This is a genomic window from Microbulbifer taiwanensis (assembly GCF_014904815.1).
Lineage (GTDB): Bacteria > Pseudomonadota > Gammaproteobacteria > Pseudomonadales > Cellvibrionaceae > Microbulbifer > Microbulbifer taiwanensis.
Genome location: NZ_JACZFR010000024.1, coordinates 1 through 56,126 on the forward strand (window position 1 = coordinate 1; position 56,126 = coordinate 56,126).

A 56,126-nucleotide genomic window follows, 5' to 3' on the forward strand; every position below is an offset into this window, starting at 1 on the left:
CCACCACCTTTCCCTCCCCGCTCGCCTCCCTGCCGGCGCCCTAGTCCCGCCCCGGGCCCCCCCCGCTCTGGGGGGAGGGCTAACTGCAGGAGCGGCCCATGGCCGCGATCGGTCTTGCAGTCCACTCCAACCCTGCAAAAGGGTGAGGAGCGACCCACCACTCCAGAGCGGCCCAGCCCCCGCCCCACTCACTCCTACCCGTCACTTAATAATCCACCTCAAGTTCCCCTGAGAACTACTTGGCAAACCTTAAAAAAGTTCCCTGCCAAACCCCTATTTATGACCTGCTTCACGGCCCCAAACCCGCCGTCTGACTAAAGTTCGCCCACCGGGGAGTGTCTACCCGGTAGCGGCACCAGAGGGTGCTGCAAACAGGAGTTTCAATCGAGAGTGGCGGCTGATAAGTGGCGATGATGTCGGAAGTAACTGGACGGAAATCTTGGAAGAATGCGCTTGTTGGCTTGGTGCTTACCCGCCGGCAGATGCCGCTGGTTGCATTTGGGCGGTTGATTTCGGCCCTGCTGCTTTTGATGGTATCCGGGAGCGCCTGGGCGGCCTACGGTGATATCTGTGTGGTCGGTGAGCAAAACCCGCCTACAAACCTGGTGACCGTACAAAATGGCTACTGTGAACTCTGTGGCTACGGGTTTGTGGAGGTGCAAATCACCAACCCTTACCGGGCCGGTACCAATGCGCCGGACGGTGATGAACCCTATGAAACTCGAGTAACTCAGGTATGGTATAACCCTCCCGGCCCCGGTGGCCCGGCTTGGTACGATGTCACCCAGAGCCGGCGCAACCCTGATTACGGTTCGCAAAACCCGGCACTGGATTTTGGCAGTAACGGCCTCACCATCGCCCTGACTAACGGGCTGGAACGATATACCGGTGTTGCACCTACGCTGCCGCTGGGCGGCAGTGTCAGTGGCTCCAGCACTGTCACTATCAGCAATATGTCGGATCTGGCCCCGGGTCGGACTGTTACTGTGCGCATTCCGGTGCACCGCCGCCCGACCAACAGCCCGGAATCTCTCTACGGAACAACCCCCCTGGCCACTGCCACGATCAACTACACCATGCGGGATGGTTGTGAAGATGATCCCGGCCTCCGCTATAACTGGCGGAATAACGGTTGGTACGACAACTTTCCCGGAGATGCCGACAACCCGCCCACCAATTTCTGGCAGAACTACAGTCGCCCCGCTAACCAGGATACCGGCACTGTGGATATCCGCGAGCCGGGAATCGCTCTGAACAAGCAGGGCTGGAACTACGACAGTGGCCAGCGCGAGGGCACCCGCAGTGATCAGGTCTTCGGTCACAACGACGATGACGTCGTCTGGCGGATCAACATCCGCAACACCGGTGACGCGCCTCTGCAGGATCTGCGTATCGACGACCTGCTGAGCCGCGCCGACGTGATGGATGCAAACTATGTCTGCCCGACGGCCGCGGCAGCCGATGCAGTCGCAGCCAATAATGGCGCCCTGCCTTTGGGATCCAACTGTGTGGCTACAGACGCTGCCACTGGCACCGTCCTGGCCAACTGGGATGTGGATGCGCCCTTCGGCCATAACGACAACATTCCCAACCCCTATGCGGGCACCGTGAACGCGGTGAACCCCGGCACTGCCAACGATGCCATCGATATTCGCCAGGGTGGCAATATCAACCTCTATGTGGTCGGCAAGATCCACGACGACGGTTCCTGTGCCTCTGGCCGGCTGACCAATACTTTCAGCGATGTGGAGTTTGGCTGTGCGGTGCAGACGCCACCCGGTGGTATCGATTCCAACCAGTCGGAAACTGCGCGACTGGATACCTACTACGGCCTGGGCAGCGGCACCAACGCCCTACGCGTGGAGCGGCAACTGACCGGTATTACCGGTACCGGCCCGGTGGGCATGCGCGGCCTGATGACCGTCACCCTGCGCAACGAGGGCAGAGGTACCGTCTGGTTCGACCCGAGCATGGCCTGGCATTTGCGCGATGTGCTGCCGGATGAGTATGTGGTGGACCCCAGCTTTGAGCCCACTATCGAAAATGCCTATTCTCTCTATGGGGCTTATGAGGGACGTGTGGACCAGTTGGAGTGGGTTAATGCCCAGGGCACTATTCCGGGGAACACCAGTGACACCACCAGTTATCTCAATAACTCCCAGCCGCAATTCAAGCTGACCAGTAGCACCACAGATTCGGATAACGACCAGGTCGAGGAGAGCACCGGCCTGATGCGCCACGGCGATGTGGTCGTTATCCGCTTCGCGGTGGTGATGAAGGAGGCGGATTATTTCGACCGCGCCGCCGACCTGGACGTGCAACAAGAAGATCCCAGCACAAGCCTGTACCAGCGCCCCGGAGAGAAGACCGATCCGGACCTGAGCGGATTTTCCAGTTTAAACAACACCCTGGTAATGCGGATCAAAACGCTTTGTGATGCCCAGGGCGTGCTGCAATCCACCATGACCGGCAATGGCCAGAATAATACCTTTGCCGCCACGGATACTGGCGTACCGGTGGATTTCGACCCGGAAGAGCTGGATATCAGCATCAACCAGCCCACGTTCATCCTCACCGACGATCGCAGCCAGACGACGCCCCTGTCGGTCACCCTGACCAACAACGGCGGTGATGAGGCGCGGAACTTCCGAGCCTTTATCAGTTTCGGGGCCACGATTAATGTAGTCAATGCCACGCCGCCGATGGGCTTCAGTTGTTCTCCAACGAGCGTGGTCGGATCGCCCGTACCCCAGCCGGACCCCTACAAGGTCTGGGTGGTCAATCCTCCACCGGATTCGCTGACCAATTTGCACATGCCGTTGCCCACCAATGGCACCGTTTACCAGTGTCAGCCCAATGGAGTGCCATTTAACGCGGCACTTGCGGCGGGTGCCAGCGCTACCTTCGAGTTTGAGGTCAACAAAACCACGGACCCGGCCGGTATCGCCGCCGACGACCTGACCTTCCGTGCCGATGTTGTGGGGGAAATCTTCACGCTCAGCGATTTTACCATCGCGGCGACTCAGGTCAGCGTCAATAATGTCGGCGTGGGCCAGGTCAACAACGGCGGTAACCGCAGCATTTCTTCGGTTACTGTCAACGATCCCACTGCGATCACCAATGGCAATCCGTTGTGGTTCCCGGCCCCGGGCAGCGTGGGCAATACCCGCACTGATGGAGAGGTGGATCGCGGCAACCTCTATTCACTGGATGCGCACTGGTCGCGGGGTATCGGCTTTAACCTGAAAAAAGATCAGGTGACTGCGGGTGACACCGATTCCGGCAATTACGGCGGGGTGCCGGATCTGGGCATCTGTAATGAAAACACCGCTGACGTCAGCCGCGCGTCGGCAAATACTTTCCCCGGTCAGGCCAAGCCTGCAGAGCACGTGCAGATCGGTGAGGAATGTACCGTCCGTATCCAGACCGGTGGCTGGTTTGGTTTCGAGTCCCGAGGCTTCAACTTTATCGGTGTACGCGATATCCAGGTTCTGGATCAGATTCCGAATGGTCAGAGTTATATTTCAAGCACTGCGCCACTGGTAACAGCACAAATCGCCGGTGCTACACAGGCTCCCAACGATCCGGCCACGACACCCCTGAATGAATTCAGTCCTTTTGGTTGGCGCTTTACCGGCAGCGAGACCAGCAGTGATCCCGGTGACCTCTACAGCGATTATGTCGTGGATATTGATCAATGGTTCACCATCAATTCCACCAGCCGTCTGCTCAACAAGGTGCAGAATGACAGGGTTGCACCGAACGTCCACGGCGATAATAGCGCCAATGTGTTGGACTCTACCTTTGGTGCCACCTTTGTCAACAACAACACCGGTGAACGTGAATACTACCGTTTCGGCAACGGCCAGGTGGGTCGTGAACCGGCCCTGTCGGAAGGTACCACCGTGGGCTACCCCAACGAGCCCATCCGTCGCGTCGATGTAGTCGTTACAGAACCGCTGATCGAAGTGGTCAAGGAAATCTGTGATGTCTCTGATTTTAACGCCGCGACCGGAGCCTGCGGCGCCGGATGGACCGCTGACTATGTGGGCGCTGTCACCACCAACGACTACATCTATCGTCTTACCGTCAGTAGTGAGGATACAGCGGGCGGTCACCCGCGTCCGCCAGTTTACGATCTGACGGTGGTAGATACCCTGCCGGATTTACTTTATATCGAGGATCTCGATAGCGACGGCATTGATAACGATGGCGATGGCGTCGTGGACGAAGCTGGCGGTGAAGGTGTCATCGTCGGTAATGTCATGAATGATGGCAATGACACTGTCATCACCTTTTCCCACGACCAGGGCGTAGACGGTACCGGACTGCGTCGGCTGGAGGCGGGTGCCAGTCTGCACCTCTATTACCGGGTGAACCCTGACGATCGCATCGCCCCATCCGAGACGCTGACCAATACCGTCGTCGTGACCTACTACGATTCGCTGGAAGGCAGTGGCAATGATCATGGAAATCAGACCGTCGTCACGCCGGGCAGCGGAGAGCTGGGTGGTGCGCGCACCTATCCGGCGTCCGGTGATGCGAATACCGAAGCCGAAGCCTCGCTGACTTTCACTGAACCGACCACCGAGCCGAAGACCATCACCGCCCTGTCGGAAACACCTTTGGTGGGCAGCGGCACCCAGCCGGTCAAAATCGGTGAGGAAATCGAATACACGCTGACCGCCGAGCTGCCGGTGGCCCAATTACGCAATCTCACGGTCACCGACGATTTACCGTCGGGCCTGATTTGTGCGGATGCACCCACCATCGACCTGAGCAACGACGCACCCTGGAGTGCCGCCGGGTTCAAGCGCCCGGACCTCACCGATGTGGGCGATGTTGCGCCCACTTGTACCGACAACCAGGTGCGTTGGGCATTTGGCGATGTGGTGCTCACCAATCCGTCATCTGACCGGGATTCGAACCGCTTCACATTCGAGCTCACCTTTATTGCCCGGGTGCAGAACAGTACCGCCAATAATGACGGCACTTCCCTGATCAATGGCCGACCGGCAACCAATGCCACCCTGGAATGGCGCGACGAAGGCAACAATGATCACAGTCTCGATTATGGCCAGGTGGAGGTTCAGGTTACCGAGCCGGTTATCGTCCTGAGCAAATCCTTTGCCGTCACCAACAGCGATGCGGACGATATTCTCACGATCACCGTTACCGCGGAAAACACCGGTACCGCCAACGCTTACAATCTTCAGGTGCTGGACGATCTCAGCGGCAAGAAACTGACCTTCCTGCAGGCCTCGGGCGTTGCGGGTACTGATCCGCCTGATAATATTGATACGACGACTGTCGGCGCCAATGCTCCGATATTCAGCTGGAACCGTGCCAACAGCGATTATGTAATCGCGCCCGGCGAGACCAAGTCCTTCACCTTTGAGGTACAGGTAGATCAGGACGTAGAGCCACAGGAAATTCTCGACAACACTATTCAGGCCCGCTGGCAGTCGCTGCCCGGTCAGGATGTAGCGCTCAACAGTTCCAACAGCATTGGCACCGACGGCGCCGCCGAGGGCATGCGCAATGGCCAGCTGCCCGGTGAAGCGGATCCGCAACCTGGAAGTATCAACGACTACGAAACCAATGCCGCGGCACAGACCGAAGTGCTGCCACTGGTATTCAGCAAGACCGATCTGGACCCGTCTGTGGTGCCCACCATCGGTGCACACAAGCAGTTCCAGCTGGAAATCCAATTACCGGAGGGTGTCAGCCAGAATGTAAACATCGTCGACCAGCTGAATGCGGGCTCGGTAAGCTATGTGCTGAATACCGATGATGCAAACTATCCGGTCAGTTGTGAGTACCAGGATATTGAGTCCATCAATGGAGCCACGGCCCCGGCGAGTGATCCGGATTGCTCGCTGTTAACTGTTCCCACCGACGAGAGCACCGGTGCTGCTACCTGGGATGTCGGTGCGGTAGATACTGCGAGCGAGAACGATACGGCCAGCAGCGCGGTGGATCCGCGTGTTCGCATCACCTACTTTGCCCGGATCAACAATGATACAGACACCGATGCCGGTGACAGCCTACAGAATGACGCAACCCTCTCCTACAGCCATGGAGAGAGTGGTGCGACGGAAAACCTGAACGACAACACTGCGGCAGTAACAGCGGTCGAGCCGCAGCTGAACATTGGCAAAGCCGTCAGCAATGCCACCAATCCGGGCAACCTACCAGTAGGTGGCGACGTACTGGAATATGTGATTACCGTCACTCACAACGCCACCTCCAGCGCCGGCGCTTTCGATCTGAATCTAGTCGATACGCTTCCACCTGAACTGCAGTTCGACAACGGCTCTACTCCCACAGCCACGGTGAATGGAAGTCCCGTTTCAGGCTTTGTCGCCACACCGGCCGGCGCACCGTCCGGCCCCCTGGTATGGGGGCGCGACAACGGTGATAACAGTCTTGACCTGCCCCTGGGCGGCACTTTGGAATTGACCTATCGCGCAAAGGTAATGGGAGTATTCGGCAATCCGATCAACAACAGCGTGATGTTGGACTGGACCTCGCTGGATAACAGTAGTCCCAACGATACCGCCTACGAGCGTGATGGTGAGGGCTGCCCGACCACTACCGACCCGGACGACTACTGTGTTGGTCCGGCAGAGGCGAGTATCGATACCGTCGACAACACCAGTATCGTCAAAGATGCGATCGCCGATACGGATATCGATACCGCGGTCGGCGAGATGCGTGTGGGGGATACCGTCACCTACCGCCTGGAACTGAATCTGCAGTCTGGCACCACGCCGGCGGTCATCATCAGTGACCAGCTGCCACCGGGCCTGACCTTCGAATCGGTGCTCAGCGTCAACGGCGATAATGCTGCCCCCTACAGCGACAGCCTGAACGGCTTTACCTACTCGGCCAACAGCGTGCCGACAGCGGGTACCACTGGTACCGTTACCTGGGATCTGGGCGATATCACCAGCGAGTTCGGCAACACCAACGCGTTTATTGTCGAGTATACGGCGACAGTTACCGAAGATTCCGGTATTGCCGCGCCCAGCGCGACCCTGACCAACACCGCCAGCCTGAGCTACACCGGCGCCGCGTCGACACTGCAGGACGATGCGACCATCACCGTGCTGCAACCGGTGATCGACGGCCTGAGTAAAACTGAGCGCAACGGCAAGGCCAGCCCCTATGTCGTGACCGACCTGGCCGGAGACGTAATGCAGTTCACCCTGCACGCCTGTAACTCTGGCCTGGCACCTGCCTACGATCTGTCGTTGACTGATGATCTGGCAACGCAGATGGACGAAACTTCCATCGCCAATGTGCAGATTTCTGTCGACGGCAATCCACTCGCCGCCGGCACTGACTACACCTACACGGCGCCGGCGGTCCGCGGCGGCGATATGCTGTTCCAATTCAGCACTCCGATCGCCGTCGGTGCCTGTCTGGATATTGACTACGATATTGGCTTCCATACCGATGTTGGCGGCGGCCAGACCTGGTTCAACTCCTTTATTGTGGATGAGTACTGGTCTCTGCCGGCCTCCAGTGGCCAGCAGTACGGCCCGGTTAATCTCGGTACCGGTTTCCAGATGTCTACTGCGCCCACCAGCGTCGATCCACTGCAGAAATTACTGCTGCAGCCGGCGGACGGCACTGCGGCCGTGGGTGAAGAAGTGGTCTACCAGTTGATGGTGCCGGCCACCGATACCAGTTCCGCAATTTACGATATCGCGGTCACGGATACGTTGGATCCGAGCCTGGAGCTGATCAGTGTCCAGGATGTGAGTGCGAACAATTTCTCTATTGATGACTCCAATTCCAGCGGCAACGACCTGGACCTGCGTATCGATCTGATTCCGGCAGGTACTCGCGTACAGATCGAGATTCGCGCGCGTGTCGCCAACAGTTCCATCTCGCAGGCTGGTCGCGGCTTCGAAAATGTTGCCAGTTACACCTACGCGACTGTCGATGGTGGTGCCGCGCAGGATGGCGGTAATGGCACAGCGCCGAACCTGACCATTGTCGAGCCACAGCTCAGTCTGGCGAAAACTCTCGATAACCAGACCAGCCCGGGTGACGCCCCGGATGCAGGCGATATCCTGCGATTTACCCTAGATCTGAGCGAGGCTGGCAGTGCAGATAGTTCCGATGCACTGGACCTGGTCGTCAGCGAACAGCTGACCATGGGGCTGGAATACGTTTCCGGCAGCGCCACTTTCGGCGGCAGCGCTATCGCAGACCCCGCAGTGGCCGGTGACGGCACCAACACCGCGCAGACCCTGGACTGGAACCGCAGCAACAGCGACCTGGATATTGCAGCGGGCAGCAGCAGTCAGCTGGTATTTGACGTCCTGGTGCTCGACACCACGCTGGCGGCAAGCGACCTTTCCGGCACCGGTCGTATCGAGTGGACCAGCCTCAACGAGGACAACAGCAGCATCTACGAGCGCAACGGTTCCGAATTGCCGGCCCTGAACGACTACGTTATCAAGGATGAGATAGCGCAGCTCACCGCCGCCAACGACAGCACCATTGCCAAGACCCGTCTGGACGACAGCTACGGCACCGGTGACGCGCAGCTGCGGATTGGTGACTTCGTCGAATACGAACTGCGCCTCTCCCTGCCGGAGGGCAGTGCGCCCAATGCGGTCATGACCGATACATTGCCGCAAGGCATGGTGTTTGACGGCACATTGGCGATCAACGGCGACAGCAGCGCTCCGTTTGCGGCAACCGCACCCTTCAGCCACGGCGATATTGCCGAGCCGGTGCAGGCCGGCGACCCGGCCGTGGGCCCGACCACCGTAAGCTGGAATGTCGCCGACCTGGTCAACACTGGCGACAACAGCGCGGCCAACGACGAATTCGTTATCCGCTACCGCGCGCGGGTACTGAATGGGGATGTGCACCCCTGGCCGGCCAACAATACGCCGCTGACCAATAATGTGGACTTCAGCTTCGACGCGGCTACAGGTGCAGAGAGCCGCAACGACGGCGAGACGCTGGATCTGCTGCAGCCGAACCTGGCGCTGGCGATCAGTTCCAACCCGGCGGACGGCAGTACCCTCGCGCCCAATGACACTGTCGACTACACGGTGACCATCACCAACAATGGTTCGGCACCCGCCTACGATATGATATTCCGCGATACCATTCCCCATGGTCTGCGCCAGGGCGGAGTACAGGTCCAGTCTGTTTCTGTGAACGGCAGTCCGATTGTCTCATCGCTCCCTAATTTTGACCCATCGACGGGTGAAATGGTTTGGAACCAACTCAGTGATGTTCCTGTTGGCGGAACAGTTGAGCTGGTCTATCGGGTTACAGCCGACAGCAATCTGGGTGCGGGCCTGAACCTGCAGAATGCCGCCTTCGTTGAGTTCTATTATTCGCTGGACGATGACAACCTGCCTTCGCTGGGCAGCGCCACTGCCACAGTGGATATGCGCGAGGACTATGGCCCCACCGCCGTCGAGAGCGTGCAGTTCAATACTCCCAATGCGGCACCGCTGCTGATCGAAAACACCCAGCCCCATGCGTCCATCGGCGAGCCCTTCCGCTACCGGATCACCATTCCGGAAACGACGCAGAGCACGGCACTGCACGATGTGCAGGTCCGTATGAACCTGGATACATCCGCGGCTGACCTGGTGTTTGTCGAGGCGGCCAAGGTCTCCGGCAGTGCGGTGTTTACGCCGGTCAATACCGGTTCCGGCACCGACCTGGTGATCGAGGACACTGCCAACGGCATCGATGTGCCGCCGGGCGAGCAGGTGGTGATCGATGTAACCCTGCGCCTGCGCGACAGCAATCCGCCCAATGTGGACGGACTGGCGTTCAATAACAGCGCCACCTACGGTTACAACTACGAGAATGACAACACCGCAGCAGGGCAGGGTAGCGGTGCGGGCAATAGTACCGCGGATATGCTGGTGGTCGAGCCGACTGCGTTGACGATGACCAAGTCCGGCCCCGCCAGCGTGCAGTCCGGCCTGCCGGGTCGCTTTACCCTGGACGTGCACAATATCGGTACCGGCCCCGCCTGGGATATTGCCATTACCGATATACTGCCGGACAACAGCCCGGGCGGTATGTGCGAGGCACCGCCGGCGAATTTCACTGCGGAAATCGTCGATGGTGGCGGCGGTAGTGTTGCGACCCTGAACGCCGGCGAGCACTTCAATACCGCCTTCGATGGCGCCAGCTGTACCCTGACGGTGACCACCGTCGGCGCCGCCGCGTCCGTCCCGGCGGACCATCACCTGCGCATTGGCTACGACGCCTACCTGGATGCGGATACTGTCGATGGCGATACGCTGACGAATATCGCCGGCGTGGAACTCTGGCACAGTTGGGACAGCGCGGCTCCGGATGCGCGCCAGTATACGCGCGCGGCGCCGACCGACGGCACCCCGGGTACCCTCGACCACGAGGACGCCTATACCGTCAGCGCCGCGGTGCCGAGTGTGTCCTTCTATAAGACGGTGGAGAATGTCACCGCGGGACAGAGTCCGGCCAGTGTCGCCGCCCCCACCGATGTATTGCGCTACACCTTGACGCTGACCAACCTCAGCAGCGTCGACGTGGATGGTATCCAGATTACCGATGACCTGGGTCGTCTAAACAGCCTGCCGCTGTTTGAGTCGGGATCCCTGGCCAATATCGTCGTGAGCGGCGGAACCAATAATTCCGATGCGAACGGCGGCACCCACAACAGCGGTCTGCTGGACCTGAGTGACCTGAGCCTGGCGGCTGGCGGCAGCCTGGAAGTCACCTACGAAGTGACTCTGGCGGCAGTGATCGACAGCGGCACTGCGGTCCTGAACCAGGCCCAGGTGCGGCTGCCCGGCCAGCTGCTACAGGACAGTGACGACCCGAATATCAACGGCGCCGACGATCCGGATGTGGCCGGCGATGAGGATCCGACCCGGGTCATCATCGATTCAGCGCCGCAGCTGGTGGTGCAGAAGACCTCCGTGGATATTACCGGCGACGCCGATTTGTTGATGCCCGGCGATACTCTGCGCTACAGCATCCGCGTGGAAAACATCGGCAATGAAAATATTGTCGACGCGCTGTTGCGCGACCAGGTACCGGCCAACACCACCTATGTGGCTGGTACCACGACACTGAACGGCACGGCAGTCGGCGATGTCGGCGGCACTACGCCGCTGGCTTCCGGCCTCCCGATCAGTTCTCCCGGCGAGGCGGAAGGGGTTGTCGGTGCGGCAGCCGGCGGCGCTGCGGCGCTGGTAGTCGGCTTCGATGTGACCATCAACGATGTCAATGACGGCACGATTATTTCCAACCAGGGTTTCGTCAACGGCGCCGGCGCCGGCAGCGGTGCCTTTGAGGAGGTGCCCTCGGATGATCCGTCCACCGACGCGCCCAACGACCCGACCATCGATATCGTCGGCGATGTGCCGCTGTTGATTGCGCACAAGACGGTGGAAATCGCGGTGGACAATATATCCGCGGGTATTGTCGATCCGGGCGATGTGCTGCGCTACACCATCGCCGTGACAAATATGGGCGGCGTGGATGCGACCCAGGTGGCACTGACCGATCAGCTGCCGGCCAATACCACCTATGTGGCCGGCAGTACCACCCTGAACGGCATTGCCGTCGCGGACAACGGCGGTGGTACCTCCAGGCTGGACGCCGGTCTGCCGATTTCCTCCGACGACCTGACGCCGCCGCTGCCGGGCGCCGACGAGGGCGTGATCACCTCCGCACAGACGGCGACGGTGACCTTCGATGTGACCGTCAATGCGGGTACGCCGACCGGGACCGTGATCAGCAACCAGGGCAGCGTCTACAGTGTGGAGCTGCCGCTGACCCTGACCGATGCCGACGGCAACCCGTCCAACGGCGCCCAGCCCACCGAAGTGGTGGTGGGCGATGCGCAGCAGCTGTCGATCACCAAGGAAGTGGCGGTTGTCGGCGGCGGCGCGGCGGAGGCCGGTGCGACCCTGGAATACCTGGTGAAGGTCACCAATATCAGCGCGGTGCCGGCTACCTATGTGGCCATCACCGACGACCTGCTGGTGGCCGGTGAGAACGTACTCACCTACGTTGCCGACTCGGCGCTGCTGAACGGCCAGGCCGATGGTATTGCCGTGGATGGTTCCGTGATTACCGCGGACTTCGCCGCGGTCTACGGCGAGCTGCAGCCGGGTGACACCGCGACCCTGCGTTTCCAGGCCAAACTGTCGGAGAGCCTGGAAATCGGCTACCGGGTACTGAACACCGCCGAAGTGCAGTGGAACGATCCCCCGTCCAACAATCGGGCCAGTGTCGCCATCGATGTGGGCGGTACGCCGGGTATCGCCAACCTGAACGGCTACCTCTGGCACGATGTGAATTTCAACGAGCAGCTGGATGCCGAAGAGCGGCTGCTGTTGAACTGGACCGTGGAGCTGCATTTCAACAATGCGTTGCTGGAAACCGTGCAGAGCGATGAAAACGGTTATTTCCAGTTCGATGGCCTGGTCCCCAACTATGCGGGCGGCGCCAGTTACGAGCTGAAATACACCGCGCCCGATGCGGCTGAGAGCACGGCTTCGCTCGGCATCACCAGTTCGGACTTTACCAACGGGCCCCAGCTGATCAGTGAGATCTTTGTGGGCTCGGGGGCCAACCCACAGAACCTGAACCTGCCGATTACGCCCAATGGTGTAATTTACGATTCCGTGCTGCGCCAGCCGGTTGCCGGTGCCACAGTTACCATGCTGCGTGCGTCGACAGGGCAGGCGCTGCCGGATCGCTGTTTCGACGACGAGAAGCAGCAGGACCAGGTAACCCAGGCCGGTGGCTACTACAAGTTCGATATCAACTTCAGCGATGCCGCCTGTTCCGCCAACCAGGATTACCTGATCCAGGTACAGGCGCCGGGTGACGACTATGTCGCCGGGCAGTCGCTGATCATTCCGCCGCAAACGGATGCGGAGACCGCCGGCTTCGATGTGGGCGCCTGTCTCGGCAGCAATGCGGATATGGTGCCGGGTACGGCGGAGCACTGTGAAGCGCAGTTGTCCGAACTGCCGCCGCCCCTGGATATCGATGCCCGCGATGCGGCCACCGACTACTACCTGCGCCTGACCCTGGACGACAAGCTGATTCCGGGTGAGAGCCAGCTATTCAACAACCATATTGCGCTGGACCCGCAACTGGACGGCGCCCTGTCGATCACCAAGACGGCGGCGCTGTTGAACGTGACCCGCTCGCAACTGGTGCCCTACACCATCACCTTCGGCAACACATTGCCGGTGCCGCTGGCGGACCTGCAGCTGGTGGATTTCTTCCCCGCCGGCTTCAAATACGTGGCCGGATCTGCGCGCCTCGATGGCGAGTCGGCGGAGCCGCAGGTGAACGGTCTGCAGCTGATCTGGCCGGACCTGCGCGTGGATGCGGACCAGACCCGCGAGGTGAAACTCCTGCTGGTCGTCGGCTCCGGTGTTGGCGAGGGCAAGTACGTGAACCGCGCGCGTATGTTCAACCAGCTCTCCGGCCAGCAGGCTTCCGGTGAGGCCTCGGCCACGGTGCGCGTGGTGCCGGACCCGACCTTCGACTGTACCGACGTGATCGGCAAGGTCTACGACGACAGGAATATGAACGGCTACCAGGATCCCGGTGAGGGTGGTGTGCCCGGCGCGCGGGTGGTGACGGCTACCGGTCTCAATGCCACCACCGATGCCCACGGCCGATTCCATATCACCTGTGCGGTAGTACCCAATCAGGATCGCGGTTCCAATTTTGTGCTCAAGCTCGACGACCGCAGCCTGCCCAGCGGCTATCGTCTGACCACGGAAAACCCGCGGGTACTGCGCGCTACCCGAGGCAAGATGCTCAAGTTCAACTTTGGCACCAGCCTGCACCGCGTAGTGCGCCTGGATATGGCCGAGGCCGTGTTTGAACCCGAAAGCACCGAGCTGCGCCCGCAGTGGCACTCGCGCACGGAACTGCTGCTGGAAAAACTGAGTGAAGCGCCGTCACTGCTGCGCCTCTCCTACCTGGCGGAGAATGAAGAGCCGAGCCTGGTGGAAGAGCGCCTGCAAGCCATCAAGGCACAGATTGCCGACGACTGGGCGCGCAACTACGGCGACTACGAACTGACGATTGAAACCGAAGTCTTCTGGCGGCGCGGCGCGCCGCCGAGCAATGGAGGATTCGATTGATGTCCTCTTGTGAATGCGGAATTTATAAATGCGGAATGATGAATGCGGAATGCGGAATGAAAGAAAGTAGACCCGGAAAATTCCGTAGGATGAGAAAAGCTACGGGGTGGCTTTCGCGGTTTACTCCGCATTCCGCATTCCGCATTCCGCATTTGACAGCACTCGCCCTGCTGCTCGCGCTTCCGACCCATGCGCAGGAGGTGGAAGAAGCCGTACAGCCGGAGGCTCCCTGGTGGCAGGTCTGGAAAAAAATTCCGGGACTGTCCCCGGAGGTTGAAGAGGCCGAGCCGGAGGTGGCTTTCGAGGAGAAACCGATCGGCAATAACACCGAGTCCATGCTCCTCGGCCAGCCGCGCCGCCAGTGGGTTCAGGACGCTACCGCTTTTGTCGAGCCGCCGGAGCCGGTGATCGAGGAAGACGCGATCGAGCCACTGCTGTTCCGGGAGATGGGCGATGAGATCGCCGCAGACGCGGTTGAGGCTCTGCGGGAAAAACTGACCGAGCTGGGCGAAAAACCCAACCTGAAGCTGACATTTATCGGCCACACCGACAGCGATCCACTGAGCCAGCAGCAGCTGGCGGAATTCCTCGACAAGCAGGAATTCACCAGCTCCCGCGCGCAGCATGTGGCCGAATTTTTCCAGCTGGCGCTGGCGCTGCCGGAGGAGATGGTCTCCTACGAGGGACGCGGTGACGCCGAGCCGGTCGCGGACAATATCACCACCGCCGGACGCGAGCTGAACCGCCGCGTGCAAATACAACTCAGCTACGATGCGCTGGACGAATTCGCCATGGCCGAGCAGGCCCGCGCCCAGGCGCTGGCGCTGAACCGGGTCAAGGTGTGCCGCCAGGAGACTGTCTGCCGCCTGCACTACACCGCTGGCAGCGAGCAGCGCGCGCGCCTGAAAAACCTGGTAACGCCGCTGCGCTGGCAGCCGGGTCAGGTGGATCTGCCGGAGGCCTTCGTGCGCCGCATCCGCGAAGTGCGCGCGAATTTGGCAGACAGGAATAATCTGGTGATTCACTTCGTCGGTCACACAGATGCACTGCCGCTGCCGGAGGGACCGGCGAAGCTGTACAGCGACCATATGGCCCTGTCCCGCGCCGAGGCCAGAAGAGTCGCTCTGGCGGTGCGCGATGCGCTGAAGCTGCCGGGCACCATGGTGACCAGCAGCGGTGTGGGCGCCACCCAGCCGCTGGCCGCCAACGATACACCCAAGGGCCGCGCACTGAACCGCCGCATCGAGGTGGAGTTCTGGTATGACGACCCTCTTGAGACCGCCGGCGACGGCGTGCAGGCCTGTCCCGAGGCGGCCGCGGCGGAGACCATCACCATCGCGCACGAATCCCTGAACGGCCCCATTGCCCCGATTCGCTTCGATAACGGCGACCCGCTGATTTCCCAGGCGCAGCTGATGCAGATGCGCAATGCCATGGCGGAGATCGCCGGCAAGGCCAATGTGCGCCTCAGTTTTATCGGCTACAGCGACAACGAGCGTATGGAGCGCCGCGAGGCAATGGTCTACGGCGATGACGTGGGCCTCTCTTCCGCCCGTGCGCGCCGCGCCATGGAGCAGGCGCAGCAGGAACTACAGCTCACTGACGAGCAGGTGGAATTCGAGGGCCGCGGCTATGTGCAGTCGGAAGACGTGGTGGCGACCGGCTTTATCCAGCTGGACGGCGCCCGTGTGGAAGTCCAGGTGCTCTACGACGAGTTGGCGGTACTGGCGGAAAAAGATCGCCTGGAAATCGAGCGCATCGACCGCGAGGCCCTGGCCCACAATCCCTACGGCTTGAACCTGATGCGCATCACGGTGGACGGCAGCCCGGAGTACGACCCCTACAAGAACTCCGCCGACCTGCAGCGCTGTACCGATGTGGCGCTGGAAAATGCCAATATCCAGTTCCGCTTCGACAACAAGAAGATGCAGCCGCGCCTGAATGTCAGCGCCTGGCCCAATGCCATTCGCTACGCCGACGATCCGGAAACCGAGATCGCCGACAGCCGCGTGCAGTTTAAAAGCTACAGCAACTACCCATCGTTTATCGAGCGCGCCGAGGTGCGCCTGTTCGAGGAGGAGCAGTCCCTGCGCGACACGCCGCTGGCGGTGGTGGAGCTGGATGAGAGCGGCGAGGGCGAGTGGCAGGCGGAATTCGAGGAGTTCCAGGCACCGCTGAAAAAGCTGCAATACCTGTTGCGCGCCTACGACGACCAGGGCCGTTACGACGAGACCCGCGCGCAGACCCTGTGGCTGGTGGACAGTGTGGATCCCGTTGAGGAAGAGGCAGATCCGCAGCAGGAACTGCTGGTGGGTTACGGTGAAAACCGCTTGGCGCGCCGCAATATCCCGCTGGACGGTAACTCGGTGCTGGTCAACGGTGCGCAGATTCCTGCAAATCACACCGTGTGGCTGGCGGGCAACCCGGTGCCGGTCAACGCCGAGGGCCAGTTTGTCGCCGAGCAGATTTTTGATCGCGGCATGCACACGGTGGAAGTGGCTGTGCTGGATACCGAGGGCAACGGTGAGTTGTTCCTGCGCGATTTGCAGTTTGCCGGCAATGACTGGTTTACCGTCGGTATCGCCGACCTGACCGTCGGCTACGACAAGACCAACGGCCCGGCGGCACTGGTGACCGGCGATGAGACCCACTACGACAACTCCGTCAGCTACGACGGTCGCCTGGCCTTCTACACCAGCGGCGGTTTCGGCGACGGCTGGCGCCTGGCCGCCAGCGCGGATACCGAAGAAGGGCCGGTGGACGAAATATTTTCCAACTTCCTGGAGAAATCCCCCGATGCGCTGTTCCGCCGCCTGGACAGCGATCTCTACTATCCCACTTTCGGCGACGATTCCACGGTGGTCGAGGACGCGCCCACCTCCGGTAAGTTCTATGTGAAGTTGTCCAAGTACGACGACTACGGACTCTGGGGTAACTTCAAGGCCGCCTATACGGACAATGAGCTGGCCCATATCGACCGTGCCCTCTACGGTGCCAGTGGTCACTACGAGAGCGACGCCGTGACTGAATTCGGCGAGAAGCGTTTCCAGGTGGATGCCTTCAGTGCCGAGCCCGGCACCATCGCCGGGCGCGATGAGTACCGCGGTACCGGCGGCTCCCTGTATTTCCTGCGCCACCAGGATATCCTGAGTGGTTCCGAACGCCTGCGCGTGGAGGTACGGGACAAGGATTCCGGCCTGGTACTGGGCGTGAAAAACCTGAGCCCGGTGATCGATTACGATATCGATTACATTCAGGGGCGCGTGCTGCTGAACAAGCCGCTGTCGGCACTGGCCAACGACAACCTGCTGATCCAGGACGGCTCCTACAACGGCAACCCGCAGTTCCTGGTGGCACGCTACGAGTACACCCCAGGCTTTGATGAGATGGACACCCTGGCCATCGGCGGCCGCGCCCACTACTGGATCGGCGACCACGTCAAACTGGGTATCAGTGGCAGCCAGCAGGACGAGGATGACAATGAAACCTCCCTGCAGGGCGTGGATTTGACCCTGCGCAAGAGCGCCGGCAGCTGGCTGAAGCTCGAAGTGGCGGACAGCCAGGGCGGCAACCTGGACAGCGTCAACTCCTACGATGGCGGTTTCAGTTTCGACCAGCAGCAGCCGCTGGATCCGGAGGCCAAGGCGGGCGCATCCAAGGTGGAAGGCAGCCTGCAGCTCTCCGACTTTTTCGAGGGCAGCCGCGGATCCGGTACCTTCTATCACCAGCAGCGCGAGGCCGGCTTCTCGGCGCCGGGCCAGTTCGTCAACGGCGATACCACCCAATATGGTGCCAGCGTCAATATGCCCATCGGTGAACGCTTCGATGTCGGTCTCAAGGCCGACAGCAAGGAGGAAGATTTCGGCTTGCAGACCAGCGCTGTGGACCTGATGGTGGGTTACCGCATCAACGACAGCTGGCGTATGAATACCGGCGCCCGCGCCGATACCCGCGAGGATTTCTCCCCGGTAGTGCCCGCCACCCAGACCCAGGGCGACAGGACCGATATGGCGGTGGAGGCCGCCTACGATTCCGGCGAGAACTGGAGTGCCTTCGGGTTCGTGCAGGGTACAGTGGAAGTGACAGGTACCCGCGAGGAAAACAACCGTGTCGGCCTCGGTGGTGCCTACCGTGTCAGCGAGCGGCTGACCCTGGACAGCGAGCTGTCCGGCGGCGATACCGGCACCGCCGCGCGCCTGGGCAGCGACTACCTGGTGACAGATCGCACCAACCTCTACTTGAACTACACCCTCGACAACGAGCGCACCGACACCGGCGTGCGCGCGCGCAAGGGCAATATGAGTACCGGTTTCCGCAGCCGCTACTCCGACAGCCTGAGCATCTACGGCGAGGAGCAGTACAACCACGGTGACGTCTCCACCGGCCTGACCCACGCCCTGGGCATGGACCTGGCCCCGAATGACCGCTGGACCTACGGCACCTCTGTGGAGGCGGGCACATTGGAAGACCCGCGCACCGGGGCCCAGACGGACCGCCGTGCCATCGGAGTGAATACCGGCTTCAACGACGGCGATATCCGCCTCGCCTCCGCGGTCGAATATCGCACCGATGCGATGGAGACACCGGTGGACGAGGAGACGGTGACCGAGTCGGAGCGGGACACCTGGCTGCTGAAAAACACCCTCAGCTTCCAGATCAACCCCGACTGGCGTTTAGTGGGCAAACTGAATTACTCGGACAGCAAGAGCTCCCAGGGCGAGTTCTACGACGGCAAGTTTACCGAGGCGGTGATGGGCTACGCCTATCGCCCGGTCAGTAACGATCGCCTGAATACGCTGTTGAAGTACACCTACTTCTACAATGTGCCGACCCGGGATCAGGTCACGGTGACCAATACCTCCGCGGAATTTATCCAGAAGAGCCATATCTTCTCCGTCGATGCCAGCTACGACGTCAGCCGTCGCTGGACCCTGGGAGCCAAGTACGCCTATCGCCTTGGCCAGCTGAGCCTGGATCGGCAGGATCCGGAGTTCTTCGACAGCCGCGCCAGCCTGTACGTGGTCCGTGCCGACTGGCATTTCGTCAATCGATGGGACCTGCTGATCGAGGGGCGCATGCTCGACCTGCCGGATGCCCAGGACAGCCGCAGTGGCGCCCTGATCGGCCTCTACCGGCATATGGGCAAGCATCTGAAAGTGGGAGTGGGCTACAACTTTACCGACTTCTCGGATGACCTGACACAGCTGGATTACGACAGCCAGGGCGTGTTCCTGAACGTGATCGGAAAGCTGTGATGGGGGAGGGCTTTTACGAGCCCCGTAGGAGCCTGCCCTGCAGGCGAATGGTTAAGTGGTACCGTCCCTGTTCGCCTGCAGGCAGGCTCCTACAGGCACTGCGTAGAAGCTTGCTTGCAAGCGAAGCTGACTTGCGCTAAAACGGCCCGATGGCAAGGAAAGCAGAAGGCCACCGCCTACGGCTGGGCCGGCACAGTGAATCAAATTGCATTTACTTGGTTACCGCCGTTTGCTTTCGGCGGCAAAAGGTCTTTTCCAATTTCTGGCTGGGCCGCAGTTTCGTTCACGCCTTGATGGCGGTGGAAGACAGCGCGGCGACACTCTGTTACGTGGTAATGCCGGATCATATCCACTGGTTGGTTCAACTCAGCGAATTGGCCGATCTCTCCAGTAGAGTACAAAAAGTAAAATCCCTGACCACCAAAGCCTTGCGCGGACATCGAGTGGGCCCAGTGTGGCAGCGCGGCTTTCACGATCACGCGCTGCGCAGGGAGGAGGATTTGAAAAGTGTGGCCCGGTACGTCGTCGCCAACCCATTGCGCGCTGGCCTGGTGACCTCATTGCGTGATTACCCTCTATGGGATGCGGTTTGGTTGTGAATCTGTCAGGCATTCCGTATTTCCGCTGGGCGGCACTCCGCCATCCTTGGCGGTCGTAGGAGCTTGCTTGCAAGCGAACGGCTACGGAGTCCTTAACTTTTCGCCTGCAAGCAGGCTCCTACAGTGCTAGCGGCCTGTCAGTTTTTCCGAAAGCCGTGAACGGAGAAGGGAAGGCAAGATTTCAAAATAAATTGTCGCGAGTGTCTGGACATCCCGAACCCGGATCACTAGAATGCGCAGCCTCTTCGGCGCTTGAGGATTCCGGCGCCAGAAATTGAAACTTTACCGGGATTCAATTGTACAGAGTTGATGCGGGGTGGAGCAGCCTGGTAGCTCGTCGGGCTCATAACCCGAAGGTCGTCAGTTCAAATCTGGCCCCCGCTACCAAATTCCCCTTCAGTGGTTCTTAGGTCGACGCCCGACGGGCTCCCTATCTACCTCTGGCCGGCACAGCCGGGCGAAGGTCGTCAGTTCAAATCTGACCCCCGCTACCAAATTCCCCTTCAGTGGTTCTTAGGTCGACGCCCGACGGGCTCCCTATCTACCTCTGGCCGGCGTAGCCGGGCGAAGGTCGTCAGTTCAAATCTGGCCCCCGCTACCAAATTCCCCTTCAGTGGTTTTTAGGTCGACGCCCGACGGGCTCCCTATCTACCTCTGGCCGGCACAGCCGGGCGAAGGTCGTCAGTTCAAATCTGGCCCCCGCTACCAAATTCCCCTTCAGTGGTTCTTAGGTCGACGCCCGACGGGCTCCCTATCTACCTCTGGCCGGCACAGCCGGGCGAAGGTCGTCAGTTCAAATCTGGCCCCCGCTACCAGATTCCCCTTCAGTGGTTTTTAGGTCGACGCCCGACGGGCTCCCTATCTGCCTCTGGCCGGCACAGCCGGGCGAAGGTCGTCAGTTCAGATCTGGCCCCCGCTATCAAATTCCCCTTCAGTGGTTTCAGGTAGACGCCCGATGCTTCGGGTTCCCTTGCCCCTTCCGCACGATCGAGCTCAAACGATGTGAGCCTTCGCTGGTTCGGCGCTTGGAATTTTTCACTCTGCGTTTTTTCCACCATAGATAGAAGCCGGTACCGAACAGCAGCGCCGGCGCAAGACCTGAAATCAAAACCAGCCAGCGCCCGATCAGCCCCAGCGCATCGCCGTTGTGCAGCGGAAACTGCCAGGTGAGAAACTGGTTGCCGGCGGCAGTCTCGGTGATGTCGTGCACCATCAGGATTTCTCCGCTGTACTGGTCCAGGCGCACGAAGCTGGCGCCGTGGTTGGTCCAGGGTTCGCCCTCCTGTCGGAAAGTCAGCCCGTAGCTGTCAGTCGCGTCACGTGGCAGGTAGATGCGCTTCAGCTCCCCCCGCGGAAATACTTCCCTGCCTATGGCGACGGCGCTATCCGGATCCAGTGGCGGCGCGCCACTGGCCTGTGACTGTCCCCAGGAGCCGCGCGGCTCGAGCGGCATTATCCAGTTCACCATTTTCTCCACCTGCAGCGGAAATACGATACTGACGCCGGAAAAGGCAACCGCCAGCAGTGCGGGCAGCAGGTAAATTCCGAATACCTTGTGCAGGTCAAAATAAAAGCGAAAGCGGTTGCCGTCGCGTTTAATGGTAAAGGCACGCTTCCAGCGTTTTCCGTTTCTGGAGGGGCGCGGCCACCAGATCACCAGGCCGCTGATACAGAAAACCAGCAGTGCAATGCCCATAAATCCGACCAGGGTCTTGCCGGTATTGCCCGCCAGCAGCGTGTAGTGCAGGCGGTAGATCCAGGTCATGGTGTATTCACCCCAGCCGCGCACCGCCAGTACTTCCGCATCGGTGGGGGAAACGCTGACTTCAACCGGGCCGGGGGCGCCATCGGGTGTGGGAAAGCGCACAACAAATGGACTGCCGGGCTGGCGCGGCGTCATCAGGCGGGTGGGGGCCGGGTTGCCGGGTACCGCTGCCTGTGCCGCGGCGAGGACTTCCGCATAGGTGGCCGGCTGTTGGGAGGGGTTGAAGCGGACAGTTTCCGGCGCGAGCCTTTCATCCAGGGCGTGGTCGAACACCAGCAGGCTGCCGGTGACACCGATCAGTGAAAGCAGCAGGCCGAAGGTCAGGCCCGCGTATTTGTGCAGGATAAAAAGCGAGCGGCGCAATTGAGTTTTCCGTGAGCAGATCCGCCTGCGGGCGGGATTCTTCCGGGTGACCAGAAGGGGCCCGCTCGCAAGTGAAAGGAGTTAAAACAGGCGAGAATAGGACAGATTCACGTTGCGGCCCAGTCCCTTGAAGTTGCGGATATCGTTGCCCGCAGTCTGGGAGTAGTAGGTGAAGTAGTCTTCGTTGGTCAAATTCTGGATGCCCAGCGCAAATTCGCCACCCAGTGCTTTCAGTTGTGCACTGGCGTCGACGATGGTGTAGCCATCGAATTCGGTGGTCACTTCGCCGGCACTGTTCTCAAAGTCGCGATCCAGCAACCAGTTGGCCTGTACGCGGGTGCTCAGGGTGTCGGTCCAGTTGCGCGCCCAGCTCAGGTTGAAGCGGTTGGGGGCTATGTTGCGGCCATCCAGGTCGGTATCCACCTTGCCGTCGGCATCGGAATCGTAGCGGCCTTCGGTGTAGGCGTAGCGGACTTCCAGGGTGTCACTGTCAGAGGCAAACCACTGTCCGCGCAGTTCCACGCCGTCGATCTCGGTCTGCTCGCGCTTGACGCTGTAGATACCGTCGCTGCCCAGCGCCAGGCGCTGGCCGAAATCGGAGTCGGAGATGTAGTAAGCCAACTGGGCGGCAAATTTCTCCGCGCTGAACTCCACACCGAATTCTTCGTTCTGGGTCAGGATGGGCTTGAGGTCGAGGAAGCTTTCCACATCCTGGCCCGGCTGGTCGATACCGCGCAGTACCCGGCCGACGTCGGGCATGGAGAAGCCTTCGGAGTAGTTGGCGTAGACCCGCCAGGCGTTACTGATGGTATAGGTAGCGCCGATATTGCCGAGGGTCTCGCTGAATTCCGGGTTGCCGCCTTTGACGAACTGGCCACCGTTGTAGGAGTAGAGGGTGGTGAAGTCGTCCACCTTGAGTTCGGAGATTTCGTGACGCACTCCGGCGGTGACGGTGAGGCGGTCGATACCGGTAAACTCCGCCTGCGCGTAGGGGGCGATATTCTCGTACTGGGTGGGCGGTACCCAGGCGCGGCCGGTCAGGATCAGTTGCTGCCAGGTCTCATCCTGCAGCAGGTCCACGCCATAGGCGAGGCTCACCGGTGCGCCGGCGATATCGTCCTTGATCAGGGTCAGCTTCAGGCCGCGTTTTTCCGAATTGTTCTGCGACTGGTCGAACACCACTTCACCGTAGGTCGGATCCTGGAAGGTGCCGCTTGGTGTGCCGCCGTAGGTGCCGGCAAAATCCTGCGAGAAAACCTGTGCGCGCAGCCTCTGCCCAAAAATGTCTTCGTTACTGTATTGCAGGTTGACGGTGGTGACTTCATTGGACGGGGATTTGCCCGGCACATCCGCCTCTACGGCAGTGGTGGGGATGCCGGCGCCGATATCGCCGTCGACGCTCAGCCAGTTGTTATTGCCCTCGACCAGGTAGTGGTTGATTGTCAGCTGCAGCCGCTGTTCACCCCAGCTGTAGCCGGTCTTGATAAAGGCGTTGACGGAATCGCTGTCCATGGTGTCGCCCTGGGTGTTGTCGAAACCGACTATTTCACCATTGGCGTCGTAGCTGATACCGGTGTCGCGATAGCTGACACTGGCCAGCAGATCCACCGCATCCACTTTGCCGGAGACGCTGTAGCTGCCGCTATAGCCGAGGGTTTCGCTCAGTTCTTCGGTCTGCAGGGAGGACTCGACCCGCAGGCTCTGCTGGAACTCTTCGCTGGGAGTGCGGGTCACCAGGTTGATGATGCCCCCGGAGGCGCCCATGCCGTGAATGGCATTGGCGCCGTGGATTACTTCCACTCGCTCCAACATCAGCGGGTCTATGGTGTGGCCATCGCGACCGCCGTTGCGCAGCGGGTTGGACTGGGGCACACCGTCGATCAGGTACAGGGGCTTGCGACCGCGCAGGCTCTCGCCGGAGCTGGTCATTTTCTGGCGGCTGGGGGAAAAGCTGGGGATCAGGTTGCCGAGGATGGTGGACAGATCGCTGCTGACACCCAGCTGCTGGGCCAGCTCTGCCTCGTCGATCAGTGTGACGGTATTGGGAATACTGGAGAGCGGTTTCTCGGTGCGGCTGGCCGTGACGACAATCTCTTCCTCGATGCGCTGTTCCTCGGCCAGGGCGGCTGTGGAGGCGAGGAAAACGGCCGTGGCCAGAGTGGATCTTGTGCAGCGCATGCTGGAACTCCTGTTCAATTGAATCGGTCGCCTGGGTTGGGCGTGGAGAGGTGGTCTCGGAAGGTCGGCAATACTAGAGAAAATGAGAATCGATATCAATTGCGAGTTTGGATTCTGTGTGGTTTTCGGTGGTGCCGGTCGAAGGCGGGCTGCGGGAGGATAGCGGTGGATTCCCGGCTCTTCTATCTATACTGACTGTGGCGTGAGGCGCCCCCGGTTTGATGAGAAAATAAATGCCAGGTGTGACTTGACTCGCCGGAGCCGCGCCCATAGAATGCGCAGCCTCTTGAGCGGTTGGGGCAACCCGCCGCAGGGAAGCGAAGAGCAACCAGGCTTCGTTTCTCAGAGTTGTTGCGGGGTGGAGCAGCCTGGTAGCTCGTCGGGCTCATAACCCGAAGGTCGTAGGTTCAAATCCTGCCCCCGCTACCAAATTCAGGTGCCAGTGGTGCTTAGGTCGAGGCCCGACGGTTCGGGCTCCCTTTCTACCTCTGGCCGGCATGGCCGGGCGAAGGTCCCAGGGTTCAAATCCTGCCCCCGCCACCAAATTTTGCGTCTGCGCATACTGGCTGCGTGGATGTGCGGTCAAAGCCCCGTCAGGGGCTTTTTCGTATCTGCCGGAAATGTGGCGGATACTTATTCGAAGTGGGCCGCAGGCCCTTTTTTTGTTTTAAGGGGGTGCATCCCTGCACCCCATCCCTTCGGGGCAGCCGATGGCTGTGCAGATCGGCAGTCCCTGCCGATTTGTGTGGAGAGTGAATGGCGAGCAAACGCGAACAGCTGGAAGAACTTCTGGCGCCGGTGGTGGCATCCCTGGGCTGCGAGCTGTGGGGCATTGAGTACCAGACCCACGGCCGCAACGCTCTGCTGCGCATCTATATCGACTCCGAAGACGGTATTGCCGTGGAGGACTGCGAGAAGGTCAGTCGCCAGGCCAGCGCCGTGCTGGATGTGGAAGACCCCATCGGCGGTAAGTACACCCTGGAAGTCTCCTCGCCGGGACTGGACCGCCCGCTGTACAGGCTGGAACAGTACCAGCGCTTTGTCGGCGCCCAGATAGAAGTGCGTTTGCGTATGCCGCTGGACGGCCAGCGCAAGTGGCGCGGTCTTCTGGCCGGTGTCGAGGGTGACGAGGTGGTGCTGCGCGTGGACAGCGAAAACGAATACCTGTTGCCGATCGACAGCATCGAGAAGGCAAACATAATCCCCCAATTTACCAAGTAACTTGTAGGAGCCTGAGAGCAGGCGATTTAGAGGCACAGCTGCATGAACAAAGAGATCTTGCTGGTAGCCGAGGCGGTATCCAACGAGAAGGGCGTGGACCAGGAAATTATTTTCCAGGCCATCGAGGCGGCACTGGCAACGGCCACCAAGAAGCGCTACGACGAGGATTCCACCATCGAAGTCACCATCGATCGCAGGAGCGGTGACTACGAGACCTTCCGCAGCTGGGAAGTCGTGGACGACGAAACCCTGGCGGAACTGGGCACCCAGTTCACCCTGGAAGAAGCGCACGAGAAAGATCCTGAGCTGAAGGCCGGCGACGTCTACCGCGAACAGGTGGAAAATGTCGAGTTCGGCCGCATCGCCGCACAGACCGCCAAGCAGGTCATCGTTCAGAAGGTGCGCGAAGCCGAGCGTGCCAAAGTGGTGGAAGAATATCGCGACCGCGTCGGCGAGCTGGTTAGCGGCACCGTGAAGAAGGTAACCCGTGACTTTATCGCCGTGGATCTGGGCGGCAACGCCGAGGCGCGCCTGCCCCGCGACCAGCTGGTGGGCCGCGAGATCTTCCGCATGAACGACCGGGTGCGCGCCATCCTGCTGGAGATAGAGCCGGAAGCCCGTGGCCCGCAGCTGAAGCTGAGCCGCTCCTGCCCGGAGATGATCATCGAGCTGTTCCGTATCGAGGTGCCGGAAATCGCCGAGCAGGTTATCGAGATCAAGGGCGCCGCGCGCGATCCGGGCCTGCGCGCCAAGATTGCCGTAAACACCAACGACGGCCGTATCGATCCGGTCGGCGCCTGTGTCGGCATGCGCGGTGCGCGCGTGCAGGCGGTTTCCAACGAGCTGTCCGGCGAGCGTGTGGATATCGTGCTGTGGGACGACAACCCGGCCCAATTTGTGATCAACGCCATGGCGCCGGCGGAAATCGAATCTATCGTGGTCGACGAAGATGCGGGTTCCATGGATGTAGCGGTGGCCGAGGAGAACCTGGCCATGGCCATCGGCCGCAGCGGCCAGAACGTGCGCCTGGCGTCCGAGCTGACCCAGTGGCAGATCAATGTGATGAGCGTCGACGAGTGGCAGGCGAAACAGGAAGCCGAGTCCGGTTCCATTATGGAAACCTTTATGGAGCGCCTGGATATCGACGAAGATGTCGCCGGCGTGCTGGTGGACGAGGGCTTCACCACCCTGGAAGAGGTGGCCTATGTACCCATCGAGGAGATGCTCGGCATCGAGGGCTTCGACGAAGAGATCGCCGAAGAGCTGCGCGCCCGCGCCAAGGATGCACTGCTGACCCAGGCACTGGCTTCCGAGGAGCAGCTGGATGCCTCAGAGCCGCAGGAAGACCTGCTGAATATGGACGGTATGGACCGCCACCTGGCCTTCTTGCTGGCCAGCCGCGGTATTGCCACCATGGAAGACCTGGCCGAGCAGGCGGTGGACGATCTGCTCGATATCGAAGGTCTGGATCAGGAGCGCGCCGCCGCGCTGATCATGAAAGCGCGCGAACCCTGGTTTGCCGATGACAGCGGCGAAGAAGCATAAATAATTATGCAAAACAGATAAGTAACCCTCCGACCAAGTGACTTTTAGGAGAGAGAATGGCCGAAGTAACAGTTAGCGAACTCGCCAAATCGGTTGGTGCCACCGAGGATCGTCTGCTCAAGCAGATGAAGGAAGCGGGTTTGCCCCACACTACTGTGGATGCAGTAGTGTCGGACGAGGAAAAACAGGTCCTGCTCAACTTCCTGAAAAGCAGCCACGGGGAGCAGGGCACTGCACCGCGCAAGATCACCCTGAAGCGCAAGACCACCACCACGCTGAAAACCGGCTCTGGCACAGGCCGCAAAACCGTGAACGTGGAAGTGCGCAAGAAGCGCACCTATGTGAAGCGCCCGCAGGAAGAGCTTGAGGCCGAGGCGGCCAAAGAGACTGAGACCAGGGCAGAGCTGGACAAGGCGCTGGCCGAACAGGCCGAGCTGGAGAAGGCGCGTGCCGAACAGGCCGAGGCCGAGCGCATTCGCACCGAGGCGGAAGCCGAGGCTGCCCGCGAGGCGGCCGCAGCCGAGGCCAGGGCCGCCGAAGAGACGCCGGCGGAAGCCGCTGACGAACCTGAAGTGAAAGCCGAGCCTGAAGCGGCGCCGGCGAAGGAAGAGTCAGAGAAGCCTGCGGCCCCGGTCCGCTCCACTTATGTGGACGATATCGAGGCCATGCGTATCGCCGCCATGGAGCGCCGCAAGCAGCAGGCCGCTCAGGAAGCGCAGGAGCTGGAAGAAAAGAAGGCCCGTCTCGAAGAAGAGCGTGCTCGCGCCGAGCAGGAAAAGAAAGAGAAGGCCAAGACCGAAGCGGTCAAGCCCGCTCTGCGTCGCAAGCTGGAGGCGACTCCCGCTGCCGCGGAGAAGGAAGAAGAGGAGCCGCGCAAACGCCGCGGCCGCCGCGGCGCCAAGGGTGGCCCGAAGAAATCCAGCAAGGCCAGCCTCTACGATCAGGCGCTGGAGGTCTTTGAAAGCGAAGAAGAAAAGCGCAGCACCCGCTCGCTGTCCCGCCCGACGCTGAAGATCAAACCCACACACGGCTTCAAGAGGCCGACAGGAAAGCAGGTGTACGAAGTACAGTTGGGTGAAACCATTACGGTCGGTGAGCTGGCCAAGCAGATGAATATCAAGGCCGGTGAGTTGATCAAGCGCCTGATGAAGATGGGCGAGATGGTCACCATCAATCAGAGCCTGGACCGCGATACCGCCACCCTGATCGTGGAGGAAATGGGCCACAAGGTGGTGCTGGTCTCAGAGACCGCGCTGGAGGAGAGCCTGGTGGCCGAGTCCCAGGCAGTCGAGGGCGAAGAGGTTTCCCGTGCGCCGGTTGTGACCGTGATGGGTCACGTCGACCACGGCAAGACCTCACTGCTGGACTATATCCGCAAGACCAAGGTGGCCTCCGGCGAGGCCGGCGGCATCACCCAGCATATCGGTGCCTACCGGGTGAAGACCAGCCAGGGCGAGATCGCCTTCCTGGACACCCCGGGCCACGCCGCCTTTACCGCCATGCGCGCCCGCGGCGCCCAGGCCACCGATGTGGTGATTCTTGTCGTAGCCGCGGACGACGGCGTCATGCCGCAGACCGAAGAGGCAGTCAATCACGCCAAGGCCGCCGGTGTGCCGCTGGTTGTCGCCGTCAACAAGTGCGACAAGGAAGCGGCGGATCCGGACCGGGTCAAGAACGAGCTGGCGGCGAAGGACGTCATCCCGGAAGACTGGGGCGGCGATACGCAGTTTATCAATGTGTCCGCGCACACCGGCCAGGGTATCGACGAGCTGCTGGAAGCAGTTTCCCTGCAGGCGGAAATGCTGGAACTGAAAGCCAGGGTCGGCGTGCCGGCCAATGGTGTGGTGATCGAGTCGCGCCTGGAGAAGGGCCGCGGTGTGGTCGCCACCCTACTGGTGCAGAGCGGTGAACTGAAGCGTGGCGATATCGTGCTGGCGGGCCAGAGCTATGGCCGTGTGCGCGCCATGACCAACGAGCTGGGCCAGCAGGTCAAAGAAGCCGGCCCCTCCACCCCAGTGGAGCTGCTGGGTCTGGACACCACGCCCAATGCCGGCGACGAGTTTATGGTCGTTGCGGACGAGCGCAAGGCCCGTGAAGTGGCCGAGCAGCGCGCCGATAAGGAGCGCATAGAGCGTCAGCAGCGCCAGCAGGCCGCCAAGCTGGAAAACATGTTTGCGGATATGGAAGCCGGCGAGCGCAAGGTGCTGCCAGTGGTGATCAAGGCCGATGTACGCGGCTCCCTGGAGGCCATCCTGGGTGCCCTGGCGGATATCGGCAACGAGGAAGTTTCCGTCAATGTGGTTTCCAGCGGTGTGGGTGGTATCGCCGAAAACGATATCAACCTGGCCCTGACCTCCGGCGCCATTGTGATCGGCTTCAACACCCGTGCCGACGTCGCCGCGCGCAAGCTGGCGGAGACCGAGGCGGTCGAGATCCGCTACTACAGTGTGATCTACAACCTGCTGGATGAAGTGAAGCAGGCCCTGTCGGGCATGCTGGAGCCGGAACTGCGCGAGGATATTGTCGGTATCGCCGAGGTCCGCGATGTCTTCCGCTCGCCCAAATTCGGCGCCATCGCCGGTTGTATGGTTACCGAGGGTATTGTGCACCGCAACAAGCCGATCCGCGTACTGCGCGACAATGTGGTGATCTACCAGGGCGAACTCGAATCCCTGCGCCGCTTCAAGGACGACGTGCAGGAAGTGCGCAACGGTATGGAGTGCGGTATCGGCGTTAAAGACTACAACGACGTCAAGCCCGGCGACCAGATCGAGGTCTACGATATCGTCAAGGTTGCCCGCGAGCTTTGATTCCCTCTCCTTCCGGAGAGCTCCCTGTAGGAGCGGCCCATGGCCGCGATCGGTGTGGCTGACGGCACAGATCGATCGCGGCTATGGGCCCATGGCCGCCCCACCGCTCCTACAATGTAACGAAACAGATTTACCAAGAGACCAATGGCAAGAGAATTCCACCGCGCCGACCGTGTCGCCGACGCCATGCGTCGCGAACTGGCGCAGCTGATCCAGCAGGAAGTGCGCGACCCGCGCCTGGGCATGGTCAATGTCAACGACGTGGAAGTGAGTCGCGACCTGGCCGTAGCCAAGGTGTTTGTCACCTTCGTCGGCGAGGACGACCGCGCCAAGATCAATATTTCCATGGAAGTGCTGAACAAGGCCGCCGGTTTTCTGCGCAGTCAGCTGGCGCGCGCCATCCAGATGCGCAGCATCCCGCGCCTGCAGTTCCGCTACGATGAGACTTCCGTGCGCGGCCAGGAGCTGTCCGCACTGATCGACAAGGCGGTCAAAGAAGACCGCAAGCATCACGACGACGATTCAAGCGAAGACAAATCCGCAGGAGCGGATTTGGACGCCGAAGGCGCCCGGAGGGCGACCACCAAGGATGGTGGGAGTCACTGATTAATGGGCCGCAGACCTAAATGGGGCCGGCCGGTCCACGGTGTGCTGTTGTTGAACAAGCCCGCCGGCATCAGCGCCAACGACGCCCTGCAGAAAGCCAAACGCCTTTTTTTCGCCAATCGCGCCGGTCACACCGGTGCCCTGGATCCACTCGCCACCGGCGTGCTGCCGATCTGCTTCGGCGAGGCAACCAAGTTTTCCCAGTACCTGCTGGACGCGGACAAGCGCTACCGCAGCACCTTCTGTTTCGGCATGACCACTGCCAGTGGCGATGCCGACGGCGATGTGCTCGAGACCTGGGACGCTTCGGGGCTGACCGAGGGAGCGGTATTGGACGCGATGGCGCAGTTCCGCGGCCGTATCAAGCAGGTGCCGTCCATGTACTCGGCCCTGAAGCACAAGGGACAGCCGCTATACAAGCTGGCGCGCCAGGGGGTGGAAGTGGAGCGCGAGGCGCGCGAGGTGGAGATATACGAGTACGAGCTGCTCAGTTTTACCCCGGGCGCTCAATCTCCCGATAAACAGCCCCGCGCGGAAGTGGAGATCCACTGTTCCAAGGGCACCTATGTGCGCAGCCTGGCAGAAGACCTGGGGCGGACCCTGGGCGTGGGCGCCTATGTGGAGCAGTTGCACCGCAGCGCCGCGGGCCCCTTCGACGAGGCGGATGCCATCACCCTGGACCAGCTGGCCGAGGAGCGTGGCGAGGGCAGGGCGGAACTGCTGGATCACCATCTGCTACCGGTGGATTCTCCCGTCACATCCCTGCCCAAACTGATACTGCCGGATGACTCCGGTTACTATGTGCGCCAGGGCCAGCCGGTGATGGATCTGCAGGTCTACCGTATCGGTGAAGAAGGTGATATGGTGCGCCTCTTCCTGGAAAGTGGCGATTTTCTGGGCGTTGGAGAAATTACCGATGACGGACGGGTCGCCCCGCGCCGTCTGGTAAGTGCCCCGTAAGGGGAAAAGCGTTAGCTGGTCTGTAAATATGCACGGGCCAGCCGAATCTTCAAAGCATATTACGACGAGGTAATTCGTTATGGCACTGACTGCAGTTGAAAAAGCAGCCATCCTGAAAGAGCACGGCCAATCCGAAGGCGATACCGGTTCTCCGGAAGTCCAGGTAGCCCTGCTGACCGCCAACATCAACAAACTGCAGGGTCACTTCTCTGCGCACAAGCAGGATCACCACTCCCGTCGTGGCCTGATCCGCATGGTTAACCAGCGCCGCAAGCTGCTGGACTACCTGAAGCGCAAGGATCTGAACCGCTACGCACAGCTGATCGCCAAGCTCGGCCTGCGTCGCTAAGACCCTGGAATGCCCGCCACTGGCGGGCATTCTTTTTTTATACTCGGGATTCCGGGCCGCAGGGCGGATCTGTAAATAGCGTCCGCCATCCGCATGCACCCCGGGACCCGCAAAAATTTTCGCGCAATTTGCGAAAACTGTAGGGGTTACTGGAATGGGCCAGTAACCGTAAGGAAATAGGAAAAAACTAGTGAATCCAGTAAGCAAAACCTTCCAGTACGGCAATCAGCAAGTCACCATCGAGACCGGCCGCATCGCGCGCCAGGCCACCGGTTCGGCGCTGGTAACCATGGGCGAAACCGTGGTTCTGTGTACCGTTGTAGGCGCCAAGGAAGCCAGACCTGATCAGGGCTTCTTCCCGCTGTCCGTACACTATCAGGAAAAGGCCTACGCGGCCGGCAAGATTCCCGGTGGCTTCTTCAAGCGTGAAGGCCGCCCGTCCGAAAAAGAGACACTGACCTCCCGCCTGATTGACCGTCCGATCCGCCCGCTGTTCCCGAACGGCTTTATGAATGAAGTACAGGTGATGATCACCGTACTGTCCGCCGAGAAGGACGTGGATCCGGATATCGCCGGCATGATCGGCACCTCCGCGGCACTGTCCGTGTCCGGAATTCCGTTCGGTGGCCCGATTGGCGCCGCGCGCGTGGGCTACACCCAGCAAGACGGCTACCTGCTGAACCCGACCTACAGCGCCCTGAAAGGCTCCGAGCTGGACATGGTGGTTGCAGGTACCAAGGACGCCGTACTAATGGTGGAGTCCGAAGCCAAAGAGCTGCCGGAAGACATCATGCTGGGCGCGGTACTCTTTGCGCACCAGGAGATGCAGGCCGTTGTCAAAGTCTGTGAAGAGCTGAAAGCCGAAGCCGGCAAGCCCACCTGGGACTGGCAGCCGGAAGCCGTCAACGAGGAGCTGAAGTCCGCGCTGGAAAGTCAGTTCGGTGCCAAAGTGGCTGAAGCCTACAAAATCACCGACAAGCAGCAGCGCACCACCCGCCTGGGCGAGCTGCGCAGCGAAGCCGCTGAAGCCCTGGCCACCGAAGAAGTGGACGAAGGTACCGTCAAGAGCTACTTCGGCAAGCTGGAGAAGAAGACAGTTCGCGGCGCCGTAGTGCGCGGTGAGCCCCGTATCGATGGTCGCGACACCAAGACCGTGCGCCCGATCAACGTAGAAGTCGGTGTGCTGCCGAAAGGCCACGGTTCCGCGCTGTTCACCCGCGGTGAAACCCAGGCCCTGGTGGTCTCCACCCTCGGTGCTACCCGTGATGCGCAGATCATCGATGCCCTCGAAGGCGAGCGCAAAGACTACTTCATGCTGCACTACAACTTCCCTCCCTACTCTGTAGGTGAGGCGGGTCGCGTGGGCGCTACCGGTCGCCGCGAAATCGGCCACGGCCGCCTGGCGCGTCGCGGTATCGCTGCAGTACTGCCGGATCCGGAGAGCTTCCCCTACACCCTGCGTGTGGTTTCCGAGATCACCGAATCCAACGGTTCCAGCTCCATGGCTTCCGTATGTGGTTCCAGCCTGGCACTGATGGACGCCGGTGTACCGCTGAAGGCGCCGGTAGCCGGCATCGCCATGGGTCTGGTGAAAGAAGAAGACGGCTACGCCGTACTGACCGACATCCTCGGTGACGAGGACCACCTCGGCGACATGGACTTCAAAGTGGCCGGTACCGCCTCTGGTGTGACCGCACTGCAGATGGACATCAAGATCGAGGGTATCACCGAAGAGATCATGGAAACCGCGCTGGAACAGGCCCTGCAGGCGCGCCTGCACATCCTTGCGGAAATGAACAAGGTGATCGGTGTCTCCCGTGAAACCGTCAACGAGAATGCACCGCGCTACGCGACCCTGAAGATCCACCCGGACAAGATCCGCGACGTGATCGGCAAGGGCGGCGCCACCATTCGCTCCATCACCGAGGAAACCGGTGCGTCCATCGATATCGAGGACGACGGTACCGTCAAGGTGTTCGGCGAGGACGGTGAGAGCCTGGAAGCAGCGGTTACCCGCATCGAGGAAATCACCGCGGAAGCGGAGATCGGCGCCATCTACGAAGGTACCGTAGTGCGTATCGTCGACTTCGGCGCTTTCGTGAACTTCCTGCCGGGCAAAGATGGTCTGGTGCATATCTCCCAGATTGCCGAGGAGCGCGTCAACGCAGTCACCGACTACCTGAGCGAGGGCCAGAAGGTGTTCGTGAAGGTGCTGGACGTGGACCAGCGCGGCCGCATCAAGCTGTCCATCAAGGAAGCGAAGGCGGAGCAGGCCGAAGAGGCGAACCAGGCCTCCGACGAAGCCTGATTCTCCCGAGCTCGATAGAAAACCCGGCATATGCCGGGTTTTTTTATGCTCGTGGATTATCGACCACTGAGCGCTCGCCACTCACCACGCTGCCCGTTAAAATTCCCGAAAAGAATATGGGGAATCGTCTTGCACAACTTCTGGCTCGCAGAAATTCTGCTCGCCCTGGCCGCCGCGCTGGTAGCCAACCAGTACTGGATCATCGCGCGCAGCCGCTGCCAGTCACCGGCGCTGGTGATTGTCGCCGGCCTGGTGTGCCTGCTACTGGCGGCCTCCGTCGGCGCCTACCGCTACGGAATAGATCCCGGTGTCACCCAGTTGCATCGCGCCCTGTCGCGCCTGTCCGGCTACGTTTCTTTTCTGTTGATCGGCCTGGGACTGCTGTGGGCGCGCCTGCGCCTGCCAATCGGCCGGGACAGTCGTGCGCCGGCCTATGTCGCCATGGTGTTGGTCATCGGCTCGACGCTGGGTGCGGCGGGCACTGCCGCCATGTCACCGCAAGTGGTAAGCAGTCTCTCTTCGTCCCTGGGACTCGCGCTGTGGATGCTGGTGGCGCTGTGGGAGTTGTTCAGGCCGCATAGCCTGGCGCGCCCGCTGGCTCTGCTGCTGGCTGGCGGTGCCGCGCTGGTAGTCGTTGCCGGCCTGTTTATCGGTACCGACGCGGCGCGCTTACTGGGGCTGGCGAGAATCAACTGGTTTCACCTGTCCCTCGCCGCGGGGGCGCTGGCGCTCCTCTGTGCCCGCCCGATTCTTGAAATTGAAAATGAAAGCCGTGGAGAAATCCGTGAGTGACCAGAAGCAGACCGATTTGATTCATTACACCGACAGCGGTGCCCTATACGGAAAGCCGGGCCTGGACCTGCTGTTGGTGGAGACTTTGCACTGTCGCGCGGTGATCGCGAAGCAGGGCGCCCAGCTGTTGGAGTTCCGGGCCAGTAACCGCGAGCCGCTGTTGTGGCTCAGCCCGAAAGCATTGTTTGAGCCCGGCAAATCGGTGCGCGGCGGTATCCCGCTGTGCCTGCCCTGGTTCGGCGACAACCGCGTGGATCCGACCAGGCCCAAACACGGACTGGTGCGTGCGAAAACCTGGGAATTGGCCGGCGTAAAGGAATTACCGCGCGGGGAAATCGAGTTGGTATTTACTTACTGCCACGGCGGCAATGCGCTGTTCAGCACCGCTTTCCTCTGCGAAGTCACCATGATCCTGGGGCGCGAACTGGATTTGCAGCTGCGGCTGGAGAACCGGGGCGATGAAAGCGCAGAATTCAGCTGGGCCTGGCATACCTATTATGCGGTGGACGATGTCCGTGAAGTCGAAGTGCGCGGGTTGGAAAATTGCGAGTTCCTGGACAAGACCCGCGGCCTGCGGCGCTTTACCCAGGAGGGAGTACTCACTTTCCCAGGTGAAGTGGACCGCGTTTTCGAAAATGCCCCGGCGCAACAGCAGATAGCCACCCGCGCGCCGATCGAATCGCACAGTGAAAACTGCCACAGCGTTATCGCCTGGAACCCGGGCGCCGAACTGGCCGCGACCCTGGCCGATGTGGGTGAGCACTACCGCGAATATGTGTGCGTCGAGCACGGCAACGCCTTCGCCAACAGCTGGCAGCTGGCGCCGGGAGAAATGGCCAGTGCCGCACTGCGCCTGGCCCGCTGATCTGGCACAAGGCTGTGGCTGTTTGAAAATTGCGCCGCTGCCCCAATCAATGAGCAGATTGGGAATACTTTTATCGAGGGAAGTGATATGGCGGACAGATTTCACCTGGCCCAGGTCAATATAGGGCGGGCCAGGGGACCCATGGACAGCCCGGTCATGCAGGGGTTCGTCGACCAGCTGGACCGCATCAATGCGCTGGCGGATCGCAGTCCCGGCTTTGTCTGGCGGCTGCAGACAGAGGAGGGAGATGCGACCTCGCTGCAGGTGTTCGACGATGAACGGATTATCGTCAATATGTCGGTGTGGGAATCCCTGGAGGCCCTGAAAAGCTATGTCTACTCTGGTGAACACCTGGAAGTGCTGAAAAACAAGAAGCACTGGTTCGAGAAGATGCCCGGGCCGATTCTGGCACTCTGGTGGATTCCCGCCGGCAGCCTGCCGGCCATAGAGGACGGCGTGCGCGCACTGCAGTCCCTATCGGCAAACGGGCCCACGGCAGAGGCCTTTTCCTTTGCCAGGCCATTCCCGCTACCGCAGCAATTGCCCGCCTGATCATCGCCGGGTTGCCCTCTCTCTCCGGCGGACAATGGCGGTGTGCTATATAGGGACAGCACCCGCATTGTCAGCGAGAGGGAATTTGCGACAAGTGAAATCATTGATCGAAGCCACCCGCCACGTGATGACCGCGGCGACGCTGATCCTGTTGATCGTCTCTTTCTTTGCCATGATCTGGGGCGGCATCAAGGCCGTGCACGTCATTGAGCTGATTCTGAGCAGCAGAGGGGAGAGTCCGGATATAGAGGTCTCCCTGATCCGGGTGGTCGACGCCTTCCTGATCTCGATTGTCCTGTACCTTTTTGGCGTCAGCATCTACCAGTTGTTTATCGGCGGCCTGTCGCTGCCGGTAGCCAAGGACCTGGCCGAGATGAAGGGCCAGCTGAGCGGCGTCATCATCATGGTGATGGCGATACAGTTCCTCGAGCATGTGCTGAGCGACTACCCCGCACTGCAGCAGTTGTACGAGGGCGCCTCCATCGCTTTTGTGGCGATCGTGCTGCTGCTGCTGAGTTACATCGTCAGGAAGCGATAGCCGTGGGGAAGGGGCGCTGCCAATCGCGCGCAATACCCAATCGCTCAGTCAAATACAGTAACCGTCTGGCGCGTAAAGGCGACCAGCCGGCCCTGCGCATCCCACAGTCGCGCCTGAACCACGCCATAGCCGTCCGCGGCCTGCTCTACCTCTGCCAGGTACTGCCACCACTGGTCGGCACCCAATGCCGGCAGCGGTTCGATAAATTCCACCGTCCATGTCAGTGAGCTGGCGGGTGCCGGCTGTTTCAGCATCGGCAGAATTGCCGGCGGCCAGGCGTCGATCAGTGCCAGCAGGTGGGCGATTGTCACTGGCTTGCCGCTGCCATCCCGGAAGCGCACCCAGCCGCCCAGGTGTCTGCCACTGCTGCCGGTAAATGGCAGGGCACCCCGTGCGATGCGGTAATCGAACTTCTGCGTAAACTCCGGTACCACGCCGGGAATATAGGGCAGGGCCTCGCAGTCTTCGGCAGTGGCGAATTCCGGTGCCCTGCCGGTGGCGACGCCGATATTCGAATGGCGTCCCCTGCCGAAGCTGGCGAGGCCGGCCAGGGCCACCGAGCCCTCCTGGCGGATGTGCGCCTCCACCTGGGTTACCGAGCGGCCCGCGCGCAAAACGGTCGCAGAGGTATCAATCGCACCGGCCGCCACCGGGCCGACAAAAGAGATAGTCAGCGAGCGCAGACTCGCATCCGGTGCAACCTGCGCGGCCATTTTCTCGTGGAGGATTGCGGCCACCAGGCCGCCGAAGGTGGCGCGACCCTGGGTCCAGCCCTCGGGCACGCGCTGGGCCTTGCCGTCGGCGCGCCACTCATCGAGTAATTGGTCAAATGTCATAAACGCGTTCGCCCTATCCAGACGGAATTCAGTACTCAGCGGAAAGTGTGCTCATCGTCGGGGAACACACCGTTCTTGACGTCCTCGGCGTACTTGCGCAGTGCGCCGGGAATATTACCGGCCTCCTGCAGGAAGTTCTTGGAGAACTTGGGTGGCTGCTCGGTAAGACCGAGGATATCGTTGATCACCAGTACCTGGGCGTCGGTGTCGCGCCCGGCACCGATACCGATGGTCGGCATGGATACCGAGTCGGTGATGCGCCTGGCCAGGCTGGCCGGCACGCACTCCAGTACCAGCAGGTCCGCCCCCGCCTGGTCCAGCTGCGCGGCGTCGTCGAGAATCTCCCCGGCGCTGCCCTCATCGCGCCCCTGCACGCGGTAGCCACCCAGTTTGTGCACCGATTGTGGTGTCAGGCCCAGGTGGGCACATACGGGAATGCCGCGGTCGGTGAGTATTTTTACCGTCTCCGCCAACCAGGCGCCGCCCTCAATCTTCACCATATGCGCACCCGCCTGCATGATGCGGGTGGCATTGGTGAGTGCCTGCTCCGGCGTGGCGTAGGTCATAAACGGCATATCGCCCATGATCAGGGATTTCTTGTTGCCGCGCGCTACCGCTTCTACGTGGTAGATCATCTGCTCCATGGTGACCGGGATGGTACTGTCGTAGCCGAGCACCGTCATGCCGAGGGAGTCGCCCACCAGTACCGCTTCCACGCCGGTCCTCTGCGCCATCGCCGCCATAGGGGCGTCGTAGAGGGCCACGGTAATAAATTTCTCGCCGTCCGCCTTCATCTTGCGCAGCGTCTGAACCGTAACCGGCTTCTCCAACTCAGTAGGTGCGTACATTTCAGTTCCCCGGGTTGTAGTAGTGGCGGCCGCTGGTGATGGTGAGCATATACTCCACCAGCTGGCGGTAATCCTCTGGGCGGTCGACGATGTCGATATCCTCGCTGTTGACGATCAACAGCGGCGCCTCGTCGTAGTAGTGAAAAAAGTTGGTGTAGGCGTCGTTCAGCGTCGCCAGGTATTCATTGCCGATGGCGCGCTCGGCGGCGATGCCGCGGGTGCGGATACGTTCCTGCAGTACATTGAGTGGCGCCTGCAGGTAGACGACCAGGTCCGGCTTGGGCGCCCGCAGGGTCAGGTGCTGGTACACCTGTTGATACAGGGCCAGCTCGTCGGCATCAAGGGTGACCTCGGCAAACAGCTGGTCCTTCTCGATCAGGAAATCTGAGACGCGCACCGGCTTGAACAGGTCGTCCTGGCGCAACGCCTGTATCTGCTGGGAGCGCTGCAATAAAAAGTGCAGTTGCGTGGGCAGGGCAGCGCTCTTGGGGTCCAGATAGAAACGCTCGAGAAACGGGTTGTCTTCCGGCAGTTCGAGCAGTGTGTCGTAATTGAAGGTGGCGGCGAGCTTTTTCGCCAGGGTGGTCTTGCCCACGCCGATATTGCCTTCCACGGCAATAAATCTCGGCAGGGTACGGCCGGACAGGGCCAGATCGCCGGGGTGGGTTTCGCCGGTATCGATTGCCACTGGGCTTACTCCTTCTATTATTTGCCGCGTCCCTCGCCTCGGCGGGCGGCCACAGGGAAAATTCCGGTTGCCGCGCAGCGCAGTCAGATTTTCTCCAGGCGATTCTGCGGGCACTGTTGCAGCAGCGCCTGAATGGACTCCCCCGAGGGCAGCTGCAGTTGCGGTTCCAGCTCGGCCAGCGGCAGCAGTACAAAATTGCGCGACCCCATATGCGGGTGCGGAATTTGCAGGCGCGGTTCATCCAACTGCTGGCGGCCGAACAGTAGTATATCCAAATCGAGGGTGCGGGCACCCCAGCGAACAGTGCGCTCGCGTCCCTGGGCATTTTCGATCGCCTGCAAGCGGTCGAGTAGTTGCAGTGGGGGCAACGCGGTTTCCAGCTCCGCGACGGCGTTGACGTAATCTGGCTGTCCGTCGGGCCCGACCGGGGCGCTGCGATAGAAACTGGAACAGCGCAGCAGCCGGGTGCCGGGAATTTCCGCGATTGCGTCCAGCGCGCAACGCAGCTGCTTTAATGGTTCCGCGAGATTGCTGCCGAGCCCTATGTAAGCGAGCGGCATTTACTCGGCTGCCTTGGGGCGCCGGCGGCGTCCGCCGCGAGAGCCTCGGCCGCGACGGCCGTTACCGCCGCTGCGCTGGAGACTGCGCACCATCTGTTGGCGTTCTTCGTCATCGGCCTGCTGGAATTCTGTCCACCACTGGCCGAGTCCCGGGGCTATTTCCCCGCTCTCTTCACGCAAAAGCAGAAAATCGTAGGCGGCGCGGAAGCGCGGGTGCTCGCTCAGGCGCTGGGCGCGGCTGCCGCCCCGCTGTGGCAGGCGCAGCTGCATGTCCCAGATTTCGCGCATCGGTATCGAGAAGCGCTTGGGTATCGCGGTGTGCGCCAGCTGTGAGCTGGTGATCTTCTGCGCGGCCTGGGCCAGTGCCGGTACCGGCGGTGTGCCCCGCTCGATAAGACGCTGTTGTTCGGCACTGACCGCGGGCCACAGCAGGGCGGCGTAAAGGAAAGCCGGGGTTACGCGCTTGTCATCGCGAATGCGTTGGTCGGTGTTGCGCAGGGCCAGCCGGCTCAGCGCCAGCGCCGCCGGATCCTCGAGGCAGGCGGCATTGTCGGGGAACAGGTGATGCCACAGTCGGTACTGGCGCAGCAGCTCGAAAGTGCGCTCGCCGTGACCGTTCATCAACAGCTTGAGAATCTCGTCGAACAGGCGCGCCGGGGCGATATTGCGCAGCAATGGCGCCAGCTGTTCCAGCGGGGCCGCCGTCTTGTCCTCGATATTGAAGTCCAGCTTGGCGGCGAAGCGCGTCGCGCGCAGCATGCGTACCGGGTCTTCTTTATAGCGGGTGGCAGGGTCACCGATCATGCGGATCAGGCGCTGCTCTATATCGCGCATGCCGCCGGTGTAGTCGTGGATCGCAAAGCCGTTGGTGGTGTAGTAGAGGGCGTTGACAGTGAAATCGCGACGAATGGCATCGCTCTCCAGATCGCCGTAGACATTGTCGCGCAGCAGCATGCCGTGTTCAGACTGCTGCGCCTCGTGCTCCTCGCCTTCGCTGTGGTGGCCGCGGAAGGTGGTGACCTCGATGATCTCGCGACCGATGCGTGCGTGCAGGATACGGAAGCGGCGGCCGACGATACGAGCGCCGCGGAACAGCTCCTTGGCCTGCTCGGGCGTGGCGTCCGTGGCAACATCGAAATCCTTCGGGTGGCCGCCCAGCAGCAGGTCGCGCACCCCGCCGCCGACGATGTAGGCCTCGAAGCCGGCGTCCTGCAGGCGCTTCATCACGGTGAGCGCGGCGCGGCTGATATCCCGACGGGAGAGGTTGTGGTCGTTGCGGGCGATGACCCTGGGGCCTGGATTTGCCGGCTTGCGCCAGCGTTTGATACTACTGATCAGGGAATTGAGCATACGGCTGTCTGTCTTGACTGCTGCCAACGGGAAATGGCTTGGAGGTCCCGTCTCCGTCACTCAATCTGGTGCCGACAGGTCCTAGAGGAGGCGCATTCTAACACAGGCACAGGCGAGCGCCCGCAATTGACGCGGCGACGGCCGGAATCTGGTGAGTTTGGAGGCAAAGAAAGGAAAGGTGGGAATTATTCTTATTAAGATGAAGGCAGCGGCTTCCTTGCGCTATCAATTTGCTGTCTAGCAAACACCCTCTCCCAGGTACAATCAGTCAGTTTGTAACGCGCTTGTCGTTATTTTTGTTGTCTTCTGCTTTGTTGTTATTGTTTATTGTTATTGTATTTTTTATTTTTATTGAATTTTCTGCGGTTTTGGTCACTCTTTGCTCTTATTGTCGACCGCCCCATTATTTTTATTGTGTTTCGCCCACTTATTGTCAGTTGTTATTAGGGCTTTAACAGTCATTTATTTTTATTCTTGGCTGTTCTTCTTGTTTGTACTAGTAAGAAAGCATTTAGCGTGCCAACTTTAAAAACTCTTTAAAAATCAATAACTTAAAAAATTTACAAAAATTTGCATGTCGTAGGGGAGGGATTTTGCGTTACGGATGTCGCGGCAGTTGTTACTGAGGGTGAGACTGGGGTAACACTTTCGGTTGTTACCAAAATGACCCGGCGGCGGGTAACAGATAGGCGGGGGACTGAAAACGAAGCGCTTGCCGGGGACTGGTCAGCGGTTGTGGCGAGGGAAGGTGTCTCCGGCCTCGATCACTCACCGCTGGTCACCGACCACCAACCACTCTCTAAGCCTCGGCACCCGCAACGCGGCGGGCCTTCTTGCGCGGAATGCCCAGTTTCTGGCGGCGCTCCCACAGGCACTTGCGGCTGACCCCCAGTTTCTTCGCCAGCTCAGTCTCGCTCATGGTGTCCTGGTGCTCTATCACGAAGCGGGCGAAGTAGTCCTCCAGGGACAGGTCCTCGCGCGGATCCGTGTGCAGGCTGCGCGGGCGCCGCTCCGGGTCCGCCTCCTCTATCGGCACCAGGTCCAGGTCGATATCCAGGGTTCTGTGGTCTATTTCCACGCTGTGGTCGTCGGTCAGGATTACCGAGCGCTGTATCGCATTCTCCAGCTCGCGCACATTGCCCGGCCAGGTGTAGGTGGTCACCGCCTGGATGGCCTCCGGCGACAGCTTCAGGGGCTGGCGCTCCACTTTGGCGCAGAATTTCTCCAGCAGCTGTTCGGCGATCGCCAGCACATCCTTGCCGCGTTCCCGCAGTGGCGCCAGCGTCATCTGCACCACATTGATGCGGTAATAGAGGTCCTCGCGGAACTTGCGTTCGGCGGACAGCTGGCGCAGGTTGCGGTGGGTCGCTGCCACCAGGCGCACATCCACCTTGCGGGACTCCACCGCGCCGATCGGGCGCACCTCACCCTCCTGCAGCACCCGCAGCAGTCGCGCCTGGGCCTCGAGCGGCAGCTCGCCGATCTCGTCCAGGAACAGGGTGCCGCCGTCGGCGGCGGCCACCAGGCCCTCGCGGGCAGTCTGGGCACCGGTAAAGGCGCCCTTTTCGTGACCGAAGAGTTCTGCCTCGATCAGGGTTTCCGGAATCGCCGCGCAGTTGACCGAAATCAGCGGCTTGCCGGCACGGCGGCTCTCCTCGTGGATGGCGCGGGCCACCAGCTCCTTACCGGTGCCGGTTTCGCCGTGCACCAGCACTGTGGCATCGGTGGGAGCCACCTTGTGAATGCGGTTGTAGAGATCGCGCATCACCGGGCTGTCGCCGATCATGCCGGCGATGGTGCGGCCGGATTCCCTGCCGGTCGGGGCCTGGGCGCGGCTCTGCTCCGCCTTGCCGATCACCCGGCGCACCGTGGCGATCATCTCGTCGTGATCGAAGGGCTTGGCGATATAGTCCGCGGCCCCCATACGCATGGAGTCCACCGCGGACCTCAGGCTGGCGTAACTGGTCATGATCAATACCGGCACGTCGCCGGCCAGTTTCAGCAGGTCGGTGCCCGGGGCGCCGGGCAGGCGCAGGTCGGAGATGATCAGGTCGACTTCATTGAGGCGGTACTTGGTGGTCGCCTCGCGCACTGAGCCGGCTTCGCTGACCTTGTACTTGTGCCGCTCCAGCAGTTTGCGCAGCGCCGTGCGAATAATGGCTTCATCTTCGACGATCAGGATGTGGCTCATATGTTACGCCTGGTTACAAAATGCTCAGTGAGCGCCTAGTTTTACCTGCCGGGCGTTTCGATGCAACCCATGAGTGGGAATGCGGAATGACGAATGCGGAATGCGAAATGGAGAAAGGCCCCAAAATCCGGGGCTGCAGCGCGCTTATTCCGCATTCCGCATTCCGCATTCCGCATTTGAAAGTGGCAGCTGCACGATAAACTTCGCACCCCGTCCGGTCTCGGGATGGGCCGGGCTGACCAGTTCCAGCTGGCCGTCGTGTTCCTCGACGATGCTGTACACCATCGCCAGGCCGAGACCGGTGCCCTCGCCGGGCTCCTTGGTGGTAAAGAAGGGCTCGAGGATACGCTCGCGATGCTGCGGTGAGATGCCGGGGCCGTCATCGGTGACCGAGATACAGGCGCAGCCCCGGTCGATACAGCCGTCGATCTGGATGTGACCGCCATCGGGACTGGCGTCGCGGGCGTTGCTGAGCAGGTTGATGAACACCTGGATCAGGCGCTGGTTGTCGCCGGGGGCTATGAGATCCCCGGGCACCGCGTTGTCGAAGGTCACCTGGGTCTTGTCCCGCTGCAGGGACAGCAGCTGCACCGCCTCCTGCACGCAGGCCTGGAGATCCACCGGCGCGCGCTCGCTGCCGCTGTCATGGCTGCCACCGTGGGAGAAGTTGACCAGCGAGTGCACGATACGACTGATGCGCTGGGTCTGGCTGAGTATCTGGTCGGCGGTGTCGCGCACCTCTGCGTTGTCGGACTCGAAGTGCAGGTTCTGCGCCAGGCAGGCGATGCCGGTGACCGGATTGCCCACCTCGTGGGCCACGCCGGCAGCCAGGCGGCCGACGGACGCCAGGCGCTCGCTGTGCATCAACTCCTGTTCCAGCACCTGGGTCTCGGTGATGTCCTCCATCAACAGCATCTGCGCGTCGCCGCGTTCACTGCGCGCGCGCCCGCTGCGACTGCTCTTCAGGCGTGTCTTGTGCAGGTTCAGCCAGTGGCTGTTGCCGCCCAGGCTCACCTGCTGCTTGAAGCGGCTGGCGTCGGCGGAGTCGGCGAATTCTATCAGCAGGGTGCGCCAGGGCTCCGGCAGGTATTCCAGTTTGGAGCCGATTACCTCGCCGGCGGCGATACCGGTCAGGTCCTGCATGGCGTAATTCCACAGCAATATCTCGCCGTCGCGCCCCAGGGAGCAGGCCGCCAGCGGCAGCTCTTCCAGCATCTGTCGGTGGTAGAGGCGCAGGTTGTTCAGCTCTGCGGCCAGGCCGGTGAGTTGGTTCTTGTAGCGCGACAGCCGCGTCTCGATCAGGTGGATATCCTTGTTGGCGGGCTGGTCGCTGTCCTTGAAGGGGAAGTGGCGGTCGATGATCTGTCCCGCCAGCACCCGGCCCAGCAGGCCGGAGAGGTTGGCTTCCAGCTTGTTGCGCAACCGGCGCAGGGCATAGGGGCGGCGCTCGTCGTCGGGCAGGCCCAGCTGGCGCAGGGCGCGGTTGACCTCGTGGGTGGCGGTGGCGGCGCCGAGACTCTCCGCCAGGCGCAGGCGGAAATCCGTCGCCGATTCCACATCCATCTCCAGGCGCAGGGCCTGGCTCAGGGTATCGTCGCTGCACAGGTCGGCCGCGTACTGCTCCAGGCTGCTGCTGCGGGTAAACACTGACAGACCGATAAACAGCAACACGTTGACCGCCAGCGACAGGGTGGTGACCTGGGTCCAGATGGTCATGCCCAGGGGCATCTGCAGATCGGTACCGGGCAGGGTGACACCACTGAGGCCGAAGATGGAGGGCAGCAGCAGGCCGCCGGCCCAGATGGACATGCCCGCCAGCAGGCCGCCGATAAAGCCGCGGCGGTTGCCCCGCGGCCAGTGGATCACCGCGAAAATGCCGGGCAGGAACTGCAGTGAGGCGATAAACGCCAGCAGCGCCAGGTCCGACAGCGACAGGCGGTTATTCAGCAGCAGATAGAAGGCAAAGCCGGCCAGGAACAGCGCCGCCACCAGGGCGCGGCGCAGCCAAACCAGCTGCCGGTACATATTGTCTTCCGAGTGCCAGCGGGTGCCGGGCAGCAGCCAGTGGTTCATCACCATGGTGGACAGGGCCAGGGTCATCATCACCAGGGCGCCGGTGGCAGCGGACAGGCCGCCGATAAACGCCAGCACGGTCAGCAGTGCCGAGCCACTGGCCCGCGGCACAGCCAGGGAGAAGTACTGCACCGGTTCGGTTACGTCCAGCGCGAAGCCGGCCCACATGATCGGGAAAATCGGCAGCGCCATCAGCAGCAGGAACAGCGGAAAACCCCAACTGGCGATGCGCAGTGTGCGCTCCGCCGGGCGCTCGGCAACACTCAGGTAGAAGATGTGCGGCATGGCCACCGCGGTGGCGATAAACACCAGCAGCAGCGTGTGGGAGGAGCCCTGTTTGATCGGGGTGTAGAGCAGCTGCTGCATGTCGCTGTTCTGCGCCAGCCATGTATCGAGGCCGCCGAAACCACCGAAGACACCGTAGACCGCATAGGCGCCGACTGCGACCAGCGCGACCAGTTTGACCACCGACTCCAGTGCCATGGCGCTGGCGAGGCCGGCGCGGCGATCGCGGGTGGCGCCGTACATGCTGGTAAACAGGGCCAGCAGCACACAGTAGAAGAAGGCGATCAGGTTCTTGCTGGTGACGCCGCTCTCCGGAAGTGCCAGAGCGGCGACGCTATCCCGCGACAGCAGGGCCAGGGTTTCCGACACCGCCTGGATCTGCAGTGCGATCAGCGGCAGCAGTGCCAGGAGCATAAACAGGGTGGCCAGGGTGCCGGCCTCACGGCTGTGGTAGCGGAATACGAACAGGTCCGCCGGCGAGGCCAACTGGTAGCGCTGTGCCAGCCGCGCCAGCGGCTCCAGCGCCACCGGCGCAAACAGGAACATGGCACCGGTGCCCAGGTAATAGGCCAGTACACCGTAGCCATACTGCCAGGCCAGGTCGACGATGCCGTAGAAGGTCCAGGCGGACAGGGATACGCCCAGGGACAGCACATAGATCAGCGGGTGGCGCACCCAGCGCGCAGGTAGCCAGCCTTTGGAGGTGGCGAAGGCCACGAAGAACAGCGCGGCGATATAGGCCACGCCGATCAGGGCGATATGTGTCAGTTCAAAGTTCACGGTCAAAGCTCATCGGACTTGCGTCTCATCTGCACGAACACCGCCAGCAGGATCAGTACGAACCAGAGGATAAAAGGCCGGTACCAGGCCCCCGAGGGGTTGATCATCCAGGTGAAAATGGTCGGCGAGAAGACATAGCCCACCAGGACCAGCAGGATTAACAGGGTGCGATTGCTCATAGGGGCCGGGACTCAAGGCACTCGGATGGCGACATGGAGTCTGCCATTGGTGACGCGCTATTTTTTGACGGGCGTAAGTATGCCGGGATCGACGGGCAATTTCAGCAGGGGCCGAGCTGCCGGTTGCGCAAATCCACCTGGTGGCGCTGCCAGCGCGCCGCGGCCCAGCGGAGAATATGCTGCGGTTCCTCCCGCACCAGATCTGCAGGCGTGTGGAAGCCGAGAAAATCCAGTGCGGTGCACAGGTTTTCCGCTGCCCTGCAATCGTCGATAGCCGGGGCATGGTTCTGCTTGCTCAGCTTCTGGTGTCCGTCGGGGCCCACTACCAGCGGCAGGTGGCCGAACTGCGGCACCGCCGCGCCGAGCAGTCGGAACAGTCGCTGCTGCGCGCCGCTGGTCTCGAGGAGATCGGATCCGCGCACTATATGGGTCACTCCCTGGTCGATATCGTCCACCACCACTGCCAGCTGGTAGGCGTAGAGGCCGTCGCGGCGTTTGAGAATGGTGTCCTCGCGGATCTGCTGGCACTGTTCGCCGCGCCAGAGGTCGTGAAAACGTTCCTCGCCGCCGGTGCACCTGAGACGCAGTGCGGCTGCACCCTCTTTCTTCTTGTTGCTCGCGCTGCAGACTGCGTCATCGTGGCCGCCATTGCGGCGAATCTCGCTGCGGGAGCAGTGGCAGGAATAGATCAGCCCGCGCGCCGCGAGGTCGGCAAGCGTGTCCTCGTAGAGAGGGTGGCGACGCCCCTGCCACTCCAGTGGTCCGTGCCAGTGCAGGCCGTGGGCTTCGAGAGATTTGAGTATGCGATCGGCGGCGCCGGGTTCCTCCCGCGGGGGATCCAGGTCCTCCATCCGCACCAGCCAGTGTCCGCCGTGGGCGATAGCGTCCAGGTAACTGCCCAGGGCACAGACCAGGGAGCCGAAATGGAGGGGGCCAGTGGGGGATGGCGCAAAGCGGCCGATGTAGGGGTGAGGAGTGTTCAACTGCGCCGTAGTAATGGGCTTTGAAATAGTTGTAGTGGCGGCCCCGGTGCCGGGGGCGCTTTGCGGGACACAGGCTAGGCGCCCCCCTAAATACATCCATAGGGGCTTGTCGGCGAGGTCCCTCTCGCCAACAGTCCCGCAAAGCGCCCCCGGCACCAGGGCCTTCGCATTGGGCTTTCGTACTCTGTTCGAGTTTCGAGCCCTGAATCCTGAAAATCAGCCCGAGATCTGCTTTTCCTTGATCTCCGCCAGGGTCTTGCAGTCCACGCACAGGGTGGCGGTGGGGCGCGCCTCCAGGCGGCGGATGCCGATTTCAACGCCGCAGGCCTCGCAGAAGCCGTAGTCGTCCTGATCGATCAGCTCGATGGTGGCGTCGATCTTCTTGATCAGCTTGCGCTCGCGGTCGCGGGTGCGCAGCTCCAGGCTGAACTCCTCTTCCTGGCTGGCGCGGTCGGCCGGATCCGGGAAGTTGGCAGCTTCATCTTTCATATGGGAAACGGTGCGGTCCACTTCCGCCATCAACTCGGCCTTCCAGGCCAGCAGCAAGTTGCGGAAGTGCTCCTGCTGCTTCTCGTTCATGTACTCTTCGCCCTTCTTCTCCTTGTAGGGCTCAAAGCCGTGCAGAGATTCGGTGTTCGCAGCAGTTTTGGGCATAGTCGTTGCCTCTCTTTCTAAACAGACCCCCGTTTATGGGGGCAATACCACCAAATTCAATCTAGCCTAGTCCGGAATTGTCCGAAGTGATGCATTTTTAACCCGTTCAGTAGGGATGCGATGGCAGGCTATTCCCTTTCTCGCCGTCCTTGATCCCAATTGAGAGGGCCCTGACGACCGAGGGCGAAGAAGCTACCAAATCTCTTCAATTCGCGCCACAAAATGTTGTCTGCTATTTTGTGGCGTCAGAATTGTCACAATTGGTCGTCACGTGAAGCTCAATCCCCCCCTGCAGCAGGCCACCCTGATGCGTCGCTACAAACGTTTCCTCGCCGATATCGAAACCCCGTCCGGAGAAACCTTTACGATTCACTGCCCCAATACCGGCTCGATGAAAAACTGTTGGGTGGAAAACACGCCCTGCTGGTACTCGGACTCCGGCAATCCAAAGCGCAAGTATCGCCACACCCTCGAGGTCACAACCACACCTGAGGGCGCCCTGGCCGGGGTTAATACCGGGCGGGCCAACGCATTGGTGGAGGAAGCGATCACCAATGGCATCATTACCGAATTACAGGGCTATGACGAGCTGCGTCGCGAAGTGCGTTACGGCGACGAGAACAGCCGCATCGATCTGCTGCTGTCCGGTCCGCAGGGCGACTGCTATGTGGAGGTCAAGAATGTGACTCTGGCCGAGGGCGGTCGCGGGCTCTTCCCGGACGCGGTCAGCAGCCGCGGCGCCAAGCATCTGCGCGAGCTGCAGAAACTGGCCGGGAATGGCGTGCGCGCGGTGTTGTTTTACTGTGTGCAGCACACCGGCATCGAGACGGTGGAGGCGGCGCGGGAGATAGACCCTGAATATGCGCAGACTCTGGACGCCGCAGTGGCGGCGGGAGTGGAAGTGATCGCCTATCGCGCGAGTATCAGCGCGGAGGAGATTGTGCTGGCCGAGGCGATATCCTTTGCCAAATAGGTTCCGTAGGAGCGACTGTTGACCCCTATGTCGTTCTTTCGTCATTCCGGCGCAGGCCGGAATCCAGGTGCCACAGAACTGGATACCGGCCTGCGCCGGTATGACGATTCAGTAAATGCCTGATTGCGACTCCGATTGCTTGGCTAATCCGCCAGCAGTACGTAAAGGCCTTCCTGGGTGTGCTCGATCGGCACCGGCGTCAGTGAATCACCCGCACAGGGGCCGGCGATACACTCGCCGGATTCGATCAGAAACAGGGCGCCGTGGGAGGCGCACTGAATCAGGGCGCCGTCGGGATCGAGGAACTGGTCTTCCTGCCAGTCCAGGTTGATACCGCGGTGCGGGCAGCTGTTCTTGTAGGCGTAGACCTCGCCGTCCTTCATCACCGCAAACACATTGTCCATTCCTGCAGCGGTGTCGCCGAGGGAGAAGCCCTTGGACTGACCCTCGGTCAGTTCGTCGTAACGGCAAAGAAAATATTTCTGCATAAAAATTGTTACTGGTCTGCTCTCCTCCCCCGCTCGCGGGGGAGGGGTTGGGGGAGGGGGAATTATTGCGGAGCGGCGAGTGTAATCGATGTCTGGCGCTTTTTCCCATCGCGCATAAATTCCAGGCTGACCTTGTCCCCGGCGCGGTGGTTCTCCAGCACATTCAATAGATCGTCGTAGCTGCGCACCGGCTGCCTGTCCACCTCCACAATCACGTCGCCCAGCTGCCAGCCTCCGCCCCGGGCCCGATAGACGCCGCGCAGGCCGGCCTCTTCGGCGGGCATGCCCGGCGCTGTGCGCAGCACTGCCACACCCTCGAATCCGTAGCGGCTGGCCCACTGGTCCGGTGCCGATTCGATGCCCAGCACCGGGCGCACCAGGCGGCCGTGGGCAATCAGCTCCGGCACTATCTTTTTCACCGTATCCACCGGGATGGCGAAGCCGATTCCCACGCTGGCGCCGCTGGGGCTGTAGATGGCGGTATTGACGCCGATCAGGCGGCCGCTGGAGTCCAGCAGCGGACCGCCGGAATTGCCCGGGTTGATGGCCGCATCCGTCTGGATCACATTGCGGATGGTGCGGTTGTTGGCCGCCTGTATCTCGCGCCCCAGCGCGCTCACCACACCGGTAGTGAGGGTGGTGTCGAGGCCGAAGGGGTTGCCGATGGCGAGTACCTTGCGGCCCACCGCCAGGTTGTTCGAGGTACCGGAAACCAGCGGCTTCAGCAGCTCCGGCGGGGCGCTGATCTTCAGCACCGCCAAGTCTTTCTCCGGTGCCGAGCCCACCAGTTCCGCCGGCCATTCGCTGCGGTCCTGGAGGGTGATGGTGACCTTGCGCGCACCCTCGATGACGTGGAAGTTGGTGACTACATGTCCCCGGTCATCCCAGATAAAACCGCTGCCGGCTCCCTTGGGTACCGTGTGCAGGCGCAGGGTCCAGCGGTCGCGCACCAGGGTTTCATTGGTCACATAGACCACCGAGGGACTGGCGAAGTTGAACACCTGCATGGTGTTGCGCTCGTCGTCGGTGGAGAAGGCCGGCACCGGGGATGACGCGCCGGCAAAGACGGAAAGAAAGAGCAGCGGCACGGCCAGCAGCAAGTTTCTCAGCTTGTTCATGGTCGGCGATAGGTAGTGATTCATTCGATGGGAAAATAGTAACCCGGCGCAGGCGCCGGGTTAAATTTGGTGATTTATCGGGACTGCAGGGCGAGGATGCGGTTTTCCAGCGGCGGGTGGCTGGCCATCAGCGCGCCCATATTGCCGAAGATGCCGAAGGCCTTCATGTTACTCGGCAGGGGCGCCTCGCGGCCCGCCTCGGACTCGGCCTTGATCCGCTGCAGGGCGGCGATCATGGACTGGGGGCTGGCCAGGCTGGCGCCGGCCGCATCCGCGCGGAACTCGCGTCGGCGGCTGAACCAGGCCACCACCATCATCGCGAAGGCGCCGAACACTATGTCCATGATGATCGAGGTGACGTAGTAGCCGATACCCAGGCCCTGTTCATTCTTCAGCAGCACCCGGTCGACGAAGAAGCCCACCAGGCGGGCGAAGAACATCACAAAAGTATTCACCACCCCCTGAATCAGCGCCAGGGTGACCATATCGCCATTGGCGACGTGGCCTATCTCGTGGCCGATCACCGCCCGCGCCTCGTCGCGGTTGAAGCGCTCCAGCAGGCCGGCGCTGACCGCCACCAGGGCGCTGTTGCGGTTCCAGCCGGTGGCAAAGGCGTTGGCCTGGGGCATGGGGAAAATACCCACGTCCGGCATGCCGATACCGGCTTTCTGCGACAGCTCGCGCACTGTTTCCACCAGCCACTGCTCGTCGGCGGTGCGGGGCTGGTCGATCACCTGGGTGCGGGTGCTCATGCGGGCGATGGTCTTCGACAGCAGCAGCGAGATAAAGGCGCCGCCGAAGCCGAAGATGGCGCACATGGTCAGCAGCGCGCCCAGGTTCAGGTTGACACCCTGGGCGTCGAGAATGCCCTGGAAGCCCAGTAGGTTGAATATGATGCCAACCAGGACCAGGACGGCCAGGTTGGTCAGCAGGAAGAGACCAATGCGCAACATCGGTGTTTTCTCCAAAAAATCAGTTCAGTTGGGAAAAGTGTAGATAGGGGCGGCGGCGCCGCTTTCAAGATTGGCGGCGCGACCTTTTAGATTGGCTGCGGGGAGATTACTCCGGGTTCTGGGTGGACAGCAGCCGATCCGCCTCGCTGGCCAGGCGCTGCTTGAGATCCGGATCCAGATCGTTCCAGTGCACGTCCAGCAGGGCTCCCTGCAGGGCATAGAGCATCACGCGGGAGGCATTGATGCCGCGGCTGCGGATATTGATAAAGGCTTCTACCGGGCCTACTCGGCGCAGGTCATCGCAGGAGCGAATGCCGATGGAATGGAGTATGTTGACAGAGGCCAGGCCCAGGTTTTTCAGTTTTAACAGCTCTGATTGACTCGGGTGCATGCGGGTTGTCCCTAACTGGTGGTACATCCGTGGTTGTCCGGTCAGATCCTTCGACCGCGCAACTGAACATAGCATAAAATGATAATAGGCCAAACTTTCATGAGCATTGGTGCTAAGAGAGTGAGGCGAATCGGAATGGGTATTGATAGCTTTTTGTAAGCGGTCGACCCGACCTCCTTTTTGATAGAGTATCGACTTGAAGTTTGTTCACTTTAGTTCGCTTTGCATATTTTGCCTGTCGGTGACAATTTGATGTTGACTGTGTCGCTAGAACGCATGCTATTTGGTCTCGGCGACGAGCACGTGATTCTCGAGCCGCGCTCCGGCCAGCTGCTGCACCCGGAGGCACTGGTGGCCTTCGAGCGCTTGTGCGCAGACGCCCGCGCCGCCGGATTCGATCCCAAAGTGGTTTCCGGCTTTCGCAGTTTCGAGCGCCAGCGCACCATCTGGAACAGGAAGGCCGCCGGCCTGCGCCCGGTACTGGACAGCTGCGGTGTGGAGCTGGATGTGGCGCAGCTGTCGCCTGAACAGACGGCTTTCGCTATATTGCGCTGGTCGGCCCTGCCGGGCGGCTCCCGCCATCACTGGGGCACTGACTTCGATGTGGTGGATGCCGCGGCGATGCAGAAAGACTACCGCCCGCAGTTGACGCCGCAGGAAGTGGCCGATGAAGGCATCTTCGGCCCCTTCCACTGCTGGCTGGATGAGCGCATTGCCACTGGGCAGGGCTATGGCCTTTTCCGGCCCTACGCTGAGGACCGCGGCGGCGTGGCGCCGGAGCGCTGGCACCTGAGTTATGCGCCGCGCGCCTTCGAGCTGCAGCAGCTACTGACGCCGGAGCGACTCTGTGAGCAACTGCAGAGTTGCGAGCTTGAATTGTGCGACACTGTGTGCGCGCAGATGGACGAGATTTTTGCGCGCTTCGTACACGTCCCGGATCAGTGCTATCCGGACTGGAAATGACCGAGGAGTTGACCATCGACGGCCCAATCGAGCAGGGGACAAAAGGAGAGCAGCGCGATATCTGGAGTGCCATGCGCGCCGAGGCATCACAGGCAGCGACCGGCGAGCCGGTGCTGGCGAGCTATTTCCACAACACGGTGCTGCGGCACAAATCCCTCGACGATGCGCTCTCCTACCAGCTGGCGTCGGTACTCGACCACAATGCGCTGACCGCCACCGCCCTGCAGGAAGTGATCGCCGCGGCCCTGAAGGCCGACTCCGGTATTTCCCGCTGCATGCGTGCCGACATCTGCGCCTGGTTCGACCGCGATCCCGCCTGCGACCAGTACCTGACCCCCTTTCTCTACTTCAAGGGTTTTCACGCCCTGCAGTCCCACCGTGTGGCCCACTGGCTCTGGCAGCAGGGCAGGAAAACGCTGGCGCTCTATTTCCAGAGCCGGGTGTCGGAGCAGTTTGCGGTGGATATACACCCGGCGGCCAGTTTCGGCTGCGGCATCATGATCGACCACGCCACCGGGCTGGTGGTGGGTGAGACCACCGTAGTGGAGGACGACGTCTCGATACTGCACTCGGTGACCCTTGGCGGCAGTGGCAGCGGCGGTGGCGATCGCCACCCGAAGATCGGCCGCGGCGTGATGATCGGCGCCGGTGCGAAAATTCTCGGGCCGGTCAGGATCGGCGAGGGCGTGAAGATTGCCGCCGGCAGCCTGGTGCTGGGGGATGTGCCCGAGCACACCACTGTGGCCGGCGTGCCGGCGCGCCAGGTGGGGGGCAAGACCGTGGGAGAGCCGGCCTATACCATGGACCAGACGCTGGACTCAGACGGCTAAAACCTTGAGAACAACAAGAAGGGCAGAGTGATGTCGCAAACCACTTACAGTTTGATTTTCCGCGGCGACCTGGTGCCGGGCTTCACAGCCGCCGATGTGAAGGCAAACCTGGCGCGCCTGTTCAAGGCGGGCCCGGATACCGTCGACAAGCTTTTCAGCGGTCGCCCGCTGGCGATCAAGAAGGGCCTGGCACAGGCCCAGGCGGAGCAGCTGCAGGCGACACTGGCGAAGATGGGGGCCCAGGCTGTGCTCAAACCCGAGGGCGAAGCGACGGCGCCACAGCCGGAGCGGCGGGAGGTCGCTGCCCAGCCCCAATCCACTGTTCAATCGGACTGGAGCCTGGCGCCGATGGAAGGCAATCTGGTCAAGGAGCACGAGCGGGAGAAAAAAGCAGCGGTGCAGGTGTCCGTGGACCACCTGAGCCTGAAGCCGGCGGAAGGCAACCTGGTCGATGACAGCGAGCGCTCGCACAAGCAGCCGGTGGCGGTGGACGTTCCGGACTGGCAGCTCAACTAGTGGGCCATGCGGAAAGTTGTGTAACGGTTCGCGTCGCCAAAGCGCCCGGCTCTGCGTTGAGAAGGCTTGAAATAACGCTGCTATTCCTGCGCTTTCTCGCCTTGATCTGAACGCTTTGGCTGTGCTCCTTTGTTACCGAACTTCCCGCATGGCCCACTAGGCGAATCGGGTGGATATATCTTCGCCCGCCCCGTCAATACTCGAGTTTCACTCCCAGCAGAAATCGCCGGCCATTCTCGTAAAAGCCCTGTGGAATACCGCTGGCACTGCGAATATAGATAACCTCATCGGTCAGGTTGATCGCCTCGGCCGACAGAGTCATATGGCGGTTCAGTGACCACTGCAGGCTCGCATCCCACTGGCGGTAAGCGGCGGTCTCGCTCTGTGACCCGGCGATGATTTCACCATAGGAGCGCGAGCGGTAGTTGTGAGACAGGCGGCCGCTGAACCCGCTGTTTTCAAAATAGACACTGGCATTGAACTGGCTGCGAGAATTGCCCGGCAGTTCCAGCGAGCGGGTATGGTCTGGTGCCGGCACGCTGGCGTCCGTGTAGGTGTAATTGCTCAGGATGCCAAAGCCGTTGGCGAAGCCCTGCTGCCACTGGAGTTCCAGTCCGAGAATATCCGCCCCCGGCCCATTCTGTGGGCGAGTGATAAAGACTTCCCGTCCGTCGACCGTCTCTGGCGATACGTGCGGATAGACAAAAGTGGATATGTCCTTGTAAAAGGCTGTGGCCGACAGCAGCGATGCCTGACCAAAATACCATTCCACACTCAGGTCCAGTTGGTCTGCGCGATAGGGATCCAGCTGCGGGTTGCCCGCCGAGCCGGAGCCACTTGTGGGATCGACGATCATACCGGGACTCAGGTCTTTAAAATTGGGCCGCGCCATCACCTGGGCCGCGGCGGCGCGCAGTACCAGTGAGGGTGCCGCGCGGTAGTAGAGGTTGAGGCTCGGCAGAAAGTCGCGGTAGCGGTTGCGCTCCCTGACCAACTGATCTTGCCGATAGGCACTGGCCACCTGGTCGGTGCCGGCGGCGCGCACGCCGGCATCGCCGGACCAGGGGCCCCGCTCAAACTCCACGTTGATATATTGTGCAAGGTTGCGCTCGCGAATATGAAAGTAGGCATTGCGATCGTAGCGGTATTGCATCACACCCTCGTCGTAGAGGGGCTGGATCACTGAGTGCAGCAGGTCGGGGTCCGCTATCGCGTATTGCGTCAGGGTATCGGAGGTGGCGCTCTGCGCGCTGAGTCGGGGGCTGAGGCCGGCGCTGACCCGATCCAGGCCGATATGCTGCAGCGTCTGCCAGAGAGGGTGGTCGAGATCGATGCTACCCACGGTCAGGTTGTTTTCTACCGTGAGATTCCGGAACTTGAACCCGAACTTGATTTCGCGCAGCCAGCCGTCATCCAGCTCGCGGGAGAAATCCAGCTGTGCATACTTTTCGCGGTTGTCCATCGCGCGGATCCAGTCCCGGGACAGCGGGGAGAAACTGTCCAGGTCAGCAGGGGCCAGTGGGTTTAAATCCAGGTAATCCGTCTCGATCGCGTCGCGGACGAGGCGGAAGGCCACGCCGGTGGTGGCGGGGAAAGGGTAAA

35 protein-coding genes and 2 tRNA genes are annotated in these 56,126 nt (G+C 61.3%); 20 read left to right on the forward strand and 17 right to left on the reverse strand.

What is annotated here, in order from left to right; all coding sequences use genetic code 11:
* The first annotated feature begins 605 nt into the window (after positions 1 to 605).
* From IG627_RS07995 to IG627_RS08010, 4 genes are all read left to right on the forward strand, one after another.
* The gene (locus tag IG627_RS07995; protein ID WP_226864845.1) at positions 606 to 14,159 is read left to right on the forward strand and encodes an isopeptide-forming domain-containing fimbrial protein; all 13,554 of its coding nucleotides are present in this window, start codon (positions 606 to 608) and stop codon (positions 14,157 to 14,159) included.
* Between the two features lie 152 nt (positions 14,160 to 14,311).
* On the forward strand, positions 14,312 to 19,414 hold the full coding sequence (locus tag IG627_RS08000) for an OmpA family protein (protein ID WP_226864846.1): 5,103 nt from the start codon (positions 14,312 to 14,314) through the stop codon (positions 19,412 to 19,414).
* Between the two features lie 149 nt (positions 19,415 to 19,563).
* Complete coding sequence (locus IG627_RS08005) at positions 19,564 to 20,013, forward strand: REP-associated tyrosine transposase (RefSeq protein ID WP_193191836.1); 450 nt, start codon at positions 19,564 to 19,566, stop codon at positions 20,011 to 20,013.
* 310 nt (positions 20,014 to 20,323) lie between these two features.
* A tRNA-Met gene (locus IG627_RS08010) sits at positions 20,324 to 20,400 on the forward strand.
* Positions 20,401 to 20,953: 553 nt separating this feature from the next.
* Here the strand turns inward: IG627_RS08010 and IG627_RS08015 are convergent.
* Positions 20,954 to 22,141, reverse strand: a complete 1,188-nt coding sequence (locus IG627_RS08015; protein ID WP_193191837.1) for a PepSY-associated TM helix domain-containing protein — start codon at positions 22,139 to 22,141, stop codon at positions 20,954 to 20,956.
* Positions 22,142 to 22,222: 81 nt separating this feature from the next.
* Positions 22,223 to 24,319, reverse strand: coding sequence for a TonB-dependent receptor (locus IG627_RS08020; protein ID WP_193191838.1), 2,097 nt, complete (start codon positions 24,317 to 24,319; stop codon positions 22,223 to 22,225).
* Positions 24,320 to 24,671: 352 nt separating this feature from the next.
* Here IG627_RS08020 and IG627_RS08025 point away from each other — a divergent pair.
* The 12 genes from IG627_RS08025 to IG627_RS08080 all read left to right on the forward strand — a co-directional run bounded on the left by IG627_RS08025 (position 24,672) and on the right by IG627_RS08080 (position 36,865).
* Positions 24,672 to 24,748: transfer RNA gene (locus IG627_RS08025), tRNA-Met, on the forward strand.
* Positions 24,749 to 25,075: 327 nt separating this feature from the next.
* Entirely contained in the window at positions 25,076 to 25,540 is a 465-nt protein-coding gene (gene rimP / locus IG627_RS08030; RefSeq protein ID WP_193191839.1) for a ribosome maturation factor RimP, read from the forward strand.
* Between the two features lie 42 nt (positions 25,541 to 25,582).
* Positions 25,583 to 27,085 carry a transcription termination factor NusA gene (nusA, locus tag IG627_RS08035; RefSeq protein WP_193191840.1) on the forward strand — a complete coding sequence of 501 codons (1,503 nt, stop codon included), beginning with the start codon at positions 25,583 to 25,585 and terminating at the stop codon, positions 27,083 to 27,085.
* A gap of 56 nt (positions 27,086 to 27,141) precedes the next feature.
* Positions 27,142 to 29,895: a translation initiation factor IF-2 gene (gene infB, locus IG627_RS08040; protein WP_193191841.1), complete on the forward strand. Its 2,754-nt coding sequence runs from the start codon at positions 27,142 to 27,144 to the stop codon at positions 29,893 to 29,895.
* A 144-nt stretch (positions 29,896 to 30,039) separates the two neighbouring features.
* Positions 30,040 to 30,501: a 30S ribosome-binding factor RbfA gene (gene rbfA / locus IG627_RS08045; protein WP_193191842.1), complete on the forward strand. Its 462-nt coding sequence runs from the start codon at positions 30,040 to 30,042 to the stop codon at positions 30,499 to 30,501.
* Between the two features lie 3 nt (positions 30,502 to 30,504).
* Positions 30,505 to 31,461: a tRNA pseudouridine(55) synthase TruB gene (truB, locus tag IG627_RS08050; RefSeq protein WP_193191843.1), complete on the forward strand. Its 957-nt coding sequence runs from the start codon at positions 30,505 to 30,507 to the stop codon at positions 31,459 to 31,461.
* Between the two features lie 79 nt (positions 31,462 to 31,540).
* Positions 31,541 to 31,810 (forward strand): 30S ribosomal protein S15, encoded by a 270-nt coding sequence (gene rpsO, locus IG627_RS08055; RefSeq protein WP_020412406.1) that lies wholly within the window; start codon positions 31,541 to 31,543, stop codon positions 31,808 to 31,810.
* Between the two features lie 190 nt (positions 31,811 to 32,000).
* Positions 32,001 to 34,118, forward strand: a complete 2,118-nt coding sequence (gene pnp, locus IG627_RS08060) for a polyribonucleotide nucleotidyltransferase (RefSeq protein WP_193191844.1) — start codon at positions 32,001 to 32,003, stop codon at positions 34,116 to 34,118.
* Between the two features lie 129 nt (positions 34,119 to 34,247).
* Entirely contained in the window at positions 34,248 to 34,910 is a 663-nt protein-coding gene (locus tag IG627_RS08065) for a hypothetical protein (RefSeq protein ID WP_193191845.1), read from the forward strand.
* Complete coding sequence (locus tag IG627_RS08070; protein WP_193191846.1) at positions 34,903 to 35,775, forward strand: D-hexose-6-phosphate mutarotase; 873 nt, start codon at positions 34,903 to 34,905, stop codon at positions 35,773 to 35,775. The genes IG627_RS08065 and IG627_RS08070 overlap by 8 nt, the downstream gene beginning before the upstream one ends.
* Before the next feature lie 87 nt (positions 35,776 to 35,862).
* Complete coding sequence (locus IG627_RS08075; protein WP_193191847.1) at positions 35,863 to 36,327, forward strand: DUF3291 domain-containing protein; 465 nt, start codon at positions 35,863 to 35,865, stop codon at positions 36,325 to 36,327.
* Positions 36,328 to 36,421: 94 nt separating this feature from the next.
* Positions 36,422 to 36,865 (forward strand): YqhA family protein, encoded by a 444-nt coding sequence (locus IG627_RS08080; RefSeq protein WP_193191848.1) that lies wholly within the window; start codon positions 36,422 to 36,424, stop codon positions 36,863 to 36,865.
* Positions 36,866 to 36,909: 44 nt separating this feature from the next.
* Here the strand turns inward: IG627_RS08080 and IG627_RS08085 are convergent, their stop codons facing one another.
* The 10 genes from IG627_RS08085 to dksA all read right to left on the reverse strand — a co-directional run bounded on the left by IG627_RS08085 (position 36,910) and on the right by dksA (position 48,292).
* Positions 36,910 to 37,701 carry an acyl-CoA thioesterase gene (locus tag IG627_RS08085; RefSeq protein WP_193191849.1) on the reverse strand — a complete coding sequence of 264 codons (792 nt, stop codon included), beginning with the start codon at positions 37,699 to 37,701 and terminating at the stop codon, positions 36,910 to 36,912.
* Positions 37,702 to 37,736: 35 nt separating this feature from the next.
* Positions 37,737 to 38,549 carry a 3-methyl-2-oxobutanoate hydroxymethyltransferase gene (gene panB, locus IG627_RS08090; protein ID WP_193191850.1) on the reverse strand — a complete coding sequence of 271 codons (813 nt, stop codon included), beginning with the start codon at positions 38,547 to 38,549 and terminating at the stop codon, positions 37,737 to 37,739.
* Position 38,550: 1 nt separating this feature from the next.
* Positions 38,551 to 39,237 (reverse strand): deoxynucleoside kinase, encoded by a 687-nt coding sequence (locus IG627_RS08095; RefSeq protein ID WP_193191851.1) that lies wholly within the window; start codon positions 39,235 to 39,237, stop codon positions 38,551 to 38,553.
* Positions 39,238 to 39,320: 83 nt separating this feature from the next.
* Positions 39,321 to 39,797, reverse strand: a complete 477-nt coding sequence (gene folK / locus IG627_RS08100) for a 2-amino-4-hydroxy-6-hydroxymethyldihydropteridine diphosphokinase (protein ID WP_193191852.1) — start codon at positions 39,795 to 39,797, stop codon at positions 39,321 to 39,323.
* Complete coding sequence (gene pcnB, locus IG627_RS08105; RefSeq protein ID WP_193191853.1) at positions 39,798 to 41,147, reverse strand: polynucleotide adenylyltransferase PcnB; 1,350 nt, start codon at positions 41,145 to 41,147, stop codon at positions 39,798 to 39,800.
* Between the two features lie 799 nt (positions 41,148 to 41,946).
* Positions 41,947 to 43,338: a sigma-54-dependent transcriptional regulator gene (locus tag IG627_RS08110; protein ID WP_193191854.1), complete on the reverse strand. Its 1,392-nt coding sequence runs from the start codon at positions 43,336 to 43,338 to the stop codon at positions 41,947 to 41,949.
* A gap of 144 nt (positions 43,339 to 43,482) precedes the next feature.
* The gene (locus IG627_RS08115) at positions 43,483 to 46,476 is read right to left on the reverse strand and encodes an ATP-binding protein (RefSeq protein WP_193191855.1); all 2,994 of its coding nucleotides are present in this window, start codon (positions 46,474 to 46,476) and stop codon (positions 43,483 to 43,485) included.
* Between the two features lie 2 nt (positions 46,477 to 46,478).
* Positions 46,479 to 46,655 (reverse strand): hypothetical protein, encoded by a 177-nt coding sequence (locus IG627_RS08120; RefSeq protein ID WP_170833150.1) that lies wholly within the window; start codon positions 46,653 to 46,655, stop codon positions 46,479 to 46,481.
* 101 nt (positions 46,656 to 46,756) lie between these two features.
* Positions 46,757 to 47,638, reverse strand: coding sequence for a tRNA glutamyl-Q(34) synthetase GluQRS (gene gluQRS / locus IG627_RS08125; RefSeq protein WP_226864848.1), 882 nt, complete (start codon positions 47,636 to 47,638; stop codon positions 46,757 to 46,759).
* A 216-nt stretch (positions 47,639 to 47,854) separates the two neighbouring features.
* Entirely contained in the window at positions 47,855 to 48,292 is a 438-nt protein-coding gene (dksA, locus tag IG627_RS08130) for an RNA polymerase-binding protein DksA (RefSeq protein ID WP_193191857.1), read from the reverse strand.
* 271 nt (positions 48,293 to 48,563) lie between these two features.
* Between dksA and sfsA the strand changes: the two genes are divergently transcribed.
* Positions 48,564 to 49,265, forward strand: a complete 702-nt coding sequence (gene sfsA / locus IG627_RS08135) for a DNA/RNA nuclease SfsA (protein WP_193191858.1) — start codon at positions 48,564 to 48,566, stop codon at positions 49,263 to 49,265.
* A 143-nt stretch (positions 49,266 to 49,408) separates the two neighbouring features.
* Here sfsA and IG627_RS08140 read toward each other — a convergent pair whose 3' ends face one another.
* The 4 genes from IG627_RS08140 to IG627_RS08155 form a co-directional block, all read right to left on the reverse strand.
* Positions 49,409 to 49,753 carry a Rieske (2Fe-2S) protein gene (locus IG627_RS08140; protein WP_193191859.1) on the reverse strand — a complete coding sequence of 115 codons (345 nt, stop codon included), beginning with the start codon at positions 49,751 to 49,753 and terminating at the stop codon, positions 49,409 to 49,411.
* Between the two features lie 62 nt (positions 49,754 to 49,815).
* On the reverse strand, positions 49,816 to 50,895 hold the full coding sequence (locus IG627_RS08145; protein ID WP_226864849.1) for a S1C family serine protease: 1,080 nt from the start codon (positions 50,893 to 50,895) through the stop codon (positions 49,816 to 49,818).
* A 50-nt stretch (positions 50,896 to 50,945) separates the two neighbouring features.
* Entirely contained in the window at positions 50,946 to 51,824 is an 879-nt protein-coding gene (gene htpX, locus IG627_RS08150; RefSeq protein WP_193191861.1) for a protease HtpX, read from the reverse strand.
* A 106-nt stretch (positions 51,825 to 51,930) separates the two neighbouring features.
* Complete coding sequence (locus IG627_RS08155; RefSeq protein WP_193191862.1) at positions 51,931 to 52,215, reverse strand: TfoX/Sxy family protein; 285 nt, start codon at positions 52,213 to 52,215, stop codon at positions 51,931 to 51,933.
* Positions 52,216 to 52,491: 276 nt separating this feature from the next.
* On the opposite strand from IG627_RS08155, the gene IG627_RS08160 reads away from it, so the two are divergent.
* The 3 genes from IG627_RS08160 to IG627_RS08170 are packed head-to-tail and all read left to right on the forward strand — an operon-like array spanning position 52,492 to position 54,524.
* Positions 52,492 to 53,178 (forward strand): M15 family metallopeptidase, encoded by a 687-nt coding sequence (locus IG627_RS08160; RefSeq protein ID WP_193191863.1) that lies wholly within the window; start codon positions 52,492 to 52,494, stop codon positions 53,176 to 53,178.
* A complete protein-coding gene (cysE, locus tag IG627_RS08165) occupies positions 53,175 to 54,008 on the forward strand; it encodes a serine O-acetyltransferase (RefSeq protein ID WP_455429754.1) in 834 nt (277 codons plus the stop codon). The genes IG627_RS08160 and cysE overlap by 4 nt, the downstream gene beginning before the upstream one ends.
* Before the next feature lie 30 nt (positions 54,009 to 54,038).
* Positions 54,039 to 54,524, forward strand: coding sequence for a hypothetical protein (locus IG627_RS08170; protein WP_193191864.1), 486 nt, complete (start codon positions 54,039 to 54,041; stop codon positions 54,522 to 54,524).
* A gap of 193 nt (positions 54,525 to 54,717) precedes the next feature.
* On the opposite strand, the gene IG627_RS08175 is transcribed toward IG627_RS08170, so the two are convergent.
* A partial coding sequence (locus tag IG627_RS08175) for a TonB-dependent receptor (RefSeq protein WP_193191865.1) occupies positions 54,718 to 56,126 on the reverse strand: 1,409 nt, incomplete at its 5' end.

Coding starts and splice junctions, on each gene's coding strand:
- IG627_RS08005 (WP_193191836.1), top strand. CDS start 19,564: ATGGCAAGGAAAGCAGAAGGCCACCGCCTACGGCTGGGCCGGCACAGT.
- IG627_RS08020 (WP_193191838.1), bottom strand. CDS start 24,319: ATGCGCTGCACAAGATCCACTCTGGCCACGGCCGTTTTCCTCGCCTCC.
- rimP (WP_193191839.1), top strand. CDS start 25,076: ATGGCGAGCAAACGCGAACAGCTGGAAGAACTTCTGGCGCCGGTGGTG.
- nusA (WP_193191840.1), top strand. CDS start 25,583: ATGAACAAAGAGATCTTGCTGGTAGCCGAGGCGGTATCCAACGAGAAG.
- infB (WP_193191841.1), top strand. CDS start 27,142: ATGGCCGAAGTAACAGTTAGCGAACTCGCCAAATCGGTTGGTGCCACC.
- rbfA (WP_193191842.1), top strand. CDS start 30,040: ATGGCAAGAGAATTCCACCGCGCCGACCGTGTCGCCGACGCCATGCGT.
- truB (WP_193191843.1), top strand. CDS start 30,505: ATGGGCCGCAGACCTAAATGGGGCCGGCCGGTCCACGGTGTGCTGTTG.
- rpsO (WP_020412406.1), top strand. CDS start 31,541: ATGGCACTGACTGCAGTTGAAAAAGCAGCCATCCTGAAAGAGCACGGC.
- IG627_RS08075 (WP_193191847.1), top strand. CDS start 35,863: ATGGCGGACAGATTTCACCTGGCCCAGGTCAATATAGGGCGGGCCAGG.
- IG627_RS08085 (WP_193191849.1), bottom strand. CDS start 37,701: ATGACATTTGACCAATTACTCGATGAGTGGCGCGCCGACGGCAAGGCC.
- panB (WP_193191850.1), bottom strand. CDS start 38,549: ATGTACGCACCTACTGAGTTGGAGAAGCCGGTTACGGTTCAGACGCTG.
- folK (WP_193191852.1), bottom strand. CDS start 39,797: ATGCCGCTCGCTTACATAGGGCTCGGCAGCAATCTCGCGGAACCATTA.
- pcnB (WP_193191853.1), bottom strand. CDS start 41,147: ATGCTCAATTCCCTGATCAGTAGTATCAAACGCTGGCGCAAGCCGGCA.
- IG627_RS08110 (WP_193191854.1), bottom strand. CDS start 43,338: ATGAGCCACATCCTGATCGTCGAAGATGAAGCCATTATTCGCACGGCG.
- IG627_RS08120 (WP_170833150.1), bottom strand. CDS start 46,655: ATGAGCAATCGCACCCTGTTAATCCTGCTGGTCCTGGTGGGCTATGTC.
- dksA (WP_193191857.1), bottom strand. CDS start 48,292: ATGCCCAAAACTGCTGCGAACACCGAATCTCTGCACGGCTTTGAGCCC.
- IG627_RS08140 (WP_193191859.1), bottom strand. CDS start 49,753: ATGCAGAAATATTTTCTTTGCCGTTACGACGAACTGACCGAGGGTCAG.
- IG627_RS08145 (WP_226864849.1), bottom strand. CDS start 50,895: ATGAATCACTACCTATCGCCGACCATGAACAAGCTGAGAAACTTGCTG.
- htpX (WP_193191861.1), bottom strand. CDS start 51,824: ATGTTGCGCATTGGTCTCTTCCTGCTGACCAACCTGGCCGTCCTGGTC.
- IG627_RS08155 (WP_193191862.1), bottom strand. CDS start 52,215: ATGCACCCGAGTCAATCAGAGCTGTTAAAACTGAAAAACCTGGGCCTG.
- IG627_RS08160 (WP_193191863.1), top strand. CDS start 52,492: ATGCTATTTGGTCTCGGCGACGAGCACGTGATTCTCGAGCCGCGCTCC.
- cysE (WP_455429754.1), top strand. CDS start 53,175: ATGACCGAGGAGTTGACCATCGACGGCCCAATCGAGCAGGGGACAAAA.
- IG627_RS08170 (WP_193191864.1), top strand. CDS start 54,039: ATGTCGCAAACCACTTACAGTTTGATTTTCCGCGGCGACCTGGTGCCG.